Source organism: Pseudomonas sp. S150, from assembly GCF_004526365.1.
Lineage (GTDB): Bacteria > Pseudomonadota > Gammaproteobacteria > Pseudomonadales > Pseudomonadaceae > Aquipseudomonas > Aquipseudomonas putida_A.
Genome location: NZ_CP038207.1, coordinates 2,462,845 through 2,519,962, shown reverse-complemented (window position 1 = coordinate 2,519,962; position 57,118 = coordinate 2,462,845). Strand labels below are relative to the sequence as shown.

49 protein-coding genes, 4 tRNA genes and 3 pseudogenes (1 of these 56 cut by a window edge) are annotated in these 57,118 nt (G+C 60.2%); 38 read left to right on the top strand and 18 right to left on the bottom strand.

Annotation, left to right across the window (positions count from 1 at the left end; translation table 11 throughout):
• Nucleotides 1-206 precede the first annotated feature (206 nt).
• The 5 genes from E3Z29_RS11675 to E3Z29_RS11655 all read left to right on the top strand — a co-directional run bounded on the left by E3Z29_RS11675 (nt 207) and on the right by E3Z29_RS11655 (nt 2,978).
• Nucleotides 207-797, top strand: a complete 591-nt coding sequence (locus E3Z29_RS11675; RefSeq protein ID WP_003223193.1) for a cysteine hydrolase family protein — start codon at nt 207-209, stop codon at nt 795-797.
• Nucleotides 798-927: 130 nt separating this feature from the next.
• Entirely contained in the window at nt 928-1,248 is a 321-nt protein-coding gene (locus E3Z29_RS11670) for a hypothetical protein (RefSeq protein ID WP_003223191.1), read from the top strand.
• A 74-nt stretch (nt 1,249-1,322) separates the two neighbouring features.
• On the top strand, nt 1,323-1,880 hold the full coding sequence (locus E3Z29_RS11665) for a Smr/MutS family protein (protein WP_096797013.1): 558 nt from the start codon (nt 1,323-1,325) through the stop codon (nt 1,878-1,880).
• 77 nt (nt 1,881-1,957) lie between these two features.
• On the top strand, nt 1,958-2,503 hold the full coding sequence (gene folE / locus E3Z29_RS11660) for a GTP cyclohydrolase I FolE (RefSeq protein ID WP_003442011.1): 546 nt from the start codon (nt 1,958-1,960) through the stop codon (nt 2,501-2,503).
• A 103-nt stretch (nt 2,504-2,606) separates the two neighbouring features.
• Nucleotides 2,607-2,978: a glutathione S-transferase N-terminal domain-containing protein gene (locus E3Z29_RS11655; protein ID WP_007960660.1), complete on the top strand. Its 372-nt coding sequence runs from the start codon at nt 2,607-2,609 to the stop codon at nt 2,976-2,978.
• A 158-nt stretch (nt 2,979-3,136) separates the two neighbouring features.
• On the opposite strand, the gene E3Z29_RS11650 is transcribed toward E3Z29_RS11655, so the two are convergent.
• Nucleotides 3,137-4,303 (bottom strand): PLP-dependent aminotransferase family protein, encoded by a 1,167-nt coding sequence (locus E3Z29_RS11650; RefSeq protein ID WP_134785822.1) that lies wholly within the window; start codon nt 4,301-4,303, stop codon nt 3,137-3,139.
• Nucleotides 4,304-4,385: 82 nt separating this feature from the next.
• Here E3Z29_RS11650 and E3Z29_RS11645 point away from each other — a divergent pair, with 82 nt between their 5' ends.
• The 3 genes from E3Z29_RS11645 to E3Z29_RS11635 all read left to right on the top strand — a co-directional run bounded on the left by E3Z29_RS11645 (nt 4,386) and on the right by E3Z29_RS11635 (nt 7,215).
• Nucleotides 4,386-4,832 carry a MarR family winged helix-turn-helix transcriptional regulator gene (locus E3Z29_RS11645; RefSeq protein ID WP_134785821.1) on the top strand — a complete coding sequence of 149 codons (447 nt, stop codon included), beginning with the start codon at nt 4,386-4,388 and terminating at the stop codon, nt 4,830-4,832.
• Between the two features lie 316 nt (nt 4,833-5,148).
• Nucleotides 5,149-6,498 carry an NCS2 family permease gene (locus tag E3Z29_RS11640; protein ID WP_134785820.1) on the top strand — a complete coding sequence of 450 codons (1,350 nt, stop codon included), beginning with the start codon at nt 5,149-5,151 and terminating at the stop codon, nt 6,496-6,498.
• A gap of 90 nt (nt 6,499-6,588) precedes the next feature.
• Nucleotides 6,589-7,215 (top strand): LysE family translocator, encoded by a 627-nt coding sequence (locus E3Z29_RS11635; protein ID WP_134785819.1) that lies wholly within the window; start codon nt 6,589-6,591, stop codon nt 7,213-7,215.
• A 192-nt stretch (nt 7,216-7,407) separates the two neighbouring features.
• On the opposite strand, the gene uraH is transcribed toward E3Z29_RS11635, so the two are convergent.
• Nucleotides 7,408-7,761 (bottom strand): hydroxyisourate hydrolase, encoded by a 354-nt coding sequence (uraH, locus tag E3Z29_RS11630; RefSeq protein WP_003223171.1) that lies wholly within the window; start codon nt 7,759-7,761, stop codon nt 7,408-7,410.
• A gap of 421 nt (nt 7,762-8,182) precedes the next feature.
• Here uraH and puuE point away from each other — a divergent pair, with 421 nt between their 5' ends.
• From puuE to E3Z29_RS11585, 8 genes are all read left to right on the top strand, one after another.
• Nucleotides 8,183-9,109 (top strand): allantoinase PuuE, encoded by a 927-nt coding sequence (gene puuE / locus E3Z29_RS11620; RefSeq protein WP_096797017.1) that lies wholly within the window; start codon nt 8,183-8,185, stop codon nt 9,107-9,109.
• Nucleotides 9,106-9,621: a 2-oxo-4-hydroxy-4-carboxy-5-ureidoimidazoline decarboxylase gene (uraD, locus tag E3Z29_RS11615; protein ID WP_064586706.1), complete on the top strand. Its 516-nt coding sequence runs from the start codon at nt 9,106-9,108 to the stop codon at nt 9,619-9,621. The genes puuE and uraD overlap by 4 nt, the downstream gene beginning before the upstream one ends.
• 88 nt (nt 9,622-9,709) lie before the next feature.
• The gene (alc, locus tag E3Z29_RS11610) at nt 9,710-10,705 is read left to right on the top strand and encodes an allantoicase (RefSeq protein WP_098967920.1); all 996 of its coding nucleotides are present in this window, start codon (nt 9,710-9,712) and stop codon (nt 10,703-10,705) included.
• A 117-nt stretch (nt 10,706-10,822) separates the two neighbouring features.
• Nucleotides 10,823-11,326 (top strand): ureidoglycolate lyase, encoded by a 504-nt coding sequence (locus E3Z29_RS11605; RefSeq protein ID WP_027613342.1) that lies wholly within the window; start codon nt 10,823-10,825, stop codon nt 11,324-11,326.
• A gap of 51 nt (nt 11,327-11,377) precedes the next feature.
• Nucleotides 11,378-12,691, top strand: coding sequence for a urate hydroxylase PuuD (locus E3Z29_RS11600; protein WP_134785817.1), 1,314 nt, complete (start codon nt 11,378-11,380; stop codon nt 12,689-12,691).
• Between the two features lie 337 nt (nt 12,692-13,028).
• On the top strand, nt 13,029-14,387 hold the full coding sequence (locus tag E3Z29_RS11595) for a nucleobase:cation symporter-2 family protein (RefSeq protein ID WP_134785816.1): 1,359 nt from the start codon (nt 13,029-13,031) through the stop codon (nt 14,385-14,387).
• Between the two features lie 157 nt (nt 14,388-14,544).
• The gene (locus tag E3Z29_RS11590; RefSeq protein WP_134785815.1) at nt 14,545-15,330 is read left to right on the top strand and encodes an outer membrane protein OmpK; all 786 of its coding nucleotides are present in this window, start codon (nt 14,545-14,547) and stop codon (nt 15,328-15,330) included.
• Between the two features lie 373 nt (nt 15,331-15,703).
• Nucleotides 15,704-16,489 (top strand): outer membrane protein OmpK, encoded by a 786-nt coding sequence (locus E3Z29_RS11585; RefSeq protein WP_027613346.1) that lies wholly within the window; start codon nt 15,704-15,706, stop codon nt 16,487-16,489.
• 131 nt (nt 16,490-16,620) lie between these two features.
• Here E3Z29_RS11585 and E3Z29_RS11580 read toward each other — a convergent pair.
• Nucleotides 16,621-17,787 (bottom strand): annotated as a pseudogene (locus E3Z29_RS11580) (patatin-like phospholipase family protein); the annotation flags it as partial.
• Between the two features lie 35 nt (nt 17,788-17,822).
• Entirely contained in the window at nt 17,823-18,758 is a 936-nt protein-coding gene (locus tag E3Z29_RS11575; protein WP_134785814.1) for a lipid A biosynthesis lauroyl acyltransferase, read from the bottom strand.
• Between the two features lie 117 nt (nt 18,759-18,875).
• Here E3Z29_RS11575 and minC point away from each other — a divergent pair, with 117 nt between their 5' ends.
• The 9 genes from minC to E3Z29_RS11535 all read left to right on the top strand — a co-directional run bounded on the left by minC (nt 18,876) and on the right by E3Z29_RS11535 (nt 28,223).
• Entirely contained in the window at nt 18,876-19,613 is a 738-nt protein-coding gene (gene minC / locus E3Z29_RS11570) for a septum site-determining protein MinC (RefSeq protein WP_027613349.1), read from the top strand.
• Between the two features lie 199 nt (nt 19,614-19,812).
• Nucleotides 19,813-20,625: a septum site-determining protein MinD gene (gene minD / locus E3Z29_RS11565; protein ID WP_098967914.1), complete on the top strand. Its 813-nt coding sequence runs from the start codon at nt 19,813-19,815 to the stop codon at nt 20,623-20,625.
• Nucleotides 20,625-20,879: a cell division topological specificity factor MinE gene (gene minE / locus E3Z29_RS11560; protein WP_003223146.1), complete on the top strand. Its 255-nt coding sequence runs from the start codon at nt 20,625-20,627 to the stop codon at nt 20,877-20,879. Before minD ends, minE begins: the two co-directional genes overlap by 1 nt.
• A gap of 91 nt (nt 20,880-20,970) precedes the next feature.
• Complete coding sequence (locus tag E3Z29_RS11555) at nt 20,971-21,606, top strand: RluA family pseudouridine synthase (protein WP_027613350.1); 636 nt, start codon at nt 20,971-20,973, stop codon at nt 21,604-21,606.
• A 53-nt stretch (nt 21,607-21,659) separates the two neighbouring features.
• Nucleotides 21,660-22,757 carry a hypothetical protein gene (locus tag E3Z29_RS11550; protein WP_134785813.1) on the top strand — a complete coding sequence of 366 codons (1,098 nt, stop codon included), beginning with the start codon at nt 21,660-21,662 and terminating at the stop codon, nt 22,755-22,757.
• Nucleotides 22,758-22,929: 172 nt separating this feature from the next.
• Nucleotides 22,930-24,219, top strand: a complete 1,290-nt coding sequence (locus E3Z29_RS11545) for a M18 family aminopeptidase (RefSeq protein ID WP_047598982.1) — start codon at nt 22,930-22,932, stop codon at nt 24,217-24,219.
• Nucleotides 24,220-24,414: 195 nt separating this feature from the next.
• Complete coding sequence (locus E3Z29_RS29375) at nt 24,415-24,591, top strand: hypothetical protein (protein ID WP_007965354.1); 177 nt, start codon at nt 24,415-24,417, stop codon at nt 24,589-24,591.
• A gap of 77 nt (nt 24,592-24,668) precedes the next feature.
• Nucleotides 24,669-26,822, top strand: coding sequence for a mechanosensitive ion channel family protein (locus E3Z29_RS11540; RefSeq protein ID WP_098967912.1), 2,154 nt, complete (start codon nt 24,669-24,671; stop codon nt 26,820-26,822).
• Nucleotides 26,823-26,888: 66 nt separating this feature from the next.
• Nucleotides 26,889-28,223: an amidohydrolase gene (locus E3Z29_RS11535; RefSeq protein ID WP_134785812.1), complete on the top strand. Its 1,335-nt coding sequence runs from the start codon at nt 26,889-26,891 to the stop codon at nt 28,221-28,223.
• 868 nt (nt 28,224-29,091) lie between these two features.
• Here the strand turns inward: E3Z29_RS11535 and E3Z29_RS11530 are convergent.
• On the bottom strand, nt 29,092-29,805 hold the full coding sequence (locus E3Z29_RS11530) for a UTRA domain-containing protein (protein ID WP_025113378.1): 714 nt from the start codon (nt 29,803-29,805) through the stop codon (nt 29,092-29,094).
• A gap of 352 nt (nt 29,806-30,157) precedes the next feature.
• On the opposite strand from E3Z29_RS11530, the gene E3Z29_RS11525 reads away from it, so the two are divergent.
• The 6 genes from E3Z29_RS11525 to E3Z29_RS11500 all read left to right on the top strand — a co-directional run bounded on the left by E3Z29_RS11525 (nt 30,158) and on the right by E3Z29_RS11500 (nt 35,516).
• The gene (locus tag E3Z29_RS11525) at nt 30,158-31,225 is read left to right on the top strand and encodes an ABC transporter substrate-binding protein (RefSeq protein ID WP_027613356.1); all 1,068 of its coding nucleotides are present in this window, start codon (nt 30,158-30,160) and stop codon (nt 31,223-31,225) included.
• A 181-nt stretch (nt 31,226-31,406) separates the two neighbouring features.
• Complete coding sequence (locus E3Z29_RS11520) at nt 31,407-32,213, top strand: alkaline phosphatase family protein (RefSeq protein ID WP_098967910.1); 807 nt, start codon at nt 31,407-31,409, stop codon at nt 32,211-32,213.
• 5 nt (nt 32,214-32,218) lie between these two features.
• The gene (locus E3Z29_RS11515) at nt 32,219-33,055 is read left to right on the top strand and encodes an ABC transporter permease subunit (RefSeq protein ID WP_167734196.1); all 837 of its coding nucleotides are present in this window, start codon (nt 32,219-32,221) and stop codon (nt 33,053-33,055) included.
• The gene (locus tag E3Z29_RS11510) at nt 33,042-33,842 is read left to right on the top strand and encodes an ABC transporter permease (RefSeq protein WP_007965346.1); all 801 of its coding nucleotides are present in this window, start codon (nt 33,042-33,044) and stop codon (nt 33,840-33,842) included. The genes E3Z29_RS11515 and E3Z29_RS11510 overlap by 14 nt, the downstream gene beginning before the upstream one ends.
• Nucleotides 33,839-34,828 (top strand): ABC transporter ATP-binding protein, encoded by a 990-nt coding sequence (locus E3Z29_RS11505; RefSeq protein WP_096797027.1) that lies wholly within the window; start codon nt 33,839-33,841, stop codon nt 34,826-34,828. Before E3Z29_RS11510 ends, E3Z29_RS11505 begins: the two co-directional genes overlap by 4 nt.
• A gap of 34 nt (nt 34,829-34,862) precedes the next feature.
• On the top strand, nt 34,863-35,516 hold the full coding sequence (locus E3Z29_RS11500) for an HAD family phosphatase (RefSeq protein ID WP_134785810.1): 654 nt from the start codon (nt 34,863-34,865) through the stop codon (nt 35,514-35,516).
• Nucleotides 35,517-35,694: 178 nt separating this feature from the next.
• Here the strand turns inward: E3Z29_RS11500 and E3Z29_RS11495 are convergent, their stop codons facing one another.
• Nucleotides 35,695-36,657: a zinc-binding dehydrogenase gene (locus E3Z29_RS11495; RefSeq protein WP_098967907.1), complete on the bottom strand. Its 963-nt coding sequence runs from the start codon at nt 36,655-36,657 to the stop codon at nt 35,695-35,697.
• Nucleotides 36,658-36,795: 138 nt separating this feature from the next.
• On the opposite strand from E3Z29_RS11495, the gene E3Z29_RS11490 reads away from it, so the two are divergent.
• Both E3Z29_RS11490 and E3Z29_RS11485 read left to right on the top strand, forming a co-directional pair.
• On the top strand, nt 36,796-38,880 hold the full coding sequence (locus E3Z29_RS11490; RefSeq protein ID WP_167734107.1) for a carboxy terminal-processing peptidase: 2,085 nt from the start codon (nt 36,796-36,798) through the stop codon (nt 38,878-38,880).
• Between the two features lie 133 nt (nt 38,881-39,013).
• Nucleotides 39,014-40,805 (top strand): annotated as a pseudogene (locus tag E3Z29_RS11485) (bifunctional diguanylate cyclase/phosphodiesterase).
• A gap of 45 nt (nt 40,806-40,850) precedes the next feature.
• Here E3Z29_RS11485 and E3Z29_RS11480 read toward each other — a convergent pair.
• From E3Z29_RS11480 to E3Z29_RS11450, 7 genes and pseudogenes are all read right to left on the bottom strand, one after another.
• Complete coding sequence (locus E3Z29_RS11480) at nt 40,851-41,267, bottom strand: hypothetical protein (RefSeq protein WP_134785809.1); 417 nt, start codon at nt 41,265-41,267, stop codon at nt 40,851-40,853.
• Nucleotides 41,268-41,276: 9 nt separating this feature from the next.
• Nucleotides 41,277-46,049, bottom strand: a pseudogene (locus tag E3Z29_RS11475) (RHS repeat-associated core domain-containing protein).
• A 246-nt stretch (nt 46,050-46,295) separates the two neighbouring features.
• Complete coding sequence (locus E3Z29_RS11470; protein WP_134785808.1) at nt 46,296-46,694, bottom strand: sel1 repeat family protein; 399 nt, start codon at nt 46,692-46,694, stop codon at nt 46,296-46,298.
• Nucleotides 46,695-47,066: a hypothetical protein gene (locus E3Z29_RS11465; RefSeq protein WP_003223109.1), complete on the bottom strand. Its 372-nt coding sequence runs from the start codon at nt 47,064-47,066 to the stop codon at nt 46,695-46,697.
• Nucleotides 47,063-47,404 carry a helix-turn-helix domain-containing protein gene (locus E3Z29_RS11460; RefSeq protein ID WP_098967902.1) on the bottom strand — a complete coding sequence of 114 codons (342 nt, stop codon included), beginning with the start codon at nt 47,402-47,404 and terminating at the stop codon, nt 47,063-47,065. Before E3Z29_RS11460 ends, E3Z29_RS11465 begins: the two co-directional genes overlap by 4 nt.
• Nucleotides 47,405-47,516: 112 nt before the next feature.
• Complete coding sequence (locus tag E3Z29_RS11455) at nt 47,517-47,972, bottom strand: YkvA family protein (RefSeq protein ID WP_027613367.1); 456 nt, start codon at nt 47,970-47,972, stop codon at nt 47,517-47,519.
• A gap of 294 nt (nt 47,973-48,266) precedes the next feature.
• The gene (locus E3Z29_RS11450; RefSeq protein WP_007966725.1) at nt 48,267-48,983 is read right to left on the bottom strand and encodes an FKBP-type peptidyl-prolyl cis-trans isomerase; all 717 of its coding nucleotides are present in this window, start codon (nt 48,981-48,983) and stop codon (nt 48,267-48,269) included.
• 270 nt (nt 48,984-49,253) lie between these two features.
• Between E3Z29_RS11450 and E3Z29_RS11445 the strand changes: the two genes are divergently transcribed.
• Nucleotides 49,254-51,062 (top strand): di-heme-cytochrome C peroxidase, encoded by a 1,809-nt coding sequence (locus tag E3Z29_RS11445; RefSeq protein ID WP_134785807.1) that lies wholly within the window; start codon nt 49,254-49,256, stop codon nt 51,060-51,062.
• Nucleotides 51,059-52,225 (top strand): catalase family protein, encoded by a 1,167-nt coding sequence (locus E3Z29_RS11440; RefSeq protein ID WP_134785806.1) that lies wholly within the window; start codon nt 51,059-51,061, stop codon nt 52,223-52,225. The genes E3Z29_RS11445 and E3Z29_RS11440 overlap by 4 nt, the downstream gene beginning before the upstream one ends.
• A 218-nt stretch (nt 52,226-52,443) precedes the next feature.
• On the opposite strand, the gene E3Z29_RS11435 is transcribed toward E3Z29_RS11440, so the two are convergent.
• From E3Z29_RS11435 to E3Z29_RS11420, 4 genes are all read right to left on the bottom strand, one after another.
• A tRNA-Asp gene (locus E3Z29_RS11435) sits at nt 52,444-52,520 on the bottom strand.
• Between the two features lie 19 nt (nt 52,521-52,539).
• Nucleotides 52,540-52,615, bottom strand: a tRNA-Val gene (locus E3Z29_RS11430).
• Nucleotides 52,616-52,814: 199 nt separating this feature from the next.
• Nucleotides 52,815-52,891 (bottom strand) — tRNA-Asp (locus E3Z29_RS11425).
• Nucleotides 52,892-52,910: 19 nt separating this feature from the next.
• Nucleotides 52,911-52,986, bottom strand: a tRNA-Val gene (locus tag E3Z29_RS11420).
• Between the two features lie 159 nt (nt 52,987-53,145).
• On the opposite strand from E3Z29_RS11420, the gene rdgC reads away from it, so the two are divergent.
• The 3 genes from rdgC (at nt 53,146) to sugE (ending at nt 55,612) form a co-directional block, all read left to right on the top strand.
• A complete protein-coding gene (gene rdgC / locus E3Z29_RS11415) occupies nt 53,146-54,066 on the top strand; it encodes a recombination-associated protein RdgC (RefSeq protein ID WP_003223096.1) in 921 nt (306 codons plus the stop codon).
• A gap of 146 nt (nt 54,067-54,212) precedes the next feature.
• Nucleotides 54,213-55,178 carry a bile acid:sodium symporter family protein gene (locus E3Z29_RS11410; RefSeq protein WP_134785805.1) on the top strand — a complete coding sequence of 322 codons (966 nt, stop codon included), beginning with the start codon at nt 54,213-54,215 and terminating at the stop codon, nt 55,176-55,178.
• Between the two features lie 119 nt (nt 55,179-55,297).
• A complete protein-coding gene (gene sugE, locus E3Z29_RS11405) occupies nt 55,298-55,612 on the top strand; it encodes a quaternary ammonium compound efflux SMR transporter SugE (protein WP_003223093.1) in 315 nt (104 codons plus the stop codon).
• Nucleotides 55,613-55,711: 99 nt separating this feature from the next.
• Here sugE and E3Z29_RS11400 read toward each other — a convergent pair whose 3' ends face one another.
• Nucleotides 55,712-57,118: the 3' portion of an MFS transporter gene (locus E3Z29_RS11400; protein WP_134785804.1), read on the bottom strand. It continues 468 nt past the right edge of the window; the window shows 1,407 of its 1,875 coding nt (coding positions 469-1,875); its start codon lies beyond the right edge, outside the window — the gene reads right to left on this strand; the stop codon is at nt 55,712-55,714.

Below are 57,118 nucleotides of genomic sequence, written 5' to 3'. Positions count from 1 at the left end.
TCTACCAGCCAAAACGCGTCACGACGACGCGGGAAACATTCGCGGCCGACAGTAGGACTTTTCTGTTTTTTCCATCAGCTATTGAACAGAACGTGTAACTTGACAAGGCTGCAGGCCAGTAACGACGCTGCCTGCGATGGTAGCGGTTCACAGAACCGCTCAGCCAGAGGACAATGCCGCAAAAGCCCCACCCCAAGGAGCCCCGAATGTCCGTTCCAAAAACGATGTTTCAACTCAGCGGCCGCGGTTACGCAGCGGCCACACTGAGCCATGCCACCGTGGTCATCATCGATGCCCAGAAAGAGTACCTCAGTGGCCCGCTGGCCCTGAGCGGCATGGACGCGGCCGTCGCGAACATCAAACAACTGGTCGCCGCGGCCCGTGCAGCCGGTCGGCCGATCGTGCACGTGCGTCATCTCGGCACCGTCGGTGGCCTGTTCGACCCGCAGGGCGAACGCGGCGAATTCATCCCCGGCCTTGAGCCACAAGGTGACGAAACCATCATCGGCAAACTGCTGCCGAGCGCGTTCCACGGCACCGAACTGCTCGACCGTTTGCAGAATCTTGGCTCGCTGGACCTGATCGTCTGCGGTTTCATGAGCCACTCCAGCGTCAGCACCACCGTGCGCGCGGCGAAGAACCTGGGCTTCCGTTGCACCCTGGTCGAAGACGCCTGCGCCACCCGTGACCTGCCGTTCAAGGGCCGCGTGCTCAGCGCCGCCGTGGTGCAGGAAGCGGAAATGGCGATCATGGCCGACAACTTCGCCACCCTTGCCCTGACTCAAGATCTGATCTGATCTGCTCTGATGAGCGGCTCAGCACGCCGCTCATCCGCAAAAGCCTCGCATTTGCTTCAATTGCCTTAGCCTCAGGAACAACCCGGTCAACTCCCGGTCGAAGGGCCGATACCCATTGAGGAAGGTCGGAATGAAGTTATCCGATGGATTTGACGCACGCCGCTTGCGGCCCAAAGGCCAAAGCAACTGGCGTTTTCGATTCGGCGCAGCGATCGCCGCCATTCTGGCGACGTTCGGTGTGCTGCTGGCGATGGCCGGTGCCGCCAGCCTGCTGGGGCGCCCGCCGGCGCTCGGCGACTTGAATGCCACGCCGACGGGTTCGGCGATCATTCTCGCGGTCGGCTTGTTGTTCCTGTATTTCGGCGTGGCCCTGTGGCGTCGATGCCGGCGGCGCGCCCGGCAATCGCGGGAGCTGAACATGTCCCCGCACCTGATGAAAAAACACGACTGACTCCACGGCCTGGCTTTTTGCCGGGCCGTTTTGTTTCGACTTGGGTAAACTGGCCGCCCTTCGCGGAGGCTGACATGCAAGACGACGATTTTTCCCTGTTCAAAAGTGCGATCCAAGGCGTCAAGCCGATCAAGCACGACCGCGCCGACACCGGCAAACCCAAGGCTGACCGCGCGCAGATCGCCAAACTGCGCCAGTCCGCCACCGTGCGCACCGACACCACCACCGTGGATGGCCTGTCCGATCAGTTCGTGATCGACGTCGGCCCCGAAGACGAGTTGATGTGGGCCCGCGACGGGGTGCAGGAAAGCCAGATGCGCAAGCTCAAGATCGGCCAGATCCCGTTCGAAGGCAGCCTCGACCTGCACGGCATGAACGTCGAAAAAGCCCGCGAGACCCTCTGGGCCTTTCTCGCCGAAGCGACCAAATTCGAAATCCGCTGCGTGCGCGTCACCCACGGCAAGGCCGTGCGCCTGGACGGCAAGCGGCCGATGATCAAAAGCCACGTCAACACTTGGCTGCGTCAGCATCCGCAAGTGCTCGGTTTCACCTCGTGCCAGGCGAAACACGGCGGTGCCGGTGCGGTGTACGTGATGCTCAAACGCACCATGATGGAAGGCCGCGACGAATAATCGCGTTACACCGAACTTGCAGGGTTGTGTCCGCCACCGTACCCTTGCCCTTTGCGAAAATCCCCACAGGTAGTTTCATGTCCCTGGAACAGAATTACACCGCGATTCTCGGCCAACTGGGCGAGGACGTGTCCCGCGAGGGCCTGCTCGACACGCCAAAGCGTGCCGCCAAAGCCATGCAGTACCTCTGCCGCGGTTATGAACAGACGCTCGAAGAGGTCACCAATGGTGCCCTGTTCAGCTCCGACAACAGCGAAATGGTGCTGGTCAAGGACATCGAGCTGTACTCGTTGTGCGAACACCACCTGCTGCCGTTCATCGGCAAGGCGCACGTTGCGTACATCCCGAGCGGCAAAGTGCTGGGCCTGTCGAAGGTCGCGCGGATCGTCGACATGTACGCCCGCCGCCTGCAGATCCAGGAAAACCTCAGCCGGCAGATCGCCGATGCGGTGATGCAAGTCACCGGTGCGCTGGGCGTGGCCGTGGTGATCGAGGCCAAGCACATGTGCATGATGATGCGCGGTGTCGAGAAGCAGAATTCGTCGATGATCACTTCGGTGATGCTCGGTGAGTTCCGCGAAAACGCGGCGACTCGCAGCGAGTTCCTCAGCCTGATCAAGTAATCGGCTGCAGAAAAAAACCGGCGTTGATCGCCGGTTTTTTTTCGCCTGTGAAAAATCGGGTAAGCTGCGCGCCCTTCTCTCTTTGCACCGTGAGGCTTTCAACGTGTTCGTAAAAGCGCTTCGTGTCGGCCTTGGCCAACTGATCATCTTCATTGACTTCATCACCCGCCCAGGCAAGAAACAGCGCCCGGCCGAGGTACAGGCGCAAGTCAACGCCGCCGCCAAAGGCCTGACCCTGTATCAGTTCCACGCCTGCCCGTTCTGCGTGAAAACCCGCCGTACGCTGCGTCGCCTGAATGTGCCGGTCGCACTGAAGGACGCGAAGAACAACGAACAGGATCGCCAGACGCTGCTGGACCAGGGCGGCAAGATCAAAGTGCCGTGCCTGCGCATTGAAGAGAATGGGCAGACGACCTGGATGTACGAGTCCAAGGTAATTATTGATTATCTGGATAAGCGTTTCGCGGCGGTCTGAGTCTTTTTGGGTGCATTTGAAGGCCCTATCGCGAGCAGGCTCACTCCTACAATTGGAATGCGTTCTCCTGTAGGAGTGAGCCTGCTCGCGATGAGGCACTTGAGGGCATCATAAATCCCAGACAAAAATAAACCGGCCCTCGAGCCGGTTTATTTTTTTCAGGCTGCTTTGTCTAGTTGCGCCTGCCTCACCACCGCCGCCAACCGCTTCAACCCTTCATCCAGTCGCGCCGGGTCGATGTGACTGAAATTCAAACGCAGATGCCCGAGGTTTTTATCCGGTTCGGGAAAGAACGGCTCGCCCGGCATGAACGCCACGTCATTGGCCAACGCCTCGTTGAGCAACGTCCGTGTATCCAGCGGTTGCTTCAGCGTCAGCCAGAAGAACAGCCCGCCCTGCGGCATGTTCCAGTGCGCCAGATCGGAAAAGTGCGTTTCCAGCGCCGCTTGAAACGCATCGCGGCGCTGCCGGTAGAAACCGCGCAGTTCGCTCAGGTGCTGCTGATATTTTTCCGTGCCGATCCATTGCAGTGCCTGCCACTGGCCGATGCGGTTAGTGTGCAGATCTGCCGATTGCTTGAGTTTGAGCAAATGCGGGAACAGGTCCGGGCTGGCGATCAGGTAGCCGACGCGCAAACCCGGCAGCAAGGTTTTCGACACGGTGCCGGTGTAGATCCAGCTGGCTTTCTGCAAACGCCCGGCAATCGGTTTGGCGCTGCCGCCATCGAACGTCAATTCGCGGTACGGCTCGTCTTCGATCAGGGTCACGCCGAATTCATCGAGCAATGCGGCGACGGCGGCGCGCTTGGCTTCGCTGTAGCGCACGGCGGAGGGGTTCTGGAACGTCGGGATCAGGTAGATGAACGCCGGGCGATGCTGTTCCAACCGACTGCGCAGTTGCGCGAGATTGGGGCCGTCGGATTCTTGCGGCACGGTCAGGCAATCGGCGCCGAACAGCTGGAAGATCTGCAACGCGGCAAGGTAGGTCGGCGCCTCCAGCAGGATTTCGGTGCCTTTGTCGATGTATAACTTGGCGGCCAGATCCAGGGTCTGCTGGGAACCGCTGACCACCAGCACCTGACTCGCCGTGCACTCCAGCCCCAACGCTCGCGCCTGCGCCGCCAGCGCTTCACGCAGCGCCGGCTCGCCCTCGCTCATGCCGTACTGACCAAGCGCCAGCGGCATCTCGGACCATTCGACTTTCGGCAGCATGGCTTCGGCGGGAAGGCCACCGGCGAACGACATCACCTCCGGGCGCTGGGCGGCGGCGAGGATTTCACGGATCAGAGAACTTTTAAGGCGCGAAACACGTTCGGAAAAAGCCATGGGAGTCACCGGTAGCGAGGCCTGGGAAAAATGAGTCAAACTGGTTGACTGAAACTACGACAGCTTGAGCGAGTACGTCAACATGCTTGACCTTAAAAACCCCGCCAGCCAGCAACAGGCGATGGAAGCGTTTTTCTTCGGCTATCAGGCGTTCACCGCCAAGGCTGATGAAATGCTCGAGCGCCGCGGCCTGTCCCGGGTGCATCAGCGGATTGTGTTCTTCATCGCGCGTTATCCGAATTTGAGTGTGAAGGAATTGCTGGGATTGCTCGGCGTCAGCAAACAGGCGCTGAACATGCCGCTGCGCCAGTTGCAGGAAATGCACCTTGTGGAAAGCGTGGCGTCGGAGGCAGACAAGCGTAAGCGCCTGCTGGAGCTGACTACTGAAGGTGAGAAGTTTGAGCAGGCGTTGCGGCGCGAGCAGGTGAAATTGCTCGAGCGGGTGTTTGCTGAGGCTGGGGAGGCGGCGGTGAATGGGTGGTTGTCGGTGAATATGGCGCTTGGGAGCACTCAGTCACATCTTGATTGACTGGACTGGCCTCTTCGGGAGCAAGCCCCCTCCCACAGTGGATCCAGTGGACCCTAATCATGGGTAACCAGCAGAACCCTGTGGGAGGGGGCTTGCTCCCGAAGGGGCCAGAACAAGCGATATATCCCTATCGCCTGACCTTTCGTAAACAAAACCAAAAACAATATTTGCTTTATTTGTACACAAAAGCATAATCCACTGCGTGCGAGTTCCTGACCGCATGGTCAACAAATTCGCGTATGCCTCAAAGGGCTGCTGCCACCCCTCATGGGTCCGGCCCTGGAAATAACAATAAAACTCTTGAGGAGTACTCGCTGTGGAAAGCCGCAAATCCGAAGCATCGACGCTGGAACTCTCGCCGCCCTTACGCACAGGCGTGCTGGAGCGCATCTTCAAACTCAGCTTGCATGGCACCACGGTGAAGACCGAGCTGATTGCCGGTCTGACAACCTTCATCACCATGGCTTACATCATCTTCGTCAACCCGAACATCATGGCCGATGCCGGGATCGATCACGGTGCAGCCTTCGTCGCCACCTGCATCGCCGCCGCGCTCGGCTGCCTGCTGATGGGCCTGTACGCCAACTGGCCAGTGTGCCTGGCACCGGGCATGGGCCTCAACGCCTTCTTCACTTACACCGTAGTCGGCACCATGGGCTACAACTGGGAAACCGCGCTCGGTGCGGTGTTTGTTTCCGGTGTGCTGTTCATGATCCTGACCTTCTCGCGGATTCGCGAATGGCTGCTCAACAGCATCCCGGTCAGCCTGCGCTTTGCGATGGGCGCTGGCGTCGGCCTGTTCCTCGGGCTGATCGGTCTGAAAACCGCTGGCATTGTCGTCGACAGCCCGGCCACCCTGATCAAACTCGGCTCCCTGCGTGAACCCGGCCCGCTGCTGGCGGCGATCTGCTTCCTGATGATCGCGATCCTCAGCTACCACAAAGTCTTTGGCGCGATCCTCATCAGCATCATCACCGTGACCTTGGCCGGTTGGGGCCTGGGCATCGTGCACTACTCAGGCATCATGTCGACTCCGCCGAGCCTGGCGCCTACGTTCATGGCCATGAACATCGCCGGTGTGTTCAACGTCAGCATGATCAGCGTGGTCCTGGCTTTCCTCTTCGTGCACATGTTCGACACCGCGGGCACCCTGATGGGCGTGGCTCAGCGCGCCAATCTGGTCAACGCTGACGGGCGTATCGAAAACCTTTCCCGGGCGATGAAAGCCGACAGCGCCTCCAGCGTCTTCGGCGCGGTAGTCGGTGTCCCTCCGGTAACAAGCTATGTGGAAAGTGCCGCGGGTGTAGCGGCTGGTGGTCGGACTGGTCTTACCGCAGTCACCGTGGGTGTGCTATTTATAGCGGCGATGTTTTTCGCACCGCTGGCCGGGATGATTCCGGCTTACGCCACCGCCGGCGCGCTGATTTATGTCGCGATGCTGATGATGGGCGGCATGGCCCACATCGAATGGGATGAAGCTACTGACGCCATTCCGGCAATCGTCACAGCGATCATGATGCCGCTGACCTTCTCGGTCGCCGACGGCATTGCGCTGGGCTTCATCACCTACGTGGCGTTGAAGGCCGGTACCGGCAAGTACAAGGAAATTTCCGTCAGCCTGTGGGTGCTCTGCGCGATCTTCATCGCCAAGTTCATCTTCTTGTAAGCGTCACGCGGTTCAAGCGTCAAACCAGCCTCACCCTCGCGGGTGGGGCTTTTGCACATTCTTGAGTACAACAAAAAAAGGAGCAAAGTGATGAGTCTGGAAACCTGGCTGCTGTTCAGCGGCGCTGCACTGGTGGTGATCCTGATTCCGGGGCCGCTGTCATTGCTGATGATCAGCAACAGTCTGAACTACGGCTTGCGCCGCTCTTACCCGGCATTTCTCGGCGGCGTGATCGCTTCGATCTGCCTGCTCAGTGCGTCGGCGCTGGGGCTGGGCGCCCTGCTGCTGGCCTCGGAACAACTGTTCAGCACCCTGAAAATCGTCGGCGCGCTGTACCTGTTCTACCTCGCCTGGCAGAGCTGGCAGCAATCGCGTCAGCCAGCGGTAGGCGCCGAAGTACCGCAAGCCGCGCCGGTGCCGCGTTTCCGCACACTGTTCGGCCGCGCGTTTGTCTTGGGCGCGAGCAATCCGAAGGACATTCTGTTTTTCGCCGCGTTTCTGCCGCAGTTCCTTAGCGCGCAACAGCCGTTCCTCCCGCAATTGCTGATCATGATCGCGACTTGGGTGGTGCTGGATCTGTGCTGCAAACTGGCTTACGGGCTGGGTGCACATGGCGCGGCGCGCTATCTGCGCAGCGGCAAGGGACAGAGCTGGTTCAACCGGGTGAGTGCCGGACTGTTCAGTGGTGCCGGTGCTGCGTCGCTGTTGAGCCGCTGACAGCAAAAGCTTCGCGAGCAAGCCCGCTCCCACATTTGGAATGCATTCCCTTGTGGGAGCGGGCTTGCTCGCGAAGGCGTCAGACCAGACAGCACTTTCCTCCAAGCGAAAAAAAGCCCGCAGTGTGAGCGGGCGAAAGACCAAAGAAGCTATATGCGCAGTCGCTTCCCGGTGGGGGCAGCTGCTTGGGGGTCAGCTGCCCCGATAGGTGGAATAGCTGTAAGGCGAGATCAGCAGGGGTACGTGGTAATGATCCTGCTCGGCAGAGATGCCGAAACGCAGCACCACCACGTCGAGGAACGCCGGTTCCGGCAGTTGCACGCCACGGGCGCGGTAGTAATCGCCGGCGTGGAACTGCACCTGATAGACCCCGGTGCGGTAGTCATCGCCTTGCAGCAGCGGCGCATCGACCCGGCCATCGCTGTTGGTAATCGCACTGGCGACCAATTCCAGGTGCGAACCTTCAACGCGGTACAGCTCGACCTTGATCGAGCTGCCCGGGCAACCGTGTGCAGCGTCCAAAACATGTGTTGTCAAACGTCCCATTGATTCTGCGCGCCTGGCCGCAAAGAGCAGTCAGACTTCGCGCCTCCCGAAGTCAGGTAAAAAGGAGACCGCACCGATTCGGAGCACGAAAAGTTGCGGCGAGCGACTGATTAAGACACTTTTCAAAAAAATTGTACACAATAAAAACGACATTTTTCACCTCATCCCCGCCATTCGGGCGTTTGCCCCTGATCTGCCCCTCAAGCGCCTGGCTATTGAACCTCACAACCATTAGCTGACTGATCAGGCAGGTTTCTTGCAGGTTTACGCCATTAACAGCAAAAGATGACAGTCGGTGAAAAATGCGAAAATTCAGGCTTACAAATTGCGAATAAAGTTGTATACAATCAGCCCATCGCTGTGACGCCAGCCTGTGCAGGCCGTTACACAAACCTGTCAACGAATAAGAAGGAAGACTGCAGTGAGCGCTGACTACCCACGCGACCTGATCGGTTACGGCAGTAACCCTCCTCACCCACACTGGCCGGGCAACGCGCGCATCGCCCTGTCCTTCGTGCTCAATTACGAAGAAGGCGGCGAACGTAACATCCTGCACGGCGACAAAGAATCCGAAGCCTTCCTCTCCGAGATGGTTGCTGCCCAGCCGCTACAAGGCGCGCGCAACATGAGCATGGAATCGCTTTACGAGTATGGCAGCCGCGCCGGCGTATGGCGGATTCTGAAACTGTTCAAGGAATTCGACATTCCACTGACCATCTTCGCCGTAGCCATGGCCGCCCAGCGCCACCCGGACGTGATCCGCGCGATGGTTGAAGCCGGTCACGAGATCTGCAGCCACGGCTACCGTTGGATCGACTACCAGTACATGGACGAGGCGCAGGAGCGCGAGCACATGCTCGAAGCGATCCGCATCCTCACCGAACTCACCGGCGAACGCCCACTGGGCTGGTACACCGGCCGCACCGGCCCGAATACCCGGCGCCTGGTGATGGAAGAAGGCGGTTTCCTCTACGACTGCGACACCTACGACGACGACCTGCCCTACTGGGAACCGAACAACCCGACCGGCAAACCGCACCTGGTGATCCCGTACACCCTCGACACCAACGACATGCGCTTTACCCAGGTGCAGGGCTTCAACAAGGGCGACGATTTCTTCGAATACCTCAAAGACGCGTTCGACGTACTGTACGCCGAGGGCGCCGAAGCGCCGAAGATGCTTTCGATCGGTCTGCACTGCCGGTTGATCGGCCGTCCGGCGCGTCTGGCCTCGCTCAAGCGCTTCATCGAATACGCCAAAAGTCATGAACAGGTGTGGTTCAGCCGTCGCGTCGACATCGCGCGTCACTGGCACGAAACCCACCCGTACCAAGGGGCCGCCCAATGAGCCGCTTTCAAACCCTGCAACCGTCGAGCCTGAGCCGCGACGCTTTCGTCAAAGCCTTCGCCGACATCTACGAACATTCGCCATGGGTGGCCGAAAAGGCCTACGACCTGGGCGTGGACGCCTCGATCGACGAGATCGAAACCCTGCACCAGCGCATGAGCGACATCTTGTTGAGCGCCGATCACGCCAGTCAACTGGCACTGATCAATGCTCACCCGGACCTGGCCGGCAAAGCTGCCGTCCAGGGCCAACTGACCGAAGCCAGCACCAATGAACAGGCGGGCGCCGGTATTCACCAATGCACGGCCGAAGAGTTTCAGCGCTTCACCGAGCTGAACGACGCCTACAAGGCCAAGTTCAAGTTTCCCTTCATCATGGCGGTAAAAGGCAGCAACCGGCATCAGATCCTCGCGGCGTTCGAAACGCGCATTCACAACTCGGTCGACACCGAATTCAAATGCGCGCTGGCGGAGATCAACAAGATCGCCCTGTTCCGTTTACTGACTCTCTAGCGAAGCCTGGCCCGAGTGCATCAAACGCGGAGAGCACCCAGGGCCTTGCAAGCATCCCCAGCCAACTTATTAAAGGCAGACAAGAAGAATGAAAGCTTACGCCGTACCTTTCGAGAAGTTCGTCAACCTGGCCGATGCCCGTCTGGGCACCAAAATCATCTCGGTCACCGATGACTGGTTCGCAGACGCCAATCGTCTGTTTCAGCCGACCCCGGCCGTGTGGAAGGAGGGGGTGTTCGACGACAACGGCAAGTGGATGGACGGCTGGGAATCGCGCCGCAAGCGCTTTGAAGGCTACGACAGCGCGGTGATCCGTCTGGGCGTACCGGGTTCGATCAAAGGCGTGGACATCGACACCTCATTCTTCACCGGCAACTTCCCGCCATCGGCCTCGCTGGAAGCGTGCTTCCTGGCCTCGGGCGAGCCGGACGAAAACACCCAGTGGACTGAAGTGCTGTCGGCCGTCGAGCTGCAGGGCAACAGCCACCACTACCACGAAATCAGCCACGACCAAGCCTTCAGCCACCTGCGCTTCAACATCTACCCGGATGGCGGTGTGGCCCGTCTGCGCGTGTACGGCATTCCGTTCCGCGACTGGTCGGCTGTTGGGGACAACGAACAGGTTGACCTGGCAGCAGCCCTCAACGGTGGCCGCGCCCTCGCCTGCTCCGACGAACACTTCGGTCGCATGAGCAATATCCTCAACCCGGGCCGTGGCATCAACATGGGCGACGGCTGGGAAACCGCACGTCGTCGCACCCCGGGCAATGACTGGGTGATCGTCGCGCTGGGCCACCCGGGCGAGATCGAAAAAATCATCGTCGACACCCTGCACTTCAAGGGCAACTACCCGGACACCTGCTCGATCCAGGGCGCGTTCGTCAAGGGCGGCACCGACAGCCAGATCGAAACCCAGTCGCTGTTCTGGCGTGAACTGCTGCCGAGCCAGAAGCTGGAAATGCACGCCGAACACACCTTCGTCGAGCAGATCAAGGCACTGGGCCCGATCACCCACATCCGCCTGAATGTGTTCCCGGACGGTGGTGTGAGCCGCCTGCGCGTTCTCGGCAAGGTAGCGAAGTAAGCGGCGCGACCATTCGCGAGCAAGCTCGCTCCCGCATTGATCGCAATTCCTGTGGGAGCGAGCTTGCTCGCGAAAGCGTCAGATCAAACAACACAGAATTCGGATAAGAAGAACAGCATGCGCACACTAACGATTGAACCGCTGACCAAAGAAGCCTTCGCCCCCTTCGGTGACGTGATCGAAACCGACGGCAGCGACCACTTCATGATCAACAACGGTTCGACCATGCGCTTCCACAAACTGGCGACGGTCGAAACCGCTACGCCTGAGGACAACGCGATCATCAGCATCTTCCGCGCCGACGCGCAGGACATGCCGCTGACCGTGAGCATGCTGGAACGCCATCCGCTGGGCAGCCAGGCTTTCATTCCGCTGCTCGGCAACCCCTTTCTGATCGTGGTCGCGCCACTTGGCGATGTACCTGTATCAGGCTTGGTCCGCGCCTTCGTCACCAACGGCAGGCAGGGCATCAATTACCATCGCGGCGTCTGGCACCACCCGGTGCTGACGATCGAAAAGCGGGATGACTTCCTGGTGGTTGATCGCAGTGGCACAGGCAATAACTGCGATGAGCATTTTTTCAAAGAGGATGAGCGTTTGATCCTCGCCCCCCACCAATAAGAGAAGGTCTGATCACCCGACAACAAGGGTGACAGGCGAGAGGTAAAGACTGTGGAAGCACATCTGCTGGAATGGCTGAACCTGAGCGTGCGCTGGGTTCACATGATCACTGGCGTGGCCTGGATCGGCGCGTCGTTCTACTTCGTCTGGCTGGAGAACAACCTCAACCGCGTCAACCCGAAAACCGGTCTGGCCGGTGATCTGTGGGCAATCCACGGCGGCGGTATCTATCACCTGGAAAAATACAAACTGGCCCCACCGTCGATGCCGGAGAACCTGCACTGGTTCAAATGGGAAGCCTACTTCACCTGGATGTCGGGGATCGCGCTGCTGTGCGTGGTGTTCTACTCCAATCCCGTGCTCTACCTCGTGGCACCCGGCAGCGGCCTGACCGGCCCTGAAGGCGTGGCCATCGGCATCGGTTCGCTGATCGCCGGCTGGTTCATCTACGACTTCCTCTGCGATTCGGCCCTTGGCAAGAAACCCGCCCTGCTCGGCTTCATCCTGTTCGTGCTGATCATTGGCGCGGCGTATGGCTTCAGCAAGGTGTTCAGCGGTCGCGGTGCATACCTGCACGTCGGCGCGATCATCGGCACCATCATGGTCGGCAACGTGTTCCGCATCATCATGCCGGCACAGCGTGCACTGGTCGCAGCGATCGCCGAGAACCGTACACCGGACCCGGCGCTGCCGGCCAAAGGCCTGCTGCGGTCGCGTCACAACAACTACTTCACCCTGCCGGTGCTGTTCATCATGATCAGCAACCACTTCCCGAGCACTTACGGCAGCCAGTACAACTGGTTGATTCTGGCCGGGATCGCGGTGCTGGCGGTGTTGGTGCGTCACTACTTCAACACCCGTCACGACAGCCACAAGTTTGCCTGGACCCTGCCGGTGGCAGCGGTGGGCATGATCACCCTGGCGTACGTCACCGGCCCTGCGCCGATGCCGACCGCACCGGACGTGGCCAAGGCACCCGCGAAAATCGAGTACCAACCGCTGCCGGAAACGGCACTGGGCGGTGGCGCGAAACCGGCTGAAACGGCGGCACCTGCAGCGCCAGCAGCCCCTGCAGCAGCACCGGCGCAAGCGTCCAACGCAGGCCCTGCGTTCGACAAGGTGCACAACGTGATCCAGGAACGCTGCGCGGTCTGCCATTCGGCCAAACCGACCAGCCCGTTGTTCAGCGCGGCGCCCGCCGGTGTGATGTTCGACACCCCCGAGCAGATCCGCCAGAACGCGGCGCGGATCCAGGCGCAAGCCATCACCACGCAGATCATGCCACTGGGCAACATCACGCAGATGACCCAGCAGGAACGTGACCTGATCGGTGCATGGATCGCCCAGGGAGCCCAGACCAACTGAGCCAGACAAAAGCCTGTGTAAAAGCAGGCTTTTGGGGTGAAGGGATTTACCTGTGCTTGAGGATCTACCTGTGGTGAGGGGATTTATCCCCGATCGGCGGCGCAGCCGTCGCAATACCTGTAATTGCCATCTGCCTGATGTATTGCGATTGCAGGTTTTTGGGGCTACTTCGTAGCCCATCGGGGATAAATCCCCTCGCCACAATAAATCTCCTCATAACAAATGGTTTCCTCACCACAACAAGCTTTTTGCCACATATACGAATGATGCAAAAGGACAGCTGTGAGCCACCCGGCAGCTGTTCAATCACAAGAATAAAAAAGATCCGAGGTGTTGCATGTCCGAGCTGTCCAAAGCGCGCATCCCCGACGCACCCGCCATTCAGCGTTTGCCCCTTTTGCAACTGATCCTGGTCGGTTTGCAACATGTTCTGCTGATGTACGGCGGTGCCATCGCGGTGCCGTTGATCATCGGACAGGCCGCTGGCCTGAGTCGTGAAGAAATTGCCTTCCTGATCAACGCCGACCTGCTGGTCGCCGGTATCGCCACCATCGTCCAGTCGCTGGGTATCGGCCCGATGGGCATCCGCATGCCGGTGATGATGGGCGCCAGTTTCGCCGCCGTCGGCAGCATGGTCGCCATGGCCGGCATGCCCGGTATCGGTCTGCAAGGGATCTTCGGCGCGACCATCGCCGCCGGGTTCTTCGGCATGCTCATCGCGCCGTTCATGTCCAAGGTCGTGCGCTTCTTCCCGCCTTTGGTGACCGGCACGGTCATCACCTCGATCGGTTTGTCGCTGTTCCCCGTGGCCGTGAACTGGGCCGGTGGCGGTGCCGCCGCGGCGCAATTCGGCTCACCGATTTATCTGGCCATCGCCGCTCTGGTACTGGCGACCATTCTGCTGATCCACCGCTTCATGCGCGGCTTCTGGGTCAATATTTCCGTGCTGATCGGCATGTGCATCGGTTACGTGCTGTGCGGCGCCATCGGCATGGTCGACCTGAGCGGCATGGCCAACGCGCCATGGGTTCAGTTCGTCACCCCGCTGCACTTCGGCATGCCGAAATTCGAACTGGCGCCGATCCTGTCGATGTGTCTGGTGGTGGTGATCATTTTCGTCGAGTCCACCGGGATGTTCCTTGCGCTGGGCAAGATCACCGGTCAGGAAGTCTGCCCGCGGATGCTGCGTCGCGGCCTGCTGTGCGATGCCGGCGCCTCGTTCGTCGCCGGTTTCTTCAACACCTTCACCCACTCCTCGTTCGCGCAGAACATCGGCCTGGTGCAGATGACCGGCGTGCGTTGCCGCTCGGTGACAATCGTTGCCGGTGGTCTGCTGATCGTGCTGAGCCTGCTGCCGAAAGCCGCATTCCTGGTGGCGTCGATTCCGCCGGCGGTGTTGGGCGGTGCGGCGATCGCGATGTTCGGCATGGTTGCTGCCACCGGCATCAAGATCCTGCAAGAAGCCGACATCGGCGACCGGCGTAATCAACTGCTGGTGGCGGTGAGCATCGGCATGGGCCTGATCCCGGTGGTGCGTCCGGAGTTCTTTGCGCATCTGCCGCTGTGGATGAGCCCGATCACCCACAGTGGCATCGCCATGGCCACGCTCAGCGCGCTGACGTTGAATCTGCTGTTCAACATCCTCGGCGGCGCCGAACGCGCAGCGATCAACGACTGCCACGCACATCAGCATTAACAGCAACCGATTTAACCCTGTAGGAGTGAGCCTGCTCGCGATAGCGGTATGACATTCAACACTTGAGTTGACTGAAAGAACGCCATCGCGAGCAGGCTCACTCCTACAAAGGGAAACAGCTCTGCGCCTTAAAAATAAAAACAAGAGGGAGCAACCGATGATTCGCACGCAAACCAGCGTTCTGTTGAGTAGCGGCCTGCTGGCCGCGAGTCAGGCCATGGCCGGCGATTTACTGCTGTGGCAGACCAACAGCCTGAGCTACCTGTACGGCAAGAACTTCGCGATCAACCCGTCGATCCAGCAGACGGTGACGTTCGAGCACGCCGACAAGTGGAAGTACGGCGACAACTTCCTGTTCATCGACAAGATCTTCTACAACGGCCAGGAAGATCGTAATAAAGGCCCGCACACCTTCTACGGCGAATTCACCCCGCGCTTCTCGTTCGGCAAGATCTTCGACCAGAAAATCGAGTTTGGCCCGATCAAGGACGTCCTGCTGGCGATGACCTACGAGTACGGCGAAGGCGATAGCGAGGCCTACCTGATCGGCCCCGGCTTCGACCTCAAGGTGCCCGGCTTCAACTACGTGACCCTGAACATCTTCCGTCGCCACACCGAAGGCCCGCGCCCCGGCGACGGCGTCTGGCAGATCACCCCGGGCTGGTCGTACAGCGTGCCGCTGGGCAACTCCGACCTGTTGATCGACGGCTATCTGGACTGGGTCGTCGACAACGACCAGAACTCGCGCGGCACCTACCACGCCAACCTGCACATCAATCCGCAGATCAAATACGACCTCGGCAAAGCCCTCGGCTGGAGCCAGAAGCAGCTGTATGTCGGCACCGAATACAGCTACTGGAAGAACAAATACGGCGTCGAAAGCAGCCACAACCTCGACACCAACCAGAACACCGCCAGCCTGCTGGTGAAGGTGCACTTCTGAGATGGCCCGCAACCGTGCCCCATACCTGTCGTCGGTGCTCTGTTGCGGGGCACTTGAGAGCTGGCCGAGGAGTCAGTATTCTCCGCGGCCTCTTGAATTCGGTCTAAAAAAAAGCCCGGATTTAATTCCTGACCGACAAGCCAACTTATCCCGGCCCCGGTCAGTACCGAGGCATCCCGAAAACACGCGCAATCGACTGTTTTTCAGCAGCCGAACGGGCGTTTTTTTGCTTTTCGAAAGCGTTGGCCCAGCTCTTGCTATCACCAGCGAAGCTGACCGATCGGATGACTTTTGCAGCGACGAAAAAAGGCGCCACACCAGAGCGCCGATCTTAAAAAAATAAACGTGGAACACCTACTTTGGGAGCAACCGAATGAAACGTATGTGCACCAGCCTGATGCTCGCGGGATCGATGCTGGCCGGCGGCGAGGCCATGGCCGACGGCCTGCTGCAATGGCAGAACAACAGCCTGACCTACCTCTACGGCAAAGACTTCAAGGTCAACCCGGCGATCCAGCAGACCGTCACCTTCGAGCACGCCGATGCCTGGAAGTACGGGGACAACTTCCTGTTCGTCGACAAGATCTTCTACAACGGCAAGCCGGATGGCGGCGTCGGCAACAACACTTACTATGGCGAATTCAGCCCACGCCTGTCGCTGGGCAAGATCCTCGACCAGAAGATCGAATTCGGTCCGGTCAAGGATGTGCTGCTGGCGATGACTTACGAGTTCGGTGAAGGCGACGTCGAGTCGTACCTGATCGGCCCGGGTTTTGACCTGGCGATTCCAGGCTTCGACTACTTCCAGCTGAACTTCTACCAGCGCCACACCGAAGGCTCGCGCGCCGGTGACAACGTCTGGCAGATCACCCCGGTCTGGTCCTACACCATTCCGGTTGGCGACTCGAACATCCTGATCGACGGTTTCATGGACTGGGTGGTCGACAACGACGTCAACAGCAAAGGCGAATACCACGCCAACCTGCACTTCAACCCACAGGTCAAATACGACCTGGGCAAGGCGCTGAATTTCGGCGAGAAGCAGCTGTACGTCGGTGTTGAATACGACTACTGGAAAGACAAGTACGGGATCGACGACACCCGTGCGTTCACCACCAATCAGAACGTGACCAGCTTCCTGGTGAAGTTCCACTTCTGATCCTGGTATCAGTGGCGTCTGCAAGGACGCCTTCGCGAGCAAGCCCGCTCCCACACTGGTTTTGTGACCAACACAGAACCAATGTGGGAGCGAGCTTGCTCGCGAATGGCTTCAGCACAAATATCAGGTGTGGGCGCGACCGCCTCGGTGATCCCCAGAAACCGGCACAACTCCTCACGCTTGGCCAACGCATCGCGCCGTCCCAGATCGATCAGCTCGCTGCAATACCCCGCCTCGAACAACAGATAACTCAGCACCCCTGCCCCACTGGTCTTGGTCGCCCCCGGGCCGCGTAAGAACAGGCGCAATGCCGCCGGCAACTCCTGCCGATGCCGCGCCGCGATCTCGTCGATCGGCTGACTCGGCGCAATCACCAGCACTTCCACTGGCGCCACGCCCAACTCACGAGTCGGCACGCCCTCGGGCATCAGGTGGCTGAACTGGTTCAGACGCTGCAGCAACTCGATGTCGCTCTCCAGACTGTCAATGAACGTGCTGTTGAGCATGTGCCCGCCGATCTGCGCCAGCGTTGGCTGCTGACCGGTGTAGGCGCGCTCCAGCGGCTGCTGCGGATCAAACCCGCGCGGGTTGCCGCTGACGCCCACCACCAGCACCCGACTCGCGCCCAGGTGCAGCGCCGGGCTGATCGGTGCCGACTGGCGTACCGCGCCGTCGCCGAAATATTCCTCACCGATTTTCACCGGGGCAAACAGCAACGGGATCGCCGAACTGGCGAGCAGGTGATCCACCGACAATTGCGCCGGCACGCCGATCCGCCGATGGCGCAACCACGCATCGATCGTGCCGCCGCCCTGATAGAAGGTCACCGCCTGCCCCGATTCGTAGCCGAACGCGGTCACCGCCACCGCATGCAATTGCTTGCGCGCGATGGATTCGGCGATCCCGGGCATGTGCAGTTTTTCATTGAGCAGGTCGCGCAGCGGCGAACTGTTGAGCAGCGCCACCGGCAGTTGCCGACCGATGCCGAGCAGGCTGTGACTGACAAAGCGACTGGCCTGACGGATCACCCCCGGCCAGTCGCTGCGCAGCACCCGATGGCTGCGAAAGCCCTGCCAGAACAGTGTGAGGCGTTCGATGGCGGCGCGAAAATCGGTGGCACCACTGGCGAGGCTGACCGCGTTGATCGCCCCGGCCGAAGTGCCGACGATCACCGGAAACGGATTGTCCGCGCCCAGCGGCAGCAATTCGGCAATCGCCGCCAGTACCCCCACCTGATACGCCGCCCGAGCCCCGCCGCCGGAAAGAATCAAACCTGTGACCGGTTCCGCTGGGCTCATCGCAACGCTCCATGGTGCTTGAAAGGGTGAGTGAATCAGCCGCGCCGTTTCGGGTAAAGCTTCGGCTCGCCCGGTGGACGGCTCTTGAAGCGGCGGTGCGCCCACAAGTATTGCTCAGGGCAGGCGCGCAGCGCACTTTCCACCCACTGGTTGATGCGGAGGCAGTCGGCCTCTTCGGTTTCACCCGGGAAGTCTTCCAGCGGCGGGTGGATCACCAGTTTGTAACCGCTGCCATCCGCCAGACGCTCCTGAGTAAACGGCACCACCAGCGCTTTACCCAAGCGGGCGAATTTGGTGGTCGCGGTCACGGTCGCAGCCTGAATGCCGAACAGCGGCACGAAGATGCTTTGCTTGGCGCCGTAATCCTGATCCGGTGCGTACCAGATCGCCCGGCCCGAACGCAGCAACTTGAGCATGCCACGCACGTCGTCACGCTCCACCGCCAGCGAATCGAGATTGTGCCGCTCACGGCCCCGACGCTGGACGAAGTCGAACAACGGGTTTTTGTGCTCGCGGTACATGCCATCGATGGTGTGCTGCTGGCCGAGCAACGCGGCGCCGATTTCCAGGGTGGTGAAGTGCGCGGCCATAAGGATCACGCCCTTGCCTTCGCGCTGGGCGTTTTGCAGATGCTCCAGGCCTTCGACGTGGGCCAGTTTGGCCAGACGCTCACGGGACCACCACCAACTCATCGCCATTTCAAAAAAAGCGATGCCGGTGGAGGCGAAGTTTTCCTTGAGCAAGCGTTTACGCTCGGCGGCGGATTTTTCCGGGAAGCACAGCTCGAGATTGCGCTTGGCGATACGCCGCCGGTCGCTGGCCACGCGATACATCAATGCGCCCAGCACACGACCGATCGTCAGTAAAACCGCATACGGCAACTGCACGACCAGCCACAACAGCCCCAGACCGCACCAGAGCGGCCAGAAGCGGGGAGAAAGAAAGGCTCTTCGAAAACGCGGGCGATCCATTAAAGCTTCCGTAAATTCAGTGGCCGCGCATTCTACATCGTTCGACCCGGCTTGCGGCTCGCGGGCGTTCTCGTTATAAGTCTCGGCACTTTTAGTGACAAGCCGTTGTATGCCGATATGAGCCAAAACGAATCGCCAGACCGAGATCCCGTGTTCCAGTTGAAGGGCAGCATGCTGGCCATCACGGTGCTGGAACTGTCCCGCAACGACCTCGACAGCCTTGATCGGCAACTGGCCGCCAAAGTCGCCCAGGCGCCGAATTTCTTCAGCAATGCACCGCTGGTCCTGGCGCTGGACAAACTGCCGCCCGGCGAAGGCGCGGTCGATCTGCCCGGCCTGATGCGCGTATGCCGCCAGCATGGTCTGCGCACCCTGGCGATCCGCGCCAGCCGTATCGAAGACATCGCTGCCGCCATCGCCATCGACATCCCGGTGCTGCCGCCGTCCGGCGCCCGCGAGCGACCGCTGGAAGCGCCGGAACCGGAAGTCAAAAAGAAGCCGGAAAAGCCGCCGGAGCCGACGGTCAAACCGACCCGCGTCATCACCACGCCAGTACGTGGTGGCCAACAGATATATGCCCAGGGTGGCGATCTGGTGGTGGTGTCCTCGGTCAGTCCGGGGGCGGAACTTCTGGCCGATGGCAACATCCATGTATACGGCCCGATGCGCGGTCGCGCACTGGCCGGCGTCAAAGGCGACACCAAGGCCCGGATTTTCTGTCAGCAATTGAGCGCTGAACTGATCTCCATCGCCGGGCATTACAAGGTTTCCGAAGATTTGCGCCGCGATCCACTGTGGGGCTCCGGCGTCCAGGTCAGCCTGTCGGCCGACGTGTTGAACATCATTCGGCTTTAACGGATACTGCCGCATTTTCCAAGCATCTCTAAAACGTAGCGAAAACGGCTCAAACGAAGTAGGAAAAAGGAACAAGCAGCGTTTGCCCCCGGCAATTGCGACTTGCGCCGAATTCCAGCCAAGGCTGTCCGACTGCAGTAGTTTTCAAGAGATGTTTTTCAGGGGCTAAAAAGTCCTTCTTCCTTAGGGGTGAAACACCTTGGCCAAGATTCTCGTGGTTACATCCGGCAAGGGTGGTGTGGGTAAGACCACCACCAGCGCCGCTATCGGTACCGGCCTCGCTCTGCGCGGCCATAAAACAGTGATCGTCGACTTCGACGTGGGCCTGCGTAACCTCGACCTGATCATGGGTTGCGAGCGTCGCGTGGTGTACGACTTCGTCAACGTGGTCAACGGCGAAGCCAACCTGCAGCAGGCCCTGATCAAAGACAAGCGCCTGGAAAATCTCTACGTGCTGGCCGCCAGCCAGACCCGCGACAAAGACGCGCTGACCCAGGAAGGCGTGGAAAAAGTCCTGATGCAGTTGAAGGAAGACTTCGACTTCGTGGTCTGCGACTCCCCGGCGGGCATCGAGAAAGGTGCGCACCTGGCCATGTATTTCGCCGACGAAGCGATCATCGTGACCAACCCGGAAGTGTCCTCGGTACGTGACTCCGACCGCATGCTCGGCCTGCTGGCCAGCAAATCGCGTCGCGCCGAAAAAGGCGAAGACCCGATCAAGGAACACCTCCTGCTGACCCGTTACAACCCGCAGCGCGTCAGCGATGGCGAGATGCTGGGCGTCGAAGACGTGAAGGAAATCCTGGCCGTGACCCTGCTGGGCGTCATCCCTGAGTCGCAGGCGGTCCTGAAGGCTTCCAACTCGGGCGTTCCAGTGATTCTCGACGACCAGAGCGATGCCGGTCAGGCGTACAGCGATGCCGTTGATCGTCTGCTGGGCAAAGAAAAAGAACATCGTTTCCTCGATGTTACGAAGAAGGGATTCTTCGAGCGCCTGTTTGGAGGTAGGTAATGAACCTTTTTGACTTCTTTCGTGCCAACAAAAAGCCAAGTACCGCCTCGGTAGCGAAAGAGCGTCTACAGATCATCGTGGCGCATGAGCGCGGCCAGCGCAGCACGCCGGATTACCTGCCAGCCTTGCAGAAGGAACTGGTCGACGTGATCCGCAAGTACGTCAACATCGGCAACGACGACGTACATGTTGCACTGGAAAGCCAGGGCAGTTGCTCGATTCTGGAACTCAACATCACCCTGCCCGATCGCTGAGTCGATCCGGCAGGAACGACGGCGGCTCAGGGCCATTCCCATCGCGGAATGGCCCTGAGCCGCCGTTGGCATTTGTTACGAGGCTGTTTTAATGCCGTTGTCCAACATCCGCATCATCCATCAGGACGCCGCCGTACTGGTGGTCGACAAACCGACGTTGCTGCTCTCGGTGCCCGGTCGCGCCGACGACAACAAGGACTGCCTGATCACCCGCCTGCAGGAAAACGGCTACCCGGAAGCGCGCATCGTCCATCGCCTGGACTGGGAAACCTCCGGCATCATTCTGCTGGCCCGTGACGCGGATACTCACCGCGAACTGTCGCGGCAGTTTCACGATCGTGAAACAGAGAAAGCCTACACTGCGCTCTGCTGGGGTCAGCCGGAGCTGGACAGTGGCAGCATCGACCTGCCGCTGCGCTACGATCCGCCGACCAAACCGCGGCACGTGGTCGACCACGAATTCGGCAAGCATGCGCTGACCTTCTGGCGCGTACTGGAACGTTGCGGCGACTGGTGCCGCGTCGAACTGACGCCGATCACCGGTCGCTCGCACCAGTTGCGTGTGCACATGCTGTCCATCGGTCACCCGCTGCTGGGCGACGGGCTGTACGCCCATGAGCAGGCCTTGGCGGCCTGGCCGCGTCTGTGCCTGCACGCCAGCATGCTGAGCTTCACCCACCCGCAAACCGGCGAGCGTTTGCGCTTCGAATGCCCGGCACCGTTTTAAGCGCTGCCTGAGTGGCGGCGCTGTTTTCTTTTGGACAAGGATTCTGTTTTCGGATGAGTTGTATCGATTCCCTGGTAACCCCCCTCACGAAAGTTCGTCATCAACTGCTTTACCTGGTTTACGGCAATCAGGATGTGTACCGGCGCGAAGCCAAGTTCAGCATCCTGACCGCGCTGTCCCAGGCTAAAAACGGCGAGCGACCGGCGATCCGCATTCTCACTGATCGCCCCGACGACTATGCGGGCTGGCCGGTCGACACGGTGTTGCTGGATGAAGCGACTCTGACCCGCTGGCAAGGCACCCACGGCTATCACCACCGCCGCAAGGCCTGCGCCATCGCCGCGGGCATGCAGTGGGCGGAAAAAACCCTGTTCGTCGACACCGACACCCTGTTCACCCGCCACCCGAGCCAACTGTTCAAATTCATCGAGCCGAACCGCTCGGTGATGGATCGCTTCGAGTACGACTGGAAAGATGTGCACCAGCGTCCCGACTATCAAAAACTCGGTCGCGACCTGCGCAGCCACGGCGTGACGCCGGATAACGGTTTCAAGCTCTACAACAGCGGCTTGTGCGGCGTGACCGACAGCGACTCAGCGCTGTTCGAAGAGTCGATCCGCCTGATTGATGAGTGGACACTCGGCGGCTTCGAAATCCACACCATCGAACAGATCGCCCTGTCGTATGCCATGCGCGAGCGTCAGGTGGTGGAAGCGCGCAAACACGTCTACCACTACTTCGCGGAAAAACGTTTCTTCCACGCGATGCAGACGTACTTCTTCTCCCAGCACGGCGAGCAGTTCAGCCAGCGCCTGGTGGATCTGTGCAGCGATGTGCCACGGGTCAAGCCGTTCCCCTCGGCCTGGCGCCGATTGAAAATCAAATGGAAGCTGCGCCACCAGAAAGGTGCCCTGCGCAAGGTCGGTCGTGATCTGCTGTACGGCAGCGCTGCGCCGGAAGATCCGTACTACAGCGTTTGCCGACACGAATGGTGGGAATGCGCCTCGCGGGAAATTCTGCGTTGGGACGAGAGCCAGCAGAAAAAACTGCTGAGCCAGAAGTCCTGGCCGCAACAGCTGCCGCGTCCGGATAAACCGGAAGATGAAAAAGTCATCATGAACTATTTGAAAAAACGCGTAGCCGCCCGCTGATCCACATTACTCCCTGTGGGAGCGGGCTTGCTCGCGAAAGCGGTGTGTCATCCAAAAATCTGCATCTGACCCACCGCTTTCGCGAGCAAGCCCGCTCCCACCCCGATCCTGCCCGGATTCAATTCCCGGGCCGATGCGTTAAACTCGCGCCCATTGCTGTCTGGAGCTTCTTATGCGCGAAGAGTTGAACCAAGGCCTGATCGACTTCCTCAAGGCCTCCCCTACCCCGTTCCACGCCACCGCCAGCCTTGTTCAGCGTCTGGAGGCCGCCGGTTACGTGCGCCTCGACGAGCGCGAGCCGTGGACCACCGAGGCCAACGGCCGCTATTACGTCACCCGTAACGACTCCTCGATTGTCGCGATCAAAATGGGCCGCAACTCGCCGCTGCACGACGGGATCCGTCTGGTCGGCGCCCACACCGACAGCCCGTGTCTGCGGGTCAAGCCGCAACCGGAACTGCAACGTCAGGGCTTCTGGCAACTGGGCGTTGAAGTCTACGGCGGCGCGCTGCTGGCGCCGTGGTTTGACCGCGACCTGTCGCTGGCCGGGCGCGTCACCTTCCGTCGCGACGGCAAGGTCGAAAGCCAACTGATCGACTTCAAGGCGCCGATCGCGATCATTCCCAACCTGGCGATTCACCTGAACCGTGAAGCCAATCAGGGCTGGGCGATCAACGCGCAGACCGAGCTGCCGCCGATCCTCGCGCAATTCGCCGGCGACGAACGCGTCGACTTCCGCGCCGTACTGACTGATCAACTGGCCCGCGAACATGGCCTGAACGCCGATGTGGTGCTGGATTACGAGCTGAGTTTCTACGACACCCAGAGCGCGGCGGTCATCGGCCTGCATGGCGACTTCATCGCCGGTGCGCGCCTGGACAACCTGCTGTCGTGCTACGCAGGCCTGCAAGCCCTGCTCACCGCCGACACCGAAGAAACCTGCGTGCTGGTGTGCAACGACCACGAAGAAGTCGGCTCCTGCTCGGCGTGCGGTGCCGATGGCCCGATGCTCGAACAGACCCTGCGCCGCCTGCTGCCGGAAGGTGACGAGTTCGTCCGCACCATCCAGAAATCGCTGCTGGTCTCGGCCGACAACGCCCACGGCGTGCACCCCAATTACGCCGAGAAGCACGACGCCAACCACGGTCCGAAACTCAACGCCGGCCCGGTGATCAAGGTCAACAGCAACCAGCGCTACGCCACCAACAGCGAAACCGCCGGGTTCTTCCGCCACCTGTGCATGGCCGAAGAAGTACCGGTGCAGAGCTTCGTGGTGCGCAGCGACATGGGCTGCGGCTCGACCATCGGCCCGATCACCGCCAGCCACCTGGGCGTGCGCACCGTCGACATCGGCCTGCCGACCTTCGCCATGCACTCGATCCGCGAACTGTGCGGCAGCCACGATCTGGCGCACCTGGTCAAAGTGCTGAGCGCGTTCTACGCCAGCCGCGAGTTGCCTTAAAAGCTGAAAAGCTTCGCGAGCAAGCCCGCTCCCACATTGGAATGCATTTCAACCTGTGGGAGCGGGCTTGCTCGCGAAAGCGCTCGTGCAGACAACAAAGATTCATCGTAGAACCGAATCATTCCTGATACACATCACTCCTCGCTGCAGAAAGCGACCTAGACTTAAATCATTCCCTTCGACAAGGCAGTCACCATGATTTCGATGTCCTCCTTCCACGCCATGCTCATTCCGATACTGTCCGGGATGATCCTGCTGGCGATCGGTTTCAACTTCCGCGACAAGAACGCCGGTGTGTTTGCCATGTGGGTCGGCATGCTGATGATCCTGGCGACCGTGGTCTACAAGATCCTCGCCAAACTCAACGAATAAATCCGCGCCCGGCTCGCATTGATTCTGGCTGCCTCGTACACTCGCTCAATTCGCCCCTTTGCGAGGTTGACCGCCTAGTGTTCGCTCGTCTGTTTGCTCTGCCCTGCCTGTTCCTTGTCTGCCTGATGACGCTGCTGCCGCTGGCCCCTGCCCAGGCGGTCGGGTTGCCGGGCCTGCTCAACACCACCAAGACGCAGCCGGAGGCGCAAGAGCCGCTGGGCCAGTCGCTGGATGAAGTCATCAAGTCGCTGGAAAACGACAAGCAACGTGCACAATTGCTGAGCGATCTGAAAAAGCTGCGCGACGCCACCAAGAAAGCCCAGGCTTCACCGGAAGAAGGCGTGCTGGGCCTGATCGGCGGCACCCTGGCCAGCTTCGAGAAACAGTTCTCCGGTGACGACAGCCCGCTGACCCGCTGGTCCGACGAGTTCGATCTGGCCAGGGACGAACTCGACAACCTGATGTTGCCGGCCAGCGAATGGCTGCCGATCATCTTCGGCTTCGCGGTGATCCTGATGGTCTGGAGCCTGCTCGCCGCCGCGCTGATCTGGCTCGGTCACCGGGTGCGCATGCGCTTCGGCCTGACCGAAGAACTGCCGCAACACCCCAAGGCCCTCGACATGCTGCGCTTCGCCCTGCGCAAGCTCGGACCGTGGTTGATTGCGTTGGTCATCACCGTTTACATGAGCTACGCGCTGCCGTCGTCATTGGGTAAAAGCCTGGCGATGGTGCTGGCTTATGCGCTGGTGGTCGGCACCTGTTTCTCGGCGATCTGCGTGATCGCCTTCTCGCTGCTCGACGGCCCGCACCGGCACCGGGCGCTGTACATCCTGCGGCATCAGGCCTTCCGTCCGTTGTGGCTGATCGGCAGCTTCGCCGCATTCGGTGAAGCGCTGAGTGACCCGCGCCTGGTCGAAGGCCTCGGCGTGCACCTGGCGCACACCACCGCGACCATCACCAACGTGCTCGCGGCGCTGTTCACCGGGTTGTTCATCCTGCGTTTCCGCCGGCCGATCGCGCACCTGATCCGCAACCAGCCGTTGTCCCGCCGCCTGACCCGCCGCGCCCTCAGCGACACCATCGATATCCTCGGCACCTTCTGGTACGTGCCGGCGCTGGTGCTGGTCGGCATCTCGCTGTTCGCCACCTTCGTCTCCGCCGGCGACACCAGCACCGCCCTGCGTCAGTCGCTGATCTGCACGGTGCTGCTGGTGATGTGCATGGTGATCAACGGCCTCGTGCGCCGTCATTCACTCAAACCGCAACGCGGGCCGAAGCGCCATGCGTTGTACTCGGAGCGCCTGAAAAGCTTCTTCTACACCCTCGCCCACCTGCTGGTGTGGCTGATCTTCATCGAGCTCGGCCTGCGCGTGTGGGGCAAGTCGCTGATCGGCTTTGCCGAGGGCGAAGGGCATGACGTCAGCGTCAAACTGTTCAGCCTGATCGGCACGCTGATTTTCTCCTGGCTGATCTGGATCCTCGCCGACACCGCCGTGCACCACGCCCTCACCCGCTCGCGCAAAGGCCTGGCGAATGCCCGCGCGCAGACGATGATGCCGCTGATCCGCAACGTGCTGTTCGTGGCGATTTTCATCATCGCGCTGATCGTCGCCCTGGCGAACATGGGCATGAACGTCACGCCACTGCTGGCCGGTGCCGGTGTGATCGGTCTGGCCATCGGTTTCGGTGCGCAGTCGCTGGTGGCGGACCTGATCACCGGTCTGTTCATCATCATCGAAGACTCGCTGGCCATTGATGACTACGTCGACGTCGGCGGCCACCTCGGCACCGTCGAAGGCCTGACCATCCGCACCGTGCGCCTGCGCGACATCGATGGCATCGTCCACACCATCCCGTTCAGCGAAATCAAAAGCATCAAGAACTACTCGCGGGAATTCGGCTACGCGATCTTCCGCGTGGCGGTGCCGTACAACATGGAAATCGACGACGCGATCAAACTGATGCGCGAAGTCGGCCAGAAAATGCGTACCGACCCACTGCAACGGCGCAACATCTGGTCGCCGCTGGAGATCCAGGGCGTGGAAAGTTTCGAATCCGGCAGCGCGATCCTGCGCGCGCGGTTCAAGACTGCACCGATCAAACAATGGGAAGTTTCCCGAGCGTTCAACCTGTCGCTCAAACGCCATCTGGACGAAGCCGGACTCGATCTGGCGACGCCACGCATGAGCGTGCAGGTCATCACTGCCGGCGGTGGCCAGCCGAAGGAATAGCACTTCGCGCACACACTCGGGTCACAGGCAGGGAAGCCAGAAAAACAATAACCATGGAGACACCCGATGCAGCTGACACGTATCGCCCAGTCCGTTCTGCTCACTCTGCTGGCCGGCACCGCCAGCGCCGCCACCCTGGACAGCACCCGCGAACAGATCGCCACGCAAGCCAAGGCACTTGAACCGCAACTGCTGGAAACCCGCCGCGACATCCACGCGCATCCGGAACTGGGCAACACCGAGAAACGCACCGCGGAACTGGTCGCCAGACAACTGAAGGCCATGGGTCTGGAAGTCAAAACCAACGTCGCCCGCACCGGCGTGGTTGCCATCCTCAAGGGCGCCCTGCCCGGCCCGACCGTGGCCTTGCGCGCCGACATGGACGCGTTGCCGGTCAAGGAAGTCGCCGACCTGCCTTTCGCCTCGAAAGCCAAAGGCACTTATCTGGACAAAGAAGTCGACGTGATGCACGCCTGCGGCCACGACGCCCACACCGCGATCCTGCTGAGCACGGCGAAAATTCTTACGGGCATGCGCGACACCCTGCCCGGCACCGTGGTGTTCTATTTCCAGCCCGCCGAAGAAGGCCCGAGCGACTTCATCCCCGACGGCAAAAACACCTGGGGCGCGAAAATGATGGTGCAGGAAGGCGTGATGAAATCCCCCAAACCCGACGCCGTCTTCGGCCTCCACGTCTGGGCCGGCGTCCCCGCCGGCCAGATCGCCTACCGCCCCGGCGCCACTCTGGCCAGCTCCGACGACCTGCGCATCAAAATCCTCGGCAAACAGACCCACGCCGGCCGCCCGTGGGACGGCATCGACCCGATCACCGTCGGCGCACAAACCATCGTCGGCCTGCAAACCGTGGTCAGCCGCCGCACCGACATTTCGTCCTACCCGTCGGTGGTCAGCATCGGCACCATCAACGGCGGCACCCGCTACAACATCATTCCCGAGTCCGTGGACATGAGCGGCACCATCCGCTCCTACGACTACGGCATCCGCCAGAAACTCCACGCCGACGTACGCCAGACCATCGAAAAAATCGCCGAAAGCGGCGGCGCGAAAGCCGACGTGACCATCATCGAAAAATACGACCCCACGATCAACAACCCGGCACTGACGGAAAAAATGCTGCCGACGTTGAAATGGGCCGCCAAGGATGACGTGGTCAATGCACCGCTGGTGGGCGGCGCGGAAGACTTCTCGTTCTTTGCCAAGGAAGTGCCCGGGCTGTTTGTGTTTCTGGGGGTGACGCCACGGGATCAGGACATGAGTAAGGCGGCGCCGAATCACAATCCGGGATTCTTTGTGGATGAGTCGGCGCTGGTGGTTGGGGTGAGGACGATGGCGTCGTTGGCGACGGATTATTTGTATGGGAATGCTCAGCTGGCCAGATAGAGATGGGGTGATTGTGCGGGCGACTTCGCGAGCAAGCCCGCTCCCACAGTGGATTGGGTGTGGGCTGTTGGAGATTGGTCGGCTGTCAGGCCGCCTTCGCGAGCAAGCTCACTCCCACAGTGGGATTGGGTGCAGGCAGTTGGAGATTGGTCGGCTGGGAGGTCACCATCACTGGCAGGCCAGCTCCCACAGAGAGATTGGGTGCAGGCAGTTAGAGATTGGTCGGCTGTCAGGCCGCCATCGCCGGCAAGCCAGCTCCCACAGTGGGATTGGGTGCAGGCAGTTGGAGATTGGTCGGCTGTCAGGCCGCCATCGCTGGCAAGCCAGCTCCCACAGTGGTATTGGGTGGGGGCTGTTGGAGTTGGTCGGCTGGGAGGTCACCACCACTGGCAGGCCAGCTGCCACAGTTGGATTGAGTGCAGGCAGTTGGTGATTGGTCGGCTTTCAGGCCGCCATCGCGAGCAGGCTCACCCCTACAGCAAAGCAAAAGCCGACCGCAGGCTCTTCACCACTCAATGGCCGAGTGTCAGCTCGCCGAAAGCTCTTGATCTTGACTCACCGGCCCGTCGGCAGGCTGAGCGGAGGGATTGATCCGGGGGTGGGAGCGAAGCGACCGTTCGACGAAGTCGAACACATCGAGAGGAGGTGCAGCGAAGCAAACCGGAGGCGATGCGCCCGGATCGATCCCGGAGCGAAGGAACCCCGAGCTTTAGCGAGCGGGCCGAACGTCAGGGCACAGACCTTTGGTTCCTTTGGGGCGTTTGCCAAAGGGACTCGCTGTAAAAGCGAAACCGCCAGTGGCAACACCCGAAGCAACGGATATAAACCCAAAACCCCAAGAACCTGGTCGGCCCAAAGGCCGCCAAGGTCAAACAACATCTACACCAACGTGAATCGCATCATGCCGCCAAAACTCCAGATCACAATCAATCAACCGCTCATGCTGATCATAATTGACCCGAGCAATCCGTAACCCCGGACTCCCGACAGAAACCCGCAAAGCCGCCGCCGCATCCACCGACAACGACGTCGGCACAATCTCGAACCGCACCCGCCCATAGTGCAAATCGTAATGCCGCGCATACAACTCGGTCATCGACTGATTCAAATCAAATCCCAGAATCCCCGGAAAATACTGCGGATTCAGATAGTGCTCCACATACAAAACCAGCCGCCCGTCAATCCGCCGCGACCGGCAAATCTGAATCACGCTCGACAAAGCAGGCAACTGCAACAACGCACAAACCGCCACCGACGCCGGCTGCAACCGCGCCGAAATCACCTCGGTCGACGGCACCCGCCCCTGCGCACTGACCATCGCGTGAAAATGACTGCGCTGCATCAGGTTGTACGCCAGACGTGGCGGCGAAACGAACCAGCCACGGCGCTCCTCGCGATAGATCTGCCCCTGCGCCTCCAACTGCAACAAGGCCTCACGCACCGTAATGCGCGTGGTGCCGAACAACTCACTGAGCTTGCGCTCGGCCGGCAACTTGCTCCCAGGCGCGAGCAGGCCGTGATCAAGTTGCTCCTGCAGCACCTGACCAATCGCTGTCACCGCTTTTGTTGCCTCATCGCGCATCAACGTTACCTATCTGGACTAGACCAGCACTGTTTCGGGGCAAAAACCGTACGGCCTGCAAGCCGTTTCCTTGTATTGCAAGCCTAGGCAGTGCAGATGACCGAGAGATGACAAACCCGCCCGACGGTCGCCCTCATGACTTGCAATACATCGGCCAAGTGCCTTGTCCGCCGGGGCTTTGACCTTGGTCTACGCTTACCGGGCAAGCGCCGAAACCGGGCCAATAAAAGGCCTGCCGGGCGACCGCCGACATCAAAGTGTCATCCAGCCCCCTTAAATTGGCTCAGGTATTGCTGACCTAGACCAACACAAACCGCAATCGCAGCGTTGAACACGACCAAGGAGCTTCGGAATGAAACAGCTTTTCCTGGCAACACTGTTAGGCTCGACCATTGCAATGTGCACCTCCGCCATGGCGGCGGGTACCGACCTGAAAACCCTCGAAGCCGCTGCGAAAGCGGAAGGCGCCGTCAACAGCGTCGGCATGCCCGATGACTGGGCCAACTGGAAAGGCACCTGGGAAGACCTGGCCAAGACCTATGGCCTGAAACACATCGACACCGACATGAGCTCGGCCCAGGAAATCGCCAAGTTCGCCGCCGAAAAAGACAACGCCACTGCCGACATCGGCGACGTCGGCGCGGCCTTCGGCCCGATCGCGGTCAAGCAGGGCGTGGTGCAACCGTACAAACCAAGCACCTGGGATCAAGTCCCGGACTGGGCCAAGGACAAGGACGGCAACTGGGCACTGGCCTACACCGGCACCATCGCCTTCATCGTCAACAAGAAGCTGCTGCACGGCTCCGAAGTTCCAACCAAATGGGCCGACCTCAAGGGCGGCAAATACAAGGTTTCCATCGGTGACGTGAGCACCGCCGCGCAAGCCGCCAACGGCGTACTGGCCGCTGCCCTGGCCAACGGTGGCGACGAGAAGAACATCCAGCCGGCCCTGCTGCTGTTTGCAGACATCGCCAAGCAAGGTCGACTGTCGATGGCCAACCCGACCATCGCCACCATGGAAAAAGGCGAAATCGAAGTCGGCGTGGTCTGGGACTTCAACGGCCTGAGCTACAAGGCCAAGATGGCCAACCCGGATGACTACGTGGTGCTGATCCCGTCGGATGGCTCGGTGATTTCCGGCTACACCACCATCATCAACAAGTACGCGAAAAACCCGAACGCCGCCAAGCTGACCCGCGAATACATCTTCAGCGACGCCGGCCAGACCAACCTCGCCCGCGGCAATGCTCGTCCGATCCGCGCCGAACACCTGCAACTGCCGGAAGACGTGAAGGCCAAGCTGCTGCCGAACGAGCAGTACAAGAAGGTCACGCCGATCAAGGACGCCGACGCCTGGGAAAAAACCTCCAAGGCCCTGCCGCAGAAGTGGAACGAAGAAGTCATCGTAGAGATGAAGTAATCCTGTAAATCCCCACTGCTGGATCCATTGGAGATCCAAATGTGGGAGCGGGCTTGCTCGCGAATGCGGTGGATCAGTCAAGCATCTATTGACTGACACTCCGCCTTCGCGAGCAAGCCCGCTCCCACAGGGGATCCAGGTTGAATCTGAAATTTCCTGTTTTCGCGGAGTTTTTGCCCCTATGAAGCACAACGTCATCCTTGTCGTGCTCGACGGTCTCAATTACGAGGTCGCGCGTCACGCCATGGGGCATCTGCAGGCTTACGTTGGCGCAGGACGCGCCGCGCTCTATCAGTTGGAGTGCGAGTTGCCGGCCCTGTCCCGACCGCTTTACGAATGCATCCTTACCGGCGTGCCGCCGATCGACAGCGGCATCGTCCACAACAACGTTGCGCGCCTGTCCAATCAGCGCAGCATCTATCACTACGCCCGCGACGCCGGCCTGAAAACCGCCGCAGCGGCTTATCACTGGGTCAGCGAGTTGTACAACCGCTCACCGTTCCTAGCGGCCCGCGACCGGCATACCGACGATCCAGCGTTACCGATCCAGCACGGGCATTTCTACTGGAACGATCACTACCCGGATTCGCACCTGTTCGCCGACGCGGAACACCTGCGCCTGCGCCATGCGCCGAACTTCCTGCTGATCCACCCGATGAACATCGACGACGCCGGCCACAAGCACGGCCTCGATTCCGCGCAATACCGCAACAGCGCACGCTCGGCGGACATCATCCTCGCCGACTACCTGCAAGGCTGGCTCGACGCGGGTTATCAGGTGCTGGTGACTGCCGATCACGGCATGAACAACGACCGCTCGCACAACGGCTTGCTACCGGAAGAGCGCCAGGTGCCGCTGTTCGTCCTCGGCAACGCCTTCAGCCTGAATGCTGACGCCGCGCCGAAGCAGACCGAGATCTGCGGCACCGTCTGCGAACTGCTCGGCGTCCCTCACGACAAACCTGTGTGCCGGGAGCTGCTCAAGTGAATGCCATGACTCGCGGCAAATGGCTGGCGGCCCTGTGTCTGGTGCCGTTCGCGCTGTTCTTTATCGTGTTCGAAATCGCCCCGCTGGTCTGGGTGATGATCAACAGCCTGCAATCGGAGGAGTTCGGCTGGGGCTTCGCCAATTTCAGCAAGATCTTCAGTTCGAAGTTCTATCTGCAGGCGATTCAGTACAGCCTGGAGATCAGTTTCTGGTCGAGCGTATTCGGCATCATCATCGCCGTGCTCGGTGCGTATTCGTTGCGCCGGGTCGACTCGAAACTGCGCAACTTCGTGCATGCCTTCGCCAACATGACCAGCAACTTCGCGGGGGTGCCGCTGGCGTTCGCGTTCATCATCCTGCTCGGTTTCAACGGCAGCATCACGATCATGCTCAAGCAGGCCGGGATCATTCAGGACTTCAACCTGTACTCGAAAACCGGTCTGATCATCCTCTACACCTACTTCCAGATTCCCCTCGGCGTGCTGCTGCTGTACCCGGCGTTCGACGCCTTGCGTGAAGACTGGCGCGAATCCGCCGCGCTGCTCGGCGCCAACGGCTGGCAGTTCTGGCGCCACATCGGTCTGCCGGTGCTGACCCCGGCACTGCTCGGCACGTTCGTGATCCTGCTGGCCAACGCCCTCGGCGCCTACGCCACGGTGTACGCCTTGACCACCGGCAACTTCAACGTGCTGCCGATCCGCATCGCGGCAATGGTTTCCGGGGATATTTCCCTCGATCCGAATCTCGCCAGTGCCCTGGCCGTGGTGCTGGTGGCGTTGATGACCATCGTCACCGTCGTGCATCAACTGCTGTTGAAGAGGAGCTACCATGTCTCGCGCTGAATCCGGCCCGGCCGGCGTCTACCACCGCGTCGTGGTTTATCTGCTGTTCGCGATTCTGCTGCTGCCGCTGGTGGGCACGCTGATCTACTCGATTGCCAGCAGTTGGTCGGCGACCATCCTGCCCAGCGGTTTCACCTTCAAGTGGTACCTCCAGTTGTGGAGCGACCCGCGCTTCCTGCATGCCTTCGGCCAGTCGCTGCTGGTGTGCGTCGGCGCGCTGGTGCTGTCGGTGGTGCTGATCCTGCCGCTGCTGTTCGTGGTGCATTACCACTTCCCGAAACTCGATGCGCTGATGAACATCCTGATCCTGCTGCCCTTCGCGGTGCCGCCGGTGGTGTCGTCGGTGGGTCTGTTGCAACTGTACGGTTCCGGGCCGCTGGCGATGGTAGGCACACCGTGGATTCTGATCGGTTGCTACTTCACCGTGGCGCTGCCGTTCATGTACCGGGCGATCACCAACAACCTGCAGGCGATCAACCTGCGCGACCTGATGGACGCCGCGCAACTGCTCGGCGCCAGCACCTTTCAGGCGGCATTTCTGGTGGTGCTGCCGAACCTGCGCAAGGGCCTGATGGTCGCGTTGCTGCTGTCGTTCTCGTTCCTGTTCGGTGAGTTCGTGTTCGCCAACATCCTCGTTGGCACGCGCTACGAAACCCTGCAGGTGTACCTGAACAACATGCGCAACAGCAGCGGCCACTTCACCAGTGCGCTGGTGATCTCGTACTTCTTTTTCGTGCTGGTCCTGACCTGGATCGCCAACATCTTGAACAAGGACAAAAGCGAATGAGCTATGTCAGCGTCCAACACCTGCAGAAAAACTACGCGGGCACGACCGTGTTCAGCGACATCAACTGCGAGATCAACAAGGGTGAATTCGTCACCCTCCTCGGCCCATCGGGTTGCGGCAAGTCCACGCTGCTGCGCTGCATAGCCGGGCTGACGCCGGTGGATGGCGGCAAGATCCTGCTTGATGGCGTCGACATCGTGCCGCTGAGTCCGCAGAAACGCGGGATCGGCATGGTCTTCCAGAGCTACGCGCTGTTCCCCAACATGACCGTCGAACAGAACGTCGCCTTCGGCCTGCGCATGCAAAAAGTCAACTCGGACGACAGCCACAAGCGTGTCGCCGAGGTGCTGAAACTGGTTGAGCTCAACGACTTCGCCAGCCGCTATCCGCATCAGCTCTCCGGCGGCCAGTGTCAACGCGTGGCCCTCGCCCGCTCGCTGGTGACCCGTCCACGCCTGTTACTGCTGGATGAACCGCTGTCGGCGCTGGATGCGCGTATCCGCAAACACCTGCGCGAGCAGATCCGGCAGATCCAGCGCGAACTCGGCCTGACCACGATTTTCGTCACCCACGATCAGGAAGAAGCGCTGACCATGTCCGACCGGATTTTCCTGATGAACCAAGGGAAGATCGTGCAGAGCGGCGATGCCGAAACCCTCTACACCGCACCAGTGGACATATTCGCCGCAGGCTTCATCGGCAACTACAACCTGCTCGACGCCGAGAGCGCCTCGAAACTGCTGCAACGGCCGATCAACCACCGCATCGCGATTCGCCCGGAAGCCATCGAGCTGAGCCTCAATGGCGAACTCGATGCACAGATCCGCAGCCACAGCCTGCTCGGTAACGTGATCCGCTATCGAGTCGAGGCGCGTGGCGTGGAACTGGTGGTGGACGTGCTCAACCGCTCGGCGGCGGATCTGCATCCCGACGGTCAGCGTCTGGCGCTTTCCATCGATCCGACGGCCCTGTGTGAGGTAGCCTGATGACTTTGCTGACGTTGAAGAGAGAACTGCACTGATGGCCCTGGCAATTTTTGATCTGGACGAAACCCTGATCCACGGCGACTGCGCCACCCTCTGGAGCGAGCAGATGGGGCGCCTGGGCTGGGTCGATCCCGAGTCGTTCATGCGCAAGAACAACGAGCTGATGGACGCCTACAGCCATGGCAAATTGCGCATGGAAGAGTACATGGAATTCAGCCTCGAACCGATGATCGGGCGCACCCCGGAAGAGGTCGAACACCTGGTCGGCCCATGGGTGGAAGACTTCATCGAACCGATCATCTTCAGCGACGCGACCAAAACCATCGCCGCCCACCGCAAGGCCGGCGACCGGATTCTGGTGATCTCGGCTTCCGGCACGCACCTGGTCAAACCGATCGCCGAGCGCCTGGGCATCGACGAAATTCTCGGCATCGAACTGGACGTTGCGCACGGCGTTTACACTGGCCAGACCGTCGGCACGCTGACCTACCGCGAAGGCAAGATCACCCGCCTGCTGGAATGGCTGGACGCCGAGGAAGAGAATCTGGAAGGCGCGAGTTTCTACTCCGACTCACGCAACGATTTGCCGTTGCTGCTGAAGGTGGATTTCCCGCATGTGGTGAATCCGGATCCGGTCCTGCTGGAGCACGCCGAAAAAGCAGGCTGGCCGATCCATCTCTGGAAATAACCAAAGATCCAAATATGGACGCTTAACTGTGGCAAGAGAGCTTGCCGAAAAATCCGGCTAAACATAGATCCAAATGTGGGAGCGGGCTTGCTCGCGAAGGCGGAGTGTCAGTCGATAAATTCTTGTCTGATTCACCGCCTTCGCGAACAAGCCCGCTCCCACAGGTTTTTCGGTGTTTTCAGGTCAGGCTTTCGTCGACCACCAGCACCAGTTTGCCGGCAACTTTGTTGCTCGCCAGCTCGGCAAACGCCGCTTCGGCGTCTTTCACCGGGAAGGCTTTTGCCAGTTGCGGACTCAACCGCCCTTCGGCAAACAGCGGCCACACATGCTGGCTCAAATCGCTGAACAGGTCGGCCTTGAACTGATCGTCGCGACTGCGCAACGTCGAACCGAGCAACTGCACGCGCTTGGCCAGTACCTGTGCCAGGTCCAGTTTGGCCTCACGTCCGCCCATCAGGCCGATCAGTACCCAGCGTCCGTCCAGCGCCGTCAGCTTGAGGTTCAGTGCCGCATAGTTGCCGCCGACCGGATCAAGGATCACGTCAAACGGCCCGAAGTCGCGCAGGCTTTCCAGATCATCGGTGCGCACCACGCCGCCCTGGGCTCCCAGCGCCTCACAGTAGGCCAATCGCTCAGCCGACCCGACGCTGACCCAACAGGGATTGCCGAACGCCTTGCATAGCTGAATGGCGGCTGAACCAATTCCACTGGCCCCGGCGTGCAGGAGAACCTTCTCCCCGGGTTTCAGCGCCGCCAGTTGAAACACGTTGAGCCAGACCGTTGCATAAACCTCGGGTAATGCCGCGGCCTCGATCAACGAAACGCCCTCGGGCACCGGCAGCACGTGCCGTCCGTCGACCACCACCTCCTCGGCCATTCCGCCCCCGGCCAGCAAGGCGCAGACCCGGTCGCCGACCTGCCAGGACGAGCCGGCGCCGACTTCGCTGATCACCCCGGAACACTCCAGACCGAGCACCTGACTGGCGCCCGGCGGCGGTGGATAAAGCCCGGCTTTCTGTAATAAATCGGCGCGATTGAGGCCCGCAGCCGCCACGCGAATGCGCACTTGTCCTACATCACATGCCGGACTCGGCTCTTCAAGCCATGCCACTTGACCTTCAACGCCTTGCAATGCCTTCACAGTGCCTCCATAGTGAGTCTGGACTGAGCCCGAAGCTGTAGCGCCGGGCTTTTTGCATTATGCGACCGGCTCTCGTAGAACCGGCGACTTCAAAGACGGCCTAATATGCGTTATCAATTGTCCCCGCGTCGAATCAGCATGAAGCATTTGCTCCCCAGCACCGCCCTCGCTCTTTTCATCGGTATCGGCTTGTTGCCGGTGTCGGGCACTACATTCGCAGCCAACAGCTGGGACAAGTTGCAGCCGGATCGCGACGAAGTGATCGCCAGCCTCAACGTCGTCGAGTTGCTCAAGCGTCACCACTACAGCAAGCCGCCGCTCGACGATGCGCGCTCGGTGATCATCTACGACAGCTACATCAAGCTGCTGGACCCGTCGCGCAGCTACTTCATGGCCAGCGACATCGCCGAATTCGACAAGTGGAAGACCCAGTTCGACGACTTCCTCAAAAGCGGCGACCTCAACGCCGGGTTCACCATCTACAAGCGCTATCTGGACCGCGTCAAGGCGCGCCTGGACTTCGCCATTGCGGAGCTGAACAAGGGCGTCGACAAGATGGACTTCACCACCAAGGAAACCTTGCTGATCGATCGCAAGGACGCCCCTTGGCTCAAATCCACCGCTGAACTCGACGACCTGTGGCGCAAACGCGTCAAGGACGAAGTGCTGCGGCAGAAGATCGCCGGCAAGGATTCCAAGCAGATCCAGGAAACCCTGACCAAGCGCTACAAGAACCAGTTGGCGCGCCTGGACCAGACTCGCGCGGAAGACATCTTCCAGGCGTACATCAACACCTTCGCCATGTCCTACGACCCGCACACCAACTATCTGTCGCCGGATAACGCGGAGAACTTCGACATCAACATGAGCCTGTCCCTCGAGGGCATCGGCGCCGTGTTGCAGAGCGACAACGATCAAGTGAAAGTCGTGCGCCTGGTGCCGGCAGGCCCGGCCGACAAGACCAAGCAGGTTGCACCGGCCGACAAGATCATCGGCGTTGCCCAGGGCAACAAAGAGATGGTTGACGTGGTGGGCTGGCGCCTGGACGAAGTGGTCAAGCTGATCCGCGGCCCGAAAGGCACCGTGGTGCGCCTGGAAGTGATTCCGGCCAGCAATGCGCCGAACGACCAGACCAGCAAGATCGTGCCGATCACTCGTGAAGCGGTGAAGCTTGAAGACCAGGCGGTGAAAAAATCCGTGCTGAACCTGAAACAGGACGGCAAGGACTACAAGCTCGGCATCATCGAGATCCCGGCCTTCTACCTCGACTTCAAGGCGTTCCGTGCCGGTGATCCGGACTACAAGAGCACCACCCGTGACGTCAAGAAACTGCTGACCGAACTGCAGAAAGAGAAAGTCGACGGCGTGGTCATCGACCTGCGCAACAACGGCGGCGGTTCTCTGCAGGAAGCCACCGAGCTGACCAGCCTGTTCATCGACAAGGGCCCGACCGTACTCGTGCGTAACGCCGATGGCCGCGTCGATGTACTGGAAGATGAAAACCCGGGCGCGTTCTACAAAGGCCCGATGGCTCTGCTGGTCAACCGCCTGTCCGCCTCGGCTTCGGAGATTTTCGCCGGCGCCATGCAGGACTACCATCGCGCATTGATCATCGGTGGCCAGACCTTCGGCAAAGGCACCGTGCAGACCATTCAGCCGCTGAACCATGGCGAACTGAAACTGACCCTGGCCAAGTTCTACCGGGTTTCCGGGCAGAGCACCCAGCATCAGGGCGTACTGCCGGACATCGACTACCCGTCGATCATCGACACCAAGGAAATCGGCGAAAGTGCCCTGCCGGAAGCCATGCCGTGGGACACCATCAAGGCAGCGATCAAGCCGGCCTCCGATCCGTTCAAGCCGTACCTGGCGCAGCTCAAGTCCGAGCATGACGCACGCAGCGCCAAAGACGCCGAGTTCGTGTTCATCCGTGACAAGCTGGCCCTGGCGCAGAAGCTGATGGAAGAAAAAACCGTCAGCCTCAACGAAGCCGACCGCCGTGCCCAGCATGCGGACATCGATGCCAAGCAACTGGCGATGGAAAACATCCGTCGCAAAGCCAAAGGCGAAGAACCGCTCAAAGAGCTGAAGAAAGAAGATGAAGACGCGCTGGCTGCAGCTGAGCCGGACAAGGTCAAACCGGAAGACGACGCCTACCTGAGCGAAACCGGGCGCGTGCTGCTGGATTACCTGAAGCTGAGCAATCAGGTGGCCAAGAAGTAAGATGATGGCAATTTAGTGGTGACGCTCCCCGGAGCGTCATCAAACAGTCATCATTCTGTCGTGAAATAAAGGACTGGGAGCGCCTCTTCAAGCAAGAGCGCTCCCAGTCCTTTTTTTATCGCCAGAGATTGCCATGACCACGACCGAACAGCTGAGTGCCTTGAGCTCGATCCTGACTCAAAGCGGTTTGCACAGCCTGTTCCAGCCGATCATCTGTCTCTCCGAGCGTCGTATTCTCGGCTACGAAGCTCTCACTCGCGGTCCGTCCAACAGCCCTCTGCACTCGCCTATCGCGCTGTTCGCGGTGGCGCGTCAGGTCGGCCGCCTGAGCGAACTGGAAATTGCCTGCCGCCAGTCTGCCTGCCGTCGTTTCAACGAGCAGCAACTGCCGGGCAAGCTGTTCCTCAACGTCTCGCCGGAATCCCTGCTCGAAGCCGCGCACCAACCGGGGCGGACCTTGCAACTGCTGCAAGACTTCGGCATCCCACCGAGTCAAGTGGTGATCGAACTCACCGAACAGACGCCGATCGACGATTTCCAGTTGCTGCAAACTGCCCTGCATCACTATCGGGCGATGGGCTTTTCGATTGCGCTGGATGACCTAGGTGCCGGTTATTCGAGCTTGCGCCTGTGGTCGGAGCTGCGTCCGGACTATGTGAAAATCGACCGCCACTTCATCGACGGCATCCATCAGGACGCATTGAAACGCGAGTTCGTCGGCTCGATCCTGCAAATCGCCAAGGCGTCACGGGCACAGGTGATTGCCGAGGGGATCGAGTTGCCAGAGGAACTGGCGGTGCTGACCGAGATGGGCGTCGATCTGGTGCAGGGTTACCTGCTCGCTCGCCCTCAGGAGCATCCACCCCGCGATGCCCGGGCCCTGATGCCGAAACACGACAGCAGCACCGTGGCGTTGAACGACGAAGGCAGCGACCTCAGCGCCCTGCTCAACGAGCAACCGGCGGTGCATCGTGACACACCGACCGCCACGGTGCTGGAAGCCTTCCGCCGCCAGGCCAATCTGAACTCACTGGCGGTGCTCGACGAACAGGGCCAGCCGTGCGGCATCGTCCATCGCCATTCGTTGTCCGACGCCTTGCTCAAGCCGTTTGCCACCGACCTGTTCGCCCGCAAGCCAATCAGCCGCCTGATGAACGACGACTTCCTCGCTGTGGAAATGAGCCAGTCGCTGCAACAGGTCAGCCGCCTGATCACCAGCCGCGCCCGGCAGCGCATCGAAGAAGATTTCATCATCACCCTCAACGGCGGTTATCTGGGCCTTGGCCGGGTGATCGACGTGCTCAAACTGATCACCGAACTGAAAATCCAGCAGGCGCGCTACGCCAACCCGCTGACCCTGCTACCCGGCAACGTGCCGATCCAGCAATGCCTGACCCGCCTGCTGCAACAGGGCCGCGAATCGATCATCTGCTACGTCGACATCGACAGCTTCAAACCCTTCAACGACATCTACGGCTACGGCCGTGGCGACGAAGTCCTGCTGTGCCTGGCGCAATGTCTGAACGAACGCGTCGACCCGTCCCGCGACTTCGTCGGCCACATCGGCGGGCGACGACTTCCTGCTGGTACTCGGCCCGGAAGACTGGCGCAAACGCCTCAACCAACTGCTCGACGACTTCCAGAGCCAATGCCGCCGCTTCTATCGCCCTGAGCATCTTGAAGCCGGCTGCTTCATCGCGCCGAATCGCCAGGGTGTGCGGCAGGAGTTCCCGTTGCTCTCGTTATCGATCGGCGTAGTCCACCTACAACCCGAGGCCTGCGCAGAACTGGATGCCAGCCAACTCGCGGAAATGGCTTCGCAGGCGAAGCATCATGCGAAGAATGTTCCGGGATATAGCGTGCATGTGATTGATAGTCTCGCTGCCCCCGACCTTCAACTGCCGCAACTGATTGGCCAACGCTGATTCCCCACACGATACGATCCCTGTGGGAGCGGTCTTACCTTCGACCTACCAAGTCGACTGATTCTCCGCACTTGCTTTTTTTAGTTCCTCATTCCATTGCTCAACTGCCAATCTATATATATCTTCAAAAAATCCACGCGGATCGTCTACCATCGTTTCATCCCACGCAACGCATGTATTGGAGTCATAGTCATCTTCAAATAATTTTGAAAAATCAAAACATGGCGAATTCAAAGCTTCTTCAAGAATTTTAACCATCAAAAATTTATGTCGATACGTATATCCAAAAAAACCATCAAAAATATACTTTTTTATAACAACCTCTCTATCGAATGCGTCATTGGGGTCGTAAATAGATAGGGCCACCCCCAATGTTTCCTCCAGATCATAGGTTCCTATCCCACCAAGCCAATAAGAAAGCTGGGGAGTAAACGGAAGATTCACTCCTGGCGACATCAACATAAAACACTCCTAATCCGGGAAAGCTGTGTAAGGGCTATTAATATTTTGTCTGCGAAACCGCACTTCAGAATAATTCAACTCATCTACATATCGTGGATTTTGTTGATCTCTTCTATTTGGCTTATATCCTCTGCCACCATTCGGCATCTCTTTCCTCACCACCGGGTCCCCCTGTGATGTAAATCCTGTAGGAGCAGGAGGGTTTCGGTTCATTCTGGAAACAGCGTCATTGATAGCGTGGAGCTGTAGCCGCCAACTCTTGAACTGAGAGCTCGAATTTACCCTCTCCCGTGCTCCACTTATTGTGGGATGACTGCCATCAATGGATCTTTGCTTGAGCGCGTGATCCGGAATTTCCGGATTATGTTTAGCGACAGTATGCATTTGGTATAAAGACTCGTATTCATTCACTCGCCTCTTCGCATTCGCCTCTGCCAACTCATCAATCTTCGCCCGCCGTTCCTGCGCTGTGATTCGCGGCAGCTGTGACTCGCCTTCATCAACAGCCGAACCGCCCACCCCACCCGGCACCGTACAACCCGGCTTATTCGGCGGCGGACAATTGGCATTCAACCCCAACGGATCCACCCACCCCGTCGGATTCGGCACGTACTGGTATTGGTTTAGTCCTCCAGCCCAACTTCACCGGATCCGGCGTCAGATACCTGCCCAACCTCGGGTCGTAATACCGATGCCGGTTGTAATGCAGCCCACTTTCCGCATCGAAATACTGCCCCTGAAACCGCAGCGGCTGGTCCAGGTAGTCCTCGCCCGCGAGGGTGATCGCCGACACCTTGCCGTAGGCGTCGTATTGCGCCGACCAGACGATTTCGCCGCTGTAGTCGGTCAGTTCCTGCGGGGTGCCGAGGTGGTCGAGTTGGTAGTAGAACGGGCAGGCCTTTTTCGGACCTTTGCCGTCGAGCAGCGCCAGTGGGCGGAAGGTGCCGGGTTCGTAGACGTAGCTGCGGTGGTGGTTAGGGCCGCTTTCGGCGACGAGGTGGTCGCCTTGCCAGAAGAGAACTCGGTGGTCTGGCCGTCGACGGTTTTGCGGATGCGCCGGCCGAAGGCGTCGTATTGGTAGGTCGCGGTTTGGCCGTCGGCGCGGGTCAGGCCGATCAGGCGGTGCTGGCAGTCGTAGCGGTACTCGGTGACGAGTTGCTGGTCGCGGCCACGGCGTTCGCGGATCAGGTTGCCGAAGGCGTCGTAGTCGTAGTGCCGGTCGCCCTGCATCAGCAGGCGGTTGCCCTTGATCCGCGTCGGGCCGGGACGATCCTGCATCAGCAGGTTGCCGGCCGGGTCGTGGGCGAAGGATTCCGGCAGTTCGTCGCGCGAGTGACGGACGCGGATCAAGCGGTCGAGGGCGTCATAGCCATAGGTGCGCTGGCCGTGGCGGCTGTCGGCAATGTGCTCGAGGTTGCCGTTGGCGCTGTAGGCATAATCCCGGCGATACAGCGAGTCGTGCTGATGACCTACAGCGTGGGCGAGTAAACGTCCCTGATCGTCGTAGGCATAATCGCTGCGCAGCAGGCCTTGCTGGCGTTGTTGTTCGCGACCGGACAGGTAGACGTGACTGGTCAGCCGCGTGCCATTGAGGTCGATGGCGGTCAGCGCGCCGCCCTTGGCGTAGTGATAGTCGAGCTTGCTGTTGTCCGGCAGACGCTGGCGCTTGAGCTGGCCGCAAGCGTCGTAGACATAACGCAGGGTGCCCCAGCCCTGATGCTCGGTGATCAGCCGGTCCTGCCGGTCATATTCAAAGGCCAGTGGATGCTTTTGACCGTCATCGACCCCGGTCAAACGGCCCAGTCGGTCATAGGTGTAAGCCACCTCAACCCCGTCCGGCAGGGTTTTCAGCAGCAAGCGCCCGGCCGCATCACGCGCGTAGACGGTGACCAGCGTCGAGCCGTCATCACCGAACTCGGTCTTCTCCAGCAGGTGCCCGTTGCGGTCGTAGGCGTAAGCGGTGCGCCGGCCGTCGAAGCCGGTTTCCTGTCGGATCAATCCGCTCGGCGTGTAGTCCAGCCGGTACTTTTCCCCGGACTCGTTCTCGATTTCCGTGAGCAGCAGTTGCGCATGGTCGTAGCGGTACTGCACCCGCGTGCCGTCGGGGTTGATCTTGCGCGAGACCCGATGCAGGTCGTCGTCATACTCGTAGCGGGTGATGCGCCCGAGTTCGTCGCGCTCGGCAGTGACTTGGCCGTAAGCGCCATAGCTGTAGGCACGGGTAGCGCCCGTAGGAAAGGTCGTCTGAATTAGTCGGCCAACAGCGTCCCACTGCTGGCGGGTGATCGCGCCGTGTTCGTCGCAAGTGGTCGTCCGTCGCCCCAGCGCGTCGTAGGAAAAGCGCCGCACACCACCGTCGGGCAGGGTTTCCTCGATCAGTTGCCCGAGGTCGTTCCACGACAACTTGTGCCGGCTGGTGTCCGGGTAGCGGATCGACAGTAACTGCCCGCGCGTGTCGTAGTAGTAATGGGTGACCTGGCCGTCAGGATCGACCGCCTCGGTGACATCGCCCTCGGCGTTGCGCCGAAACGTCCACACCGCCTCGCCGCGAGAACGGCTGTGCAGGAAACCGTTGCGGTATTCGTAGGACGTTGGCTCGTCGTCCGGCGGCAGCAGCGCGATCAGCCGTCCGACGTCGTCGTAACGGTATTCGGTGACCGCGCCCAGCGGATCCTGCTCGGCGATCAGCCGGCCCTGATCGTCATAAGCCTTGAGGTGCTCACCGCCATCGGCCTCGACCTTGCGCACCAGCCGTGCGCTGTCGTCGTGGACGTAGGTTTCTTCGCTGCCATCGACGTAGTGCACCGCGACGCTGCCGTCATCGGCCCAGACGTAACGGGTGTCCATCTGCGCGAACGACGCCCAGTGCCGCACGCAACGCGCCGACTTGCCCGAGCGTTCCCATTCCCAGAAGAAACTCGCGCCGCCGGTCAGTTGCCGCTGCAGGATGACGTGCTGATCGTCGTAGTCGTAACGCTCGCTGTCACCGACCGCGTTGGTCGCAGCCAACAACCGCTGACGGGCGTCGTAGCAATAACTGACCAGCGTTTGCTCGGTGCGCCAGCCATCAGCCTCAAGCACCTGGTAATCAACCGCGACCAGATGCGCCCGGTCATAGCGCAACAGCAGCGAGCGGCCCGCGCCATTGTCCAGGCGGAAAATCCGCTGCTGATGATCGCGAGAAACGCTCAGACGATTGCCATGCGCATCACTGACCGCCACCAACCGCCCGGCACGAAAGTGATAAAACCGCGCCGCATCCCCGGCCAGCGCGAGGATCAGTTCCTCCGGCTCATCGCCGAGAAAAATCGCCGCCCGCGACAGACTGTTGTGAATCGCCGGCCGCTCCACACTGGGCAACGGAAACCGCGTGCGGCGATTTTCGTGATCGACCCAGATCACCGCCTCGCCATCGAACTCCAGCCGATGCGCCAGCGAATGACTCCAGCCAAACCCCAGCCCGACATCGATCTCCACCGCGCTGGTGCGGTACAACCGGGTGAACTCGAACGGCAGCAAACCATCGAGCGTGCCGTCGGTCAGGGTCAGCAATTCCTCGCCGGTAACCATCGACACCGGACAGCCGTTGGTGCAGGTCAGCGGTGCGCAATCGGCGCTGTCGCCGTTGGGGTTTTTCGCTTGATCGGGAGCGTTATCGTGGTGCTCGTTTTTCTTCAGGGCGGCATTGCGCTTCGCATCCCAGCGCAATTGCATGCGGCCCTTTTTCACCCCGGCGGCGGTACCCCGCGCGGCGACAGTTTTGTATTGATCGACGTAATGGATGAACGTGTTGACGATGCCGAACATCGCCTTGACCAGGCGTTTCACAACCGAGAGCAACTGGGCGGCGCGATCCGCCAGGCGTAGCGTGAGATAAGCGATCCCGGCGCCAGCCCCGACGAATGTCAACACAACGCCGATCAGCACATCGATCAGCACCTGCACGATCATCATCGACGCCGTTTCAGCGGTTTTGCCGGCGATCTGGCTGGGCGGCAGCATCTCCAGCCAGAGACTCGCCGCACGCAACAGCAAACACAGCGCCGCTTCATCACTGACCAGCAACTGCAGTTTCTGCATGACATCCGGAGCTGCTTCTGCGAGATGAATCAGATCAGCCGCGCCGCTTCCCAGCCGCTCGGCAAATGCGCCTGGATCCTTGAGAATCTCCGACAGCATGCCGATGCTGTCCCACACCCCCTCGATCGCCGCCCAGCTCCCGGCGAGCATGCCGTTGCCCGCCGCCGTCGCCACCGACTGCGACCACTGCGGCTTGAACCCCTGCCACTCGCTGCGCAACCAGCCATCCAGCTCGCCGGTCAAGCCGTCGTAGGACTGGAACAGCGCCCCGATCTGCTCCGGGATAACGTCGCTGTGCACCTGCACGCGATAGAACTTGCCTGGCGTACCGGCGAATGTTCCCCGGCCTTGCGCATCAAGTGCGACGGGGAAAGTTTGGCCATCACCCACCGCCACCACATCCACCACGATGTCGCCCAGCGGAATGTCGTACACCGACTCGAATTTGCTCTCGATCGCCAGCACCCCGCTTTTCGGGCACTGCACGACGCCGGTGGCAAACTCACTGTCGCCCGTGCTGACCGCGGTGACGCGATCACCAAAGCGGATAACCCGCTCCATGCCCATCAGCGACGGCAGGTCCGCCGCGTGGCTGACCTGGTCGGCCGCGCGACTCAACCAATGCTCAAGTTGTTGGCGATAGAGGTCGAGGGTGTCGGGGAAGCTGTCGAGTTCCTGCTCGATGCGGCTGACGGCTTCCATCAGCGCACGCGACGATGCGGGGTGGAATGAAAAACCGGGTCAAACATGAGCGTTCCCTCGCGCAAAAATTAGGCGCGGGGACTTTGCGGGGGATCAAGCAGGAAAGAAGTCAGGCGAGTAGGCGTTTACTGTAGGACTAATCTGCAAAAGACCGATTACTACAAAACGTATAGCGATAAACGCAAACGTGGCGTGAGGTTTCCCTCACGCCACGTTTATCGAGCGATACAAAATGATTTACCGGGTTTAATCCCGAGCGCTCAATTCTTTGAGTTTGAGCTCGGCCAACGGGTGACCGGCCTTGGCGGCCAACGTCCACCAGCGCGCCGCTTCGGCCGGATCCGGCGCTTTGCTCGGCGTACCGGCCAAGCTGATCACGCCGACCTGATAAGCCGCTTTGCGATCACCGGCAAGCGCCGCCAGACGCAACAGCCGCACACCCTCTTCGCGGGCACCCAGGCCAACCCCGCGAAACGTCAGAATGTGCCCATAAAAGCTCTGCGCGCCGACATCGCCAAGATTGGCCATGCGCGCAAACTGCCCTTCGAGCCAGCGCCAGCCTCTGGGCTGGCGCACAAACCATGACCAGTGAAACAGCCTGCGGGCCAACCAGTAACTGGCCGACGCCTTGAGTCGTAAGAACACTCAGGCCTCCGCCGATTCCGGGTACTCGTATTCGAACACCCTGACCACTTCCGACGCATGCCAGGAGGCAGCAGCAACGCCATCAGAGGGCCCGGAAAAGCGCCCCAGACGCTCGACACACTCAAAGAAACCGGTACGTGGCAAACGGCTGGCACCCTGGCTGATCACCAGCGAACTGCGCAACGGCTGTTCAGCCTTGGCGTCCAGCGCGGCCAGATGCTCAAGTGCCGCGGTCAGCGTCTGCATCGCCGGCGTCGGCAGTTGCAAACGTTCGAGCAAGGCTCGATAGGTCAACAGATGGCGCTGCCTGCGCGCCTGATCCAGCTCCCCGAGCAATCCGTCCCAATGTTGACGACTGATGCGTACGCTCACGATTCATCCCTCCAACCCGGCACCGTCAGTTCCCAGGCCAGGCTGCGACGAATCGCGGCGTCAGGTTGACGCTCGCCGCTTTCGATCATGGCCAGATAAGACGGGCTGATGCCTACCGTGCGGGCCAGCGCCTCAATGGCGATGCCCTTCCCTTCGCGCAAACTGCGTAGTTGATCCAGACCTGGAAGAATCGGGTCCGGCGTTGCGGCGGCCGGCGCTGGCGCCTGCTGCGGCGGTGTTTCGTTGATGCCTGCTGCTTTCAGTAGAGCCTGATACTGGACCCATGGCAGAACCGCATACTCGGGTTCGCCATCGCGTGCAATTATCTGAATATCCATGACTACCCCGTAGGACAACAACACTTAGCGAGTCGGCACTTTTCCCTAGAAGTGTAATCCTAACAGCGGCCAAGGTCGCGGGGGGTATCTATCTGTCTGCAGGCGAAGTGAATCAGGGCTTTTTCGGGCCCTGAAGCTGAAGTTGCTCGGGAGTATCAGGCAGGCGCTCGACCACCGCGAGTTTTTCCGGCTGCTGGCGGTTGCGCCAGAGCCGAAAAGCATTGAGCTCATCGTCGAGGGTTTTCATCAGCCAAGCCAGAACGGCGATGTCATCGAGCATGCCGAACACCGGGATGAAATCCGGAATCGCATCCACCGGGCTGAGGAAGTACATCAGGCCCGCCACCACCGAGACGATGGCTTTCGGGCTGATCGCTCGGTATTCGCCACGCCAGTATGCAAGACACAGTGCCTGGAGCAAACGCAGATCTTCCTTGAGTTTGCCAAGGCGATTGCCTTGCGCCGCTCCTTTGCTCGCCACCGCGAACAACAGGGTCGGCAGACGCCCACGCGCCAGCAATCGACCGGCGAGGGGCAGAAATCGGGCGAAATTCCACGGCGCTTTCATCTATTTCTCCCGTTGAAATGTTATCCACACAAATTGTGGATAACCTTGTGAACAGAGCTGCATTTCAGCGCTGAAAGCCCCGTTTTATAAGGGCCGCGCTCAGATCGGGCGTTTTTTACTCACATAAAAAACCCCAATATTTCATTGACTTGGCGGCTCAGGGCGTCTAGCGCTGGCAGCCTCAATCTCTAGGACTGCTGTAAGCGCCATCCGTTCGCTCTGTTTACCGCCAGCATCGTCCAGATGCAACAACGCCCCGCATATGCGAGGCGTTGTCTTCGAAGCTACAGCCGATTACTTGGCGGCGGCGTCTTCTTTGGCTGGATCCTTGATGGCCAGCAGTTCCAAGTCGAAGACCAGAACCGAGTTGGCCGGGATTGCCGGGCTTGGCGATTGCGCGCCGTAAGCCAGATCGCTAGGGATGTACAGTTTGTACTTCTCGCCAACGTGCATCAGTTGCAGACCTTCAACCCAACCCGGGATCACACCGCTGACCGGCAGATCGATCGGGCTGCCACGTTCAACAGAGCTGTCGAACACGGTGCCGTTGGTCAGCTTGCCGGTGTAGTGAACGGTCACGACGTCGGTAGGCTTGGGCTGTGGGCCGTCGGCTTTCTTGACCACTTCGTACTGCAGACCGGAAGCGGTGGTGGTGACACCAGGCTTCTTGCCGTTTTCTTCGAGGAATTTCTTGCCGGCGGCTGCCGACTCTTCGCTCATCTTGGCCATGCGCTCTTCAGCACGCTTTTGCAGCGCGGCGAAGGCTTCGACCAGTTCTTCGTCTTTCAGCTTCTGTTCTTTCTTGCCGACGGCATCTTCGATGCCCTGGGCTACCGCTTTGGAGTCCAGATCATCCATGCCTTCCTGAGCAAGGCTCTTGCCCATGTTCAGGCCGATACCGTAGGAAGCTTTTTGCGCCGGGGTTTTCAGCTCTACGCTGGTCTGCGAATCACAACCCGCGAGGACCAGGCTAACCAGGGCTACCGCCGCCGCCAACCGATGCTGTTTCATGCTATTTCCTTGTTCATGCGCCGAAAGGGCAATCGAGTAAAGCCGCGAGCTTATCAGGCCGCCACGACCAATGGCTACCGGCATGAGAGCAGGAAATGTCCGATAAGTTCAGGGATTAAAACGCATTCGGGCCAAGGGACGATGAAGCTTCTGTCATCTGGAGCTGACAAGGACTGACGGGACTTCCTACGACAGCTGGCGTAATGGCCACTTGCCGCACCTGCAACAGCTGAGGCATAACAAGGCAACAACTCGACAAGGATGTTTATCTTGCGCCTCTTATACCGTGTGCTGGCACTGATCATTGTGCTGCTGGGCCTGGCTCTGGCAGTGATTCTGTACTACGTCGCCAACCCGAAACTGCCCTTCTATACCCCCGCCCAACAGGTGCATTACCTGCAGCAGTGGAGCGAGGAGGAACGCCAGACCTACTACTTCACGCCGCAGGGCACACAGGTCAAAGGCCTGCGCTATGAATGGTTCGAGGCGCTGGAACTGCCCTTCTCTCAGCAGCGTTTCGCGTCCCCGGAATACCTCGCACGCTTCGGTTTTCTGGTTGATCCACAGCAGAAAGCCACGCCGAACAACCCCGGCAATCTGCCGGTCGGCTTCGCCCGCCACGCGAATCCCGGTGGCACCGAGCATTATCTCGATATCACCTGCGCCGCCTGCCACACTGGCGAATTGCGCTTCAAGGGCCAGGCCGTGCGAATTGACGGTGGTTCGGCGCAGCATGTCTTGCCTTCCAGCGTTCCTACATTGCGCGGTGGCAGTTTCGGACAAGCCTTGGTCGCGAGTCTGGCCGCGACTTACTACAACCCGTGGAAATTCGAGCGTTTCGCCAAAAATGTTCTGGGCGATGACTACGAGACACGCCACGAGCAACTGCGCAAAGACTTCAAGCAATCGCTGAACATCTTCCTCAAAGTCGCCTGGAACGACACGCATCGCGGCCTCTACCCTACCGAAGAAGGCCCGGGCCGCACCGACGCATTCGGCCGCATCGCCAACGCCACCTTCGGCGACGCGATCTCCCCCGCTAACTACCGCGTGGCCAACGCACCGGTGGACTACCCGCAACTGTGGGACATGTGGACGTTCGACTGGGTGCAGTGGAACGGTTCGGCGCAGCAACCGATGGCGCGCAACATCGGGGAGGCACTGGGTGTCGGCGCCACGTTGAATTTCTTCGACAGCAATGGCCAGCCGCTGCAGGGCGATGCCCGTTACGCCTCCAGTGTCCGCGTGCGTGATCTGCACAAAATCGAAGAAACCCTGCAACACCTGCAACCACCCGCCTGGCCGGAAGATGTCTTGGGTGCGGTGGACAAACCACTGGCTGCCAAGGGCCGCGCGCTGTTTGCCGAGAACTGCGCCGGTTGCCACGTGCCGCGCAAGACCCAGGAGGGCGAACGCTGGGTGCAGCATTTGCACCTGCTGCCGGTGGAGGTAATCGGTACCGATCCGAATGCGGCGACCAACATAGCCAACCACCGTTTCGACCTGACGCCGCTGCAATGGGACCTGAAGGAGTTGGAGCAGATGGATGTGAAGTTGCATCCGACGCCCACCGAACCACTGGATTTGAGCCAGCTCTCGGTGGCCAAGGGCCTGGCCTACGTCACCGCGTTCGTCGAGAACCGCGCCTATCGCGAGGCCGGCGTCACCCCGCAGGAAAAACCCCAACTCGACGGCTTCGGACTGCCGATCGGCGTACGCGAAAAGGTCGCCTACAAGGCCAGGCCGTTGGCCGGTATCTGGGCCACCGCGCCGTTTCTGCACAACGGTTCAGTACCGAGCCTTTATCAACTGCTGTCACCGCAGGATGAGCGCGCCACGACGTTCTATAAAGGTTCGTTCGAATACGACCCGCGCCATCTGGGGTATCGCACCGAAGCCTTTACCAATGGTTTCCTGTTCGACACGCGGATTAGCGGCAACCACAACAGCGGTCATGAATTCCGCGCCGGCGAGCGCGGCAGTGGGGTCATCGGCCGACTGCTGCAACCAGAGGAGCGCTGGGCCTTGCTGGAATACCTGAAAGTACTGGGCGGACCACTGGAGCCGCAATTGCCATGAGGATCGACCCGTATAAAAGACCGTCGATGTTCGCCCGCGTCTGGATGTGGCTGGGGCGCCTGCTGGGCAAAGCCCTACTGACATTGCTGATTATCGGCCTGCTGGGCTGGGCCATCGCGAGCGCATGGTTCGTCTGGCAACACAGAGGCCCGGTGTCAGCGCAGGAACAGGTTCCCGCCGGTGAAGCGGCGATGACCCAGGACGTGATCCAGACCGCCGTACGCATCGTCGATCAACACCGTGAAGGCACCCGTTATCTGCGCGACGCGCATGCCAAGGCCCATGGTTGCGTGAAAGCCGAAGTGACGGTGCTGCCGGAACTGACACCAGCGCTGCGCCAAGGTGTTTTCACCGAACCAGGCAAAACCTGGCAGGCGATGATTCGCCTGTCCAATGGCAACGCCTACCCGCAGTTCGACAGCATCCGCGATGCCCGGGGCATGGCAATCAAACTGCTCGATGTGCCCGGCAAACCATTGCTCGGCGACCGTCAGCAACGCCGCGAGCAAAACTTCGTGATGTTCAGCCACCCGAATTTCTTTGTCAGCGATGTCGCCGAGTATCGTCAGAATGTGGCGGCTCAGGCTGACGGCAAAAAGATGATGGCGTTCTTTCCTGGCTGGGATCCGCGCAACTGGCAGATCCGCCACCTGTTCATCGCCTTGGCGACCCTGGCGCCGCCACCGAACAGCCCGACGGCGACCACGTACTTTTCGGTATCGCCCTACAAATTCGGGGAGGCAAATGTGAAGTTTCGAGTCGCGCCGGATCCGGACAATTGCCCGGCGTATGCCCTGCCCCCACAAAACCACGACCTGCCGAATTTCCTGCGCAGCGCCTTGAACCAGCAACTGTCGACGGATCGGGTGCCAGCGTGTTTTGTGCTGCAGATTCAGCGCCAGGACGCGAACAAGTACATGCCAATCGAGGACACCAGCATCGAGTGGCGCGAGCAGGATTCACCGTTCGAAAGTGTGGCGCGAATCACCCTGCCTGCGCAGGACTTTGACACGCCGGCATTGAATCTGGCGTGCGACAACCTGTCGTTCAATCCGTGGTTTGGTATCGAGGCGCACCGACCGATTGGCGGGATCAACCGCTTGCGCAAAGCGGTGTATGAGGCGGTGAGCGATTATCGGCACAGTCGCAATGCCGAACAGTGAGAAGACGAGGAGATGATTTGTGGTGAGGGGATTTATCCCCGATGGGATGCGAAGCAGCCCCAGCTTGAAGACTTTCGGCCTGCTGCGCAGGCCATCGGGGATAAATCCCCTCGCCACACAGGCATTGCAGAAATTCGCAAATCGCAGACAGCAAAAAGCCCGCACTAGGCGGGCTTTCTGTGGTGACCTGGCGTTCAGTGGGTCCAGGTGACCGAATATGGCGCAGCGGACGGGACTCGAACCCGCGACCCCCGGCGTGACAGGCCGGTATTCTAACCGACTGAACTACCGCTGCGCGAAACGCTTGAAACGAATGGTGGGTGATGACGGGATCGAACCGCCGACATTCTGCTTGTAAGGCAGACGCTCTCCCAGCTGAGCTAATCACCCTTCGCTTCGTTACGGGGAGCATTATGCCACAAGTTTTCGTAATGTGTTGATTTAATTGAAGTTTTTTTCAAAAAAATCTGAAAACCGGTGAAACGACACAAACCCGATGGAACAAGGTACAAACTTGAGACAGAAAAAAACCCGCTTCAGCGGGTTTTTCCGTGGTGACCTGGCGTTCAGTGGTCCAGGTTACCGAATATGGCGCAGCGGACGGGACTCGAACCCGCGACCCCCGGCGTGACAGGCCGGTATTCTAACCGACTGAACTACCGCTGCGCTAAACACTTGAAACGAATGGTGGGTGATGACGGGATCGAACCGCCGACATTCTGCTTGTAAGGCAGACGCTCTCCCAGCTGAGCTAATCACCCTTCGCTTCGGTGTGGCGCGCATTCTACGGAGCGACCCAACCTCTGGCAAGCACTTTTTTAATTAATTTTCTCAGGCCTTCCAAAGGCTTAGAGAAGGGTTGGCCTATGACCCGGCGAAGACAATAATGCCCCCCTTTGTATAAAGGAGAGACTCACCCCATGTGGTTCAAAAACCTGCTTATCTATCGCCTGACCCAAGACCTGCCTGTCGATGCCGAGGCGCTGGAAACTGCACTGGCCACCAAACTGGCGCGTCCATGTGCAAGCCAGGAGTTGACCACCTACGGTTTCGTCGCGCCGTTCGGCAAAGGCGAAGATGCGCCACTGGTGCACGTCAGCGGTGACTTCCTGCTGATCGCTGCGCGTAAAGAAGAACGCATTCTGCCGGGCAGCGTCGTGCGCGATGCGGTCAAGGAGAAGGTCGAAGAGATCGAAGCCGAGCAGATGCGCAAGGTCTATAAGAAGGAACGCGATCAGATCAAGGATGAAATCATCCAGGCGTTCCTGCCGCGCGCCTTTATCCGTCGCTCGTCGACCTTCGCCGCCATCGCGCCGAAACAGGGCCTGATCCTGGTCAACTCGGCCAGCCCGAAACGTGCCGAAGACCTGCTTTCCACAATGCGTGAAGTGCTCGGCACCCTGCCCGTGCGTCCACTGACCGTGAAAACCGCACCGACGGCCGTGATGACCGAATGGGTCACCACCCAGCAAGCCGCCCCGGACTTCTTCGTACTGGACGAATGCGAGCTGCGCGATACCCACGAAGACGGCGGCATCGTGCGTTGCAAGCGTCAGGACCTGACCAGCGAAGAAATCCAGCTGCACCTGAGCACCGGTAAAGTCGTGACTCAGTTGTCGCTGGCCTGGCAGGACAAACTGTCGTTCATGCTCGATGACAAGATGACCGTCAAACGCCTGAAGTTCGAAGACCTGCTGCAGGATCAGGCGGAACAGGACGGTGGCGACGAGGCCCTAGGCCAACTGGACGCCAGCTTCACCCTGATGATGCTGACCTTCGGCGACTTCCTGCCGGCGCTGGTGGAAGCGTTGGGCGGTGAAGAGACTCCGCAGGGGATCTAAAACCCTTGTGAAATCCCAATGTGGGAGCAGGCTTGCTCGCGAAAGCGGTGTGTCATTCAACATTAACTTGGCTGACCCGCCGCTTTCGCGAGCAAGCCCGCTCCCACAATTGGTTTTGTGGTGTAACTAATAATAAGGAACAGGCCATGCGCGCACTGGCTGCACTGAGCCGCTTTGTCGGCAACACTTTCGCTTACTGGGTTCTGATTTTCGCCGTGATCGCGTTCCTGCAACCGGCGTGGTTTCTCGGCCTCAAGGGCGCGATCGTGCCGCTGCTGGGGCTGGTGATGTTCGGCATGGGCCTGACCCTCAAACTCGGTGACTTCGCTGCCGTCGCCCGCCATCCGTGGCGCGTGGCTCTGGGCGTGGTCGCACATTTCGTGATCATGCCCGGCGTGGCGTGGTTGCTCTGCCAGATCTTCCACCTGCCGCCGGAAATCGCGGTCGGGGTGATTCTGGTCGGCTGCTGCCCAAGCGGCACCTCTTCCAACGTCATGACCTGGCTGGCCCGCGGCGATCTGGCGCTGTCGGTGGCGATTGCTGCCGTCACCACCCTCCTCGCCCCGTTGCTGACCCCGGCGCTGATCTGGCTGCTGGCTTCGGCGTGGTTGCCGGTTTCGTTCATGGAATTGTTCTGGTCGATTCTGCAAGTGGTGCTGCTGCCGATCGTGCTCGGCGTGGTCGCGCAACGCGTGCTCGGCGACAAGGTGCGCCACGCGGTGGACGTGTTGCCACTGGTGTCGGTGGTCAGCATCGTGATCATCGTCACCGCCGTGGTGGCCGCCAGTCAGGCGAAAATCGCCGAATCCGGTCTGCTGATCATGGCCGTGGTGATGCTGCACAACAGCTTCGGCTACTTGCTGGGTTACTTCACTGGACGCCTGTTCAAGTTGCCACTGGCGCAGCGCAAGTCGCTGGCGCTGGAAGTCGGCATGCAGAACTCGGGGTTGGGCGCGGCCTTGGCCAGTGCGCACTTCTCGCCGCTGGCCGCGGTGCCGAGCGCGTTGTTCAGCGTCTGGCACAACATTTCCGGGGCGTTGCTCTCGACGTACTTCCGGCGCATGAGCGAGAAAGAAGACCGTGAGGCGCTAGCGCAGCAGCCAGCCAACTGACCGGGAAACTTGATCCCCGGATTAATGCTCGGCAGACTGTTGCGCTACGCGGGGACGACCCTGCGGCTCGATCGAGTTATCAATCTGGGGACGGCCCCGTCAATCGATGGAGGTCTCTTATGTCCTGGATCATTCTGTTTTTCGCCGGCCTGTTCGAAGTCGGCTGGGCCGTCGGCCTGAAATACACCGACGGCTTCACCCGCCCGCTCCCCACCGTCCTGACCGTTGCGGCCATGGCCATCAGCCTTGGCCTGCTGGGTCTGGCAATGAAGGAATTGCCGCTGGGTACGGCTTATGCGATCTGGACCGGAGTCGGTGCCGTGGGCACGGTGATTGCCGGGATCATTCTGTTTGGCGAGTCGATGGCATTGATTCGGCTGGCCAGTGTGGCGTTGATCATTACCGGGTTGATTGGTCTCAAGGTCAGCGCTTAGGCCACTGGCCTCTATCGCGAGCAGGCTCACTCCTACAAGGGGTACGCGCTTCAAATGTAGGAGTGAGCCTGCTCGCGATAGGGCCATATCAGGTGACAACTACCTGACAGTCCCGCGCAACGCCCCCACCAACCCCTGCAATTTCGCCGGTTCCGCAGTTTCCACCGCCACCGCCGAACCCGCCACCAACGTCACCCGCGACCACAACCGCTTGAACAGCCCCTTGTTCGGATCGCGGCTGAAGAAACTCCCCCACAACCCTTGCAACGCCAGCGGAATCACCGGCACCGGGGTTTCTTCGAGAATCCGCGTCAGCCCGCCCTTGAACTCATTGATCTCGCCGTCAGTGGTCAACTTGCCTTCCGGGAAGATGCACACCAGCTCACCGTCCTTCAGATACTGGGCAATCCGGGTGAAGGCTTTTTCGTAGATCTGGATGTCTTCGTTGCGTCCGGCAATCGGAATCGTCCCCGCCGTGCGGAAGATAAAGTTCAGCACCGGCAGGTTGTAGATTTTGTAGTACATGACAAAGCGAATCGGCCGACGCACCGCACCGCCAATCAGTAGCGCATCGACGAACGACACGTGGTTGCACACCAACAGCGCCGCGCCCTCGTCCGGGATCGCCTCGAGGTTGCGGTGCTCGACGCGGTACATGGAATGGCTGAGCAGCCAGATCATGAAACGCATGCTGAACTCGGGGACGATCTTGAAGATGTAGGCGTTGACGCCGATGTTCAGCAGCGACACCACCAGGAACAATTGCGGAATCGACAGTTTGACCACACTCAGCAACACGATCGAAACGATCGCCGACACCACCATGAACAGAGCGTTGAGAATGTTGTTGGCGGCAATCACCCGCGCCCGCTCGTTCTCGGCGGTGCGCGACTGGATCAACGCGTACAGCGGCACGATATAGAAACCGCCAAAAATGCCGAGGCCGAGAATGTCGACCAGCACCGCCCAGGTATGCGCAAAGCCCAGCACTTCGGTCCAGCTGTGGCCGTTGACGCTTTCCGGGATTCCACCGGAATGCCACCACAGCAGCAGGCCAAACACGGTCAGGCCGAACGAACCGAACGGCACCAGACCGATCTCGACCTTGCGCCCGGAGAGTTTCTCGCAAAGCATCGAACCCAGCGCAATGCCTACTGAAAACACCGTGAGAATCAGCGTCACCACGGTTTCGTCGCCGTGCATCCATTCCTTGGCGTAGGCCGGGATCTGCGTCAGGTAAATCGCCCCGACAAACCAGAACCACGAGTTGCCGACAATCGAACGCGACACCGCAGGCGTCTGGCCCAGACCGAGTTTCAGCGTGGCCCAGGACTGGCTGAAGATGTTCCAGTTCAGGCGCATTTCCGGCGATGCCGCCGCCGCGCGCGGAATGCTGCGACTGGCGAGATATCCCAGCACTGCAATCCCGACAATCGCGGTCGAAACCAGCGGCGCGTAGTGCGTCGAGGACATGATGATGCCGGCGCCGATGGTCCCGGCAAGGAT

What these genes read in the sequence shown, in the direction of transcription:
- alc (WP_098967920.1), top strand. Translation starts at nt 9,710, where the DNA reads ATGAAAGCTTACGCCGTACCTTTCGAGAAGTTCGTCAACCTGGCCGAT.
- E3Z29_RS11665 (WP_096797013.1), top strand. Translation starts at nt 1,323, where the DNA reads ATGCAAGACGACGATTTTTCCCTGTTCAAAAGTGCGATCCAAGGCGTC.
- E3Z29_RS11460 (WP_098967902.1), bottom strand. Translation starts at nt 47,404, where the DNA reads ATGGATATTCAGATAATTGCACGCGATGGCGAACCCGAGTATGCGGTT.
- E3Z29_RS11585 (WP_027613346.1), top strand. Translation starts at nt 15,704, where the DNA reads ATGAAACGTATGTGCACCAGCCTGATGCTCGCGGGATCGATGCTGGCC.
- E3Z29_RS11645 (WP_134785821.1), top strand. Translation starts at nt 4,386, where the DNA reads ATGCTTGACCTTAAAAACCCCGCCAGCCAGCAACAGGCGATGGAAGCG.
- E3Z29_RS11650 (WP_134785822.1), bottom strand. Translation starts at nt 4,303, where the DNA reads ATGGCTTTTTCCGAACGTGTTTCGCGCCTTAAAAGTTCTCTGATCCGT.
- E3Z29_RS11455 (WP_027613367.1), bottom strand. Translation starts at nt 47,972, where the DNA reads ATGAAAGCGCCGTGGAATTTCGCCCGATTTCTGCCCCTCGCCGGTCGA.
- rdgC (WP_003223096.1), top strand. Translation starts at nt 53,146, where the DNA reads ATGTGGTTCAAAAACCTGCTTATCTATCGCCTGACCCAAGACCTGCCT.
- E3Z29_RS11505 (WP_096797027.1), top strand. Translation starts at nt 33,839, where the DNA reads ATGAGCTATGTCAGCGTCCAACACCTGCAGAAAAACTACGCGGGCACG.
- minE (WP_003223146.1), top strand. Translation starts at nt 20,625, where the DNA reads ATGAACCTTTTTGACTTCTTTCGTGCCAACAAAAAGCCAAGTACCGCC.
- E3Z29_RS11515 (WP_167734196.1), top strand. Translation starts at nt 32,219, where the DNA reads ATGACTCGCGGCAAATGGCTGGCGGCCCTGTGTCTGGTGCCGTTCGCG.
- E3Z29_RS11590 (WP_134785815.1), top strand. Translation starts at nt 14,545, where the DNA reads ATGATTCGCACGCAAACCAGCGTTCTGTTGAGTAGCGGCCTGCTGGCC.
- E3Z29_RS11675 (WP_003223193.1), top strand. Translation starts at nt 207, where the DNA reads ATGTCCGTTCCAAAAACGATGTTTCAACTCAGCGGCCGCGGTTACGCA.
- uraD (WP_064586706.1), top strand. Translation starts at nt 9,106, where the DNA reads ATGAGCCGCTTTCAAACCCTGCAACCGTCGAGCCTGAGCCGCGACGCT.
- E3Z29_RS11605 (WP_027613342.1), top strand. Translation starts at nt 10,823, where the DNA reads ATGCGCACACTAACGATTGAACCGCTGACCAAAGAAGCCTTCGCCCCC.
- minC (WP_027613349.1), top strand. Translation starts at nt 18,876, where the DNA reads ATGAGCCAAAACGAATCGCCAGACCGAGATCCCGTGTTCCAGTTGAAG.
- E3Z29_RS11530 (WP_025113378.1), bottom strand. Translation starts at nt 29,805, where the DNA reads ATGCGCGATGAGGCAACAAAAGCGGTGACAGCGATTGGTCAGGTGCTG.
- E3Z29_RS11490 (WP_167734107.1), top strand. Translation starts at nt 36,796, where the DNA reads ATGAAGCATTTGCTCCCCAGCACCGCCCTCGCTCTTTTCATCGGTATC.
- E3Z29_RS11410 (WP_134785805.1), top strand. Translation starts at nt 54,213, where the DNA reads ATGCGCGCACTGGCTGCACTGAGCCGCTTTGTCGGCAACACTTTCGCT.
- sugE (WP_003223093.1), top strand. Translation starts at nt 55,298, where the DNA reads ATGTCCTGGATCATTCTGTTTTTCGCCGGCCTGTTCGAAGTCGGCTGG.
- E3Z29_RS11480 (WP_134785809.1), bottom strand. Translation starts at nt 41,267, where the DNA reads ATGTTGATGTCGCCAGGAGTGAATCTTCCGTTTACTCCCCAGCTTTCT.
- E3Z29_RS11555 (WP_027613350.1), top strand. Translation starts at nt 20,971, where the DNA reads ATGCCGTTGTCCAACATCCGCATCATCCATCAGGACGCCGCCGTACTG.
- E3Z29_RS11500 (WP_134785810.1), top strand. Translation starts at nt 34,863, where the DNA reads ATGGCCCTGGCAATTTTTGATCTGGACGAAACCCTGATCCACGGCGAC.
- E3Z29_RS29375 (WP_007965354.1), top strand. Translation starts at nt 24,415, where the DNA reads ATGATTTCGATGTCCTCCTTCCACGCCATGCTCATTCCGATACTGTCC.
- E3Z29_RS11635 (WP_134785819.1), top strand. Translation starts at nt 6,589, where the DNA reads ATGAGTCTGGAAACCTGGCTGCTGTTCAGCGGCGCTGCACTGGTGGTG.
- E3Z29_RS11595 (WP_134785816.1), top strand. Translation starts at nt 13,029, where the DNA reads ATGTCCGAGCTGTCCAAAGCGCGCATCCCCGACGCACCCGCCATTCAG.
- E3Z29_RS11670 (WP_003223191.1), top strand. Translation starts at nt 928, where the DNA reads ATGAAGTTATCCGATGGATTTGACGCACGCCGCTTGCGGCCCAAAGGC.
- E3Z29_RS11575 (WP_134785814.1), bottom strand. Translation starts at nt 18,758, where the DNA reads ATGGATCGCCCGCGTTTTCGAAGAGCCTTTCTTTCTCCCCGCTTCTGG.
- E3Z29_RS11450 (WP_007966725.1), bottom strand. Translation starts at nt 48,983, where the DNA reads ATGAAACAGCATCGGTTGGCGGCGGCGGTAGCCCTGGTTAGCCTGGTC.
- E3Z29_RS11520 (WP_098967910.1), top strand. Translation starts at nt 31,407, where the DNA reads ATGAAGCACAACGTCATCCTTGTCGTGCTCGACGGTCTCAATTACGAG.
- E3Z29_RS11510 (WP_007965346.1), top strand. Translation starts at nt 33,042, where the DNA reads ATGTCTCGCGCTGAATCCGGCCCGGCCGGCGTCTACCACCGCGTCGTG.
- uraH (WP_003223171.1), bottom strand. Translation starts at nt 7,761, where the DNA reads ATGGGACGTTTGACAACACATGTTTTGGACGCTGCACACGGTTGCCCG.
- E3Z29_RS11440 (WP_134785806.1), top strand. Translation starts at nt 51,059, where the DNA reads ATGAGGATCGACCCGTATAAAAGACCGTCGATGTTCGCCCGCGTCTGG.
- E3Z29_RS11550 (WP_134785813.1), top strand. Translation starts at nt 21,660, where the DNA reads ATGAGTTGTATCGATTCCCTGGTAACCCCCCTCACGAAAGTTCGTCAT.
- E3Z29_RS11535 (WP_134785812.1), top strand. Translation starts at nt 26,889, where the DNA reads ATGCAGCTGACACGTATCGCCCAGTCCGTTCTGCTCACTCTGCTGGCC.
- folE (WP_003442011.1), top strand. Translation starts at nt 1,958, where the DNA reads ATGTCCCTGGAACAGAATTACACCGCGATTCTCGGCCAACTGGGCGAG.
- E3Z29_RS11525 (WP_027613356.1), top strand. Translation starts at nt 30,158, where the DNA reads ATGAAACAGCTTTTCCTGGCAACACTGTTAGGCTCGACCATTGCAATG.
- E3Z29_RS11545 (WP_047598982.1), top strand. Translation starts at nt 22,930, where the DNA reads ATGCGCGAAGAGTTGAACCAAGGCCTGATCGACTTCCTCAAGGCCTCC.